At 62.3% G+C, this 46,835-nt stretch carries 43 protein-coding genes and 4 pseudogenes; 16 read left to right on the top strand and 31 right to left on the bottom strand.

Annotation, left to right across the window (positions count from 1 at the left end):
- Window positions 1-143, top strand: a pseudogene (locus BKP54_RS35530) (gfo/Idh/MocA family oxidoreductase); the annotation flags it as partial.
- A 251-nt stretch (window positions 144-394) separates the two neighbouring features.
- Here the strand turns inward: BKP54_RS35530 and BKP54_RS31410 are convergent.
- Window positions 395-1,642: an alpha/beta hydrolase gene (locus BKP54_RS31410; RefSeq protein ID WP_057212955.1), complete on the bottom strand. Its 1,248-nt coding sequence runs from the start codon at window positions 1,640-1,642 to the stop codon at window positions 395-397.
- Here BKP54_RS31410 and BKP54_RS36910 point away from each other — a divergent pair.
- Window positions 1,632-2,354, top strand: a complete 723-nt coding sequence (locus BKP54_RS36910) for a hypothetical protein (protein ID WP_245317957.1) — start codon at window positions 1,632-1,634, stop codon at window positions 2,352-2,354. The two genes, BKP54_RS31410 and BKP54_RS36910, sit on opposite strands and share 11 nt — an antisense overlap.
- A gap of 87 nt (window positions 2,355-2,441) precedes the next feature.
- Window positions 2,442-2,564 (top strand): hypothetical protein, encoded by a 123-nt coding sequence (locus BKP54_RS37220; RefSeq protein WP_025429467.1) that lies wholly within the window; start codon window positions 2,442-2,444, stop codon window positions 2,562-2,564.
- Window positions 2,565-2,586: 22 nt separating this feature from the next.
- On the opposite strand, the gene BKP54_RS31400 is transcribed toward BKP54_RS37220, so the two are convergent.
- From BKP54_RS31400 to tauA, 11 genes are all read right to left on the bottom strand, one after another.
- Window positions 2,587-3,312: an LrgB family protein gene (locus BKP54_RS31400; protein WP_084815430.1), complete on the bottom strand. Its 726-nt coding sequence runs from the start codon at window positions 3,310-3,312 to the stop codon at window positions 2,587-2,589.
- On the bottom strand, window positions 3,302-3,688 hold the full coding sequence (locus tag BKP54_RS31395) for a CidA/LrgA family protein (protein WP_057210070.1): 387 nt from the start codon (window positions 3,686-3,688) through the stop codon (window positions 3,302-3,304). The genes BKP54_RS31400 and BKP54_RS31395 overlap by 11 nt, the downstream gene beginning before the upstream one ends.
- 203 nt (window positions 3,689-3,891) lie before the next feature.
- The gene (locus tag BKP54_RS31390) at window positions 3,892-5,379 is read right to left on the bottom strand and encodes a nucleobase:cation symporter-2 family protein (protein ID WP_084815429.1); all 1,488 of its coding nucleotides are present in this window, start codon (window positions 5,377-5,379) and stop codon (window positions 3,892-3,894) included.
- Between the two features lie 177 nt (window positions 5,380-5,556).
- Window positions 5,557-6,555: a phosphate acetyltransferase gene (gene pta / locus BKP54_RS31385; RefSeq protein WP_084815428.1), complete on the bottom strand. Its 999-nt coding sequence runs from the start codon at window positions 6,553-6,555 to the stop codon at window positions 5,557-5,559.
- On the bottom strand, window positions 6,555-7,592 hold the full coding sequence (locus BKP54_RS31380) for a YeiH family protein (RefSeq protein WP_084815427.1): 1,038 nt from the start codon (window positions 7,590-7,592) through the stop codon (window positions 6,555-6,557). Before BKP54_RS31380 ends, pta begins: the two co-directional genes overlap by 1 nt.
- A gap of 73 nt (window positions 7,593-7,665) precedes the next feature.
- The gene (gene xsc, locus BKP54_RS31375) at window positions 7,666-9,441 is read right to left on the bottom strand and encodes a sulfoacetaldehyde acetyltransferase (protein ID WP_084815426.1); all 1,776 of its coding nucleotides are present in this window, start codon (window positions 9,439-9,441) and stop codon (window positions 7,666-7,668) included.
- A 42-nt stretch (window positions 9,442-9,483) separates the two neighbouring features.
- Window positions 9,484-10,881, bottom strand: a complete 1,398-nt coding sequence (locus BKP54_RS31370; protein WP_084815425.1) for an FAD-binding oxidoreductase — start codon at window positions 10,879-10,881, stop codon at window positions 9,484-9,486.
- 25 nt (window positions 10,882-10,906) lie between these two features.
- Window positions 10,907-11,293 carry a nuclear transport factor 2 family protein gene (locus BKP54_RS31365; protein ID WP_057210062.1) on the bottom strand — a complete coding sequence of 129 codons (387 nt, stop codon included), beginning with the start codon at window positions 11,291-11,293 and terminating at the stop codon, window positions 10,907-10,909.
- Window positions 11,294-11,450: 157 nt separating this feature from the next.
- Window positions 11,451-12,278 carry an ABC transporter permease subunit gene (locus BKP54_RS31360; RefSeq protein WP_084815424.1) on the bottom strand — a complete coding sequence of 276 codons (828 nt, stop codon included), beginning with the start codon at window positions 12,276-12,278 and terminating at the stop codon, window positions 11,451-11,453.
- Window positions 12,271-13,083, bottom strand: coding sequence for a taurine ABC transporter ATP-binding protein (locus tag BKP54_RS31355; protein WP_057212938.1), 813 nt, complete (start codon window positions 13,081-13,083; stop codon window positions 12,271-12,273). Before BKP54_RS31355 ends, BKP54_RS31360 begins: the two co-directional genes overlap by 8 nt.
- 80 nt (window positions 13,084-13,163) lie before the next feature.
- Window positions 13,164-14,183 (bottom strand): taurine ABC transporter substrate-binding protein, encoded by a 1,020-nt coding sequence (tauA, locus tag BKP54_RS31350; protein WP_084815423.1) that lies wholly within the window; start codon window positions 14,181-14,183, stop codon window positions 13,164-13,166.
- 153 nt (window positions 14,184-14,336) lie between these two features.
- On the opposite strand from tauA, the gene BKP54_RS36905 reads away from it, so the two are divergent.
- Genes BKP54_RS36905 through BKP54_RS36895 form a run of 3 tightly spaced genes read left to right on the top strand, consistent with a single transcriptional unit; the run spans window position 14,337 to window position 15,809 of the window.
- Window positions 14,337-14,816: a winged helix-turn-helix domain-containing protein gene (locus BKP54_RS36905; protein ID WP_245317956.1), complete on the top strand. Its 480-nt coding sequence runs from the start codon at window positions 14,337-14,339 to the stop codon at window positions 14,814-14,816.
- 13 nt (window positions 14,817-14,829) lie between these two features.
- On the top strand, window positions 14,830-15,138 hold the full coding sequence (locus tag BKP54_RS36900; protein WP_245317954.1) for a hypothetical protein: 309 nt from the start codon (window positions 14,830-14,832) through the stop codon (window positions 15,136-15,138).
- Window positions 15,108-15,809: a PLP-dependent aminotransferase family protein gene (locus BKP54_RS36895; protein ID WP_245317953.1), complete on the top strand. Its 702-nt coding sequence runs from the start codon at window positions 15,108-15,110 to the stop codon at window positions 15,807-15,809. Before BKP54_RS36900 ends, BKP54_RS36895 begins: the two co-directional genes overlap by 31 nt.
- 46 nt (window positions 15,810-15,855) lie before the next feature.
- On the opposite strand, the gene BKP54_RS31340 is transcribed toward BKP54_RS36895, so the two are convergent.
- The gene (locus BKP54_RS31340) at window positions 15,856-16,047 is read right to left on the bottom strand and encodes a hypothetical protein (RefSeq protein WP_084815422.1); all 192 of its coding nucleotides are present in this window, start codon (window positions 16,045-16,047) and stop codon (window positions 15,856-15,858) included.
- 104 nt (window positions 16,048-16,151) lie between these two features.
- Window positions 16,152-16,814, bottom strand: a complete 663-nt coding sequence (locus tag BKP54_RS31335) for a GntR family transcriptional regulator (protein WP_038578471.1) — start codon at window positions 16,812-16,814, stop codon at window positions 16,152-16,154.
- Window positions 16,815-17,002: 188 nt separating this feature from the next.
- Here BKP54_RS31335 and BKP54_RS31330 point away from each other — a divergent pair, with 188 nt between their 5' ends.
- From BKP54_RS31330 to BKP54_RS31310, 5 genes are read left to right on the top strand one after another with little or no spacing between them, the layout of a single operon-like run.
- Complete coding sequence (locus BKP54_RS31330) at window positions 17,003-18,448, top strand: M20 family metallopeptidase (protein ID WP_025429453.1); 1,446 nt, start codon at window positions 17,003-17,005, stop codon at window positions 18,446-18,448.
- Window positions 18,445-19,164, top strand: coding sequence for an ABC transporter permease subunit (locus tag BKP54_RS31325; RefSeq protein WP_084815421.1), 720 nt, complete (start codon window positions 18,445-18,447; stop codon window positions 19,162-19,164). Before BKP54_RS31330 ends, BKP54_RS31325 begins: the two co-directional genes overlap by 4 nt.
- Window positions 19,164-19,889 (top strand): ABC transporter permease, encoded by a 726-nt coding sequence (locus BKP54_RS31320; RefSeq protein ID WP_057210052.1) that lies wholly within the window; start codon window positions 19,164-19,166, stop codon window positions 19,887-19,889. Before BKP54_RS31325 ends, BKP54_RS31320 begins: the two co-directional genes overlap by 1 nt.
- Window positions 19,886-20,668 carry an ATP-binding cassette domain-containing protein gene (locus tag BKP54_RS31315; RefSeq protein ID WP_057210050.1) on the top strand — a complete coding sequence of 261 codons (783 nt, stop codon included), beginning with the start codon at window positions 19,886-19,888 and terminating at the stop codon, window positions 20,666-20,668. Before BKP54_RS31320 ends, BKP54_RS31315 begins: the two co-directional genes overlap by 4 nt.
- A gap of 38 nt (window positions 20,669-20,706) precedes the next feature.
- Window positions 20,707-21,564 (top strand): transporter substrate-binding domain-containing protein, encoded by an 858-nt coding sequence (locus BKP54_RS31310; protein WP_057225536.1) that lies wholly within the window; start codon window positions 20,707-20,709, stop codon window positions 21,562-21,564.
- Window positions 21,565-21,658: 94 nt separating this feature from the next.
- Here the strand turns inward: BKP54_RS31310 and BKP54_RS31305 are convergent, their stop codons facing one another.
- Window positions 21,659-22,471, bottom strand: coding sequence for a C1 family peptidase (locus tag BKP54_RS31305; RefSeq protein ID WP_057210049.1), 813 nt, complete (start codon window positions 22,469-22,471; stop codon window positions 21,659-21,661).
- Between the two features lie 1,142 nt (window positions 22,472-23,613).
- Between BKP54_RS31305 and BKP54_RS31295 the strand changes: the two genes are divergently transcribed.
- Entirely contained in the window at window positions 23,614-23,979 is a 366-nt protein-coding gene (locus BKP54_RS31295; protein ID WP_057210044.1) for a hypothetical protein, read from the top strand.
- An 89-nt stretch (window positions 23,980-24,068) separates the two neighbouring features.
- On the opposite strand, the gene BKP54_RS31290 is transcribed toward BKP54_RS31295, so the two are convergent.
- The 8 genes and pseudogenes from BKP54_RS31290 to BKP54_RS31255 all read right to left on the bottom strand — a co-directional run bounded on the left by BKP54_RS31290 (window position 24,069) and on the right by BKP54_RS31255 (window position 32,935).
- Window positions 24,069-25,772 carry an aconitase X gene (locus BKP54_RS31290; protein ID WP_057210042.1) on the bottom strand — a complete coding sequence of 568 codons (1,704 nt, stop codon included), beginning with the start codon at window positions 25,770-25,772 and terminating at the stop codon, window positions 24,069-24,071.
- Window positions 25,769-26,770 carry a 4-hydroxyproline epimerase gene (locus tag BKP54_RS31285; RefSeq protein ID WP_025429445.1) on the bottom strand — a complete coding sequence of 334 codons (1,002 nt, stop codon included), beginning with the start codon at window positions 26,768-26,770 and terminating at the stop codon, window positions 25,769-25,771. The genes BKP54_RS31290 and BKP54_RS31285 overlap by 4 nt, the downstream gene beginning before the upstream one ends.
- 14 nt (window positions 26,771-26,784) lie before the next feature.
- Window positions 26,785-28,035: an FAD-binding oxidoreductase gene (locus BKP54_RS31280; protein WP_057210041.1), complete on the bottom strand. Its 1,251-nt coding sequence runs from the start codon at window positions 28,033-28,035 to the stop codon at window positions 26,785-26,787.
- Window positions 28,036-28,042: 7 nt separating this feature from the next.
- Window positions 28,043-28,765 (bottom strand): amino acid ABC transporter ATP-binding protein, encoded by a 723-nt coding sequence (locus BKP54_RS31275; protein ID WP_057210039.1) that lies wholly within the window; start codon window positions 28,763-28,765, stop codon window positions 28,043-28,045.
- The gene (locus BKP54_RS31270; protein ID WP_025429442.1) at window positions 28,758-29,411 is read right to left on the bottom strand and encodes an amino acid ABC transporter permease; all 654 of its coding nucleotides are present in this window, start codon (window positions 29,409-29,411) and stop codon (window positions 28,758-28,760) included. Before BKP54_RS31270 ends, BKP54_RS31275 begins: the two co-directional genes overlap by 8 nt.
- A gap of 12 nt (window positions 29,412-29,423) precedes the next feature.
- Entirely contained in the window at window positions 29,424-30,089 is a 666-nt protein-coding gene (locus BKP54_RS31265; protein WP_025429441.1) for an amino acid ABC transporter permease, read from the bottom strand.
- A gap of 342 nt (window positions 30,090-30,431) precedes the next feature.
- Entirely contained in the window at window positions 30,432-31,238 is an 807-nt protein-coding gene (locus BKP54_RS31260; RefSeq protein ID WP_025429440.1) for a transporter substrate-binding domain-containing protein, read from the bottom strand.
- 181 nt (window positions 31,239-31,419) lie between these two features.
- Window positions 31,420-32,935, bottom strand: a pseudogene (locus tag BKP54_RS31255) (aldehyde dehydrogenase (NADP(+))).
- A gap of 144 nt (window positions 32,936-33,079) precedes the next feature.
- Between BKP54_RS31255 and BKP54_RS31250 the strand changes: the two are divergent.
- Entirely contained in the window at window positions 33,080-34,117 is a 1,038-nt protein-coding gene (locus tag BKP54_RS31250; protein ID WP_057210036.1) for an Ldh family oxidoreductase, read from the top strand.
- 202 nt (window positions 34,118-34,319) lie between these two features.
- Here the strand turns inward: BKP54_RS31250 and BKP54_RS31245 are convergent, their stop codons facing one another.
- Window positions 34,320-35,090 (bottom strand): NIPSNAP family protein, encoded by a 771-nt coding sequence (locus tag BKP54_RS31245; RefSeq protein ID WP_225906519.1) that lies wholly within the window; start codon window positions 35,088-35,090, stop codon window positions 34,320-34,322.
- A gap of 100 nt (window positions 35,091-35,190) precedes the next feature.
- On the opposite strand from BKP54_RS31245, the gene BKP54_RS31240 reads away from it, so the two are divergent.
- A complete protein-coding gene (locus tag BKP54_RS31240; RefSeq protein WP_057210033.1) occupies window positions 35,191-35,829 on the top strand; it encodes a TetR/AcrR family transcriptional regulator in 639 nt (212 codons plus the stop codon).
- Window positions 35,830-35,997: 168 nt separating this feature from the next.
- Here BKP54_RS31240 and BKP54_RS31235 read toward each other — a convergent pair.
- Both BKP54_RS31235 and BKP54_RS31230 read right to left on the bottom strand, forming a co-directional pair.
- Window positions 35,998-36,959, bottom strand: a pseudogene (locus BKP54_RS31235) (dihydrodipicolinate synthase family protein).
- 124 nt (window positions 36,960-37,083) lie between these two features.
- Entirely contained in the window at window positions 37,084-37,788 is a 705-nt protein-coding gene (locus BKP54_RS31230) for a GntR family transcriptional regulator (RefSeq protein WP_057210029.1), read from the bottom strand.
- Between the two features lie 589 nt (window positions 37,789-38,377).
- On the opposite strand from BKP54_RS31230, the pseudogene BKP54_RS31225 reads away from it, so the two are divergent.
- Window positions 38,378-40,062: pseudogene (locus BKP54_RS31225) on the top strand (arylsulfatase).
- A gap of 202 nt (window positions 40,063-40,264) precedes the next feature.
- Here BKP54_RS31225 and BKP54_RS31220 read toward each other — a convergent pair.
- The gene (locus tag BKP54_RS31220) at window positions 40,265-41,416 is read right to left on the bottom strand and encodes a hypothetical protein (protein ID WP_057225542.1); all 1,152 of its coding nucleotides are present in this window, start codon (window positions 41,414-41,416) and stop codon (window positions 40,265-40,267) included.
- A gap of 445 nt (window positions 41,417-41,861) precedes the next feature.
- On the opposite strand from BKP54_RS31220, the gene BKP54_RS31215 reads away from it, so the two are divergent.
- On the top strand, window positions 41,862-42,512 hold the full coding sequence (locus BKP54_RS31215) for a DUF480 domain-containing protein (protein WP_057225544.1): 651 nt from the start codon (window positions 41,862-41,864) through the stop codon (window positions 42,510-42,512).
- 71 nt (window positions 42,513-42,583) lie between these two features.
- On the opposite strand, the gene BKP54_RS36175 is transcribed toward BKP54_RS31215, so the two are convergent.
- From BKP54_RS36175 to BKP54_RS31195, 4 genes are all read right to left on the bottom strand, one after another.
- Window positions 42,584-42,745 (bottom strand): hypothetical protein, encoded by a 162-nt coding sequence (locus BKP54_RS36175; protein WP_192433255.1) that lies wholly within the window; start codon window positions 42,743-42,745, stop codon window positions 42,584-42,586.
- A 511-nt stretch (window positions 42,746-43,256) separates the two neighbouring features.
- Window positions 43,257-44,105, bottom strand: coding sequence for a sugar phosphate isomerase/epimerase family protein (locus BKP54_RS31205; RefSeq protein WP_084815418.1), 849 nt, complete (start codon window positions 44,103-44,105; stop codon window positions 43,257-43,259).
- A complete protein-coding gene (locus BKP54_RS31200; RefSeq protein ID WP_057225548.1) occupies window positions 44,102-45,427 on the bottom strand; it encodes a DUF6005 family protein in 1,326 nt (441 codons plus the stop codon). Before BKP54_RS31200 ends, BKP54_RS31205 begins: the two co-directional genes overlap by 4 nt.
- A complete protein-coding gene (locus BKP54_RS31195) occupies window positions 45,424-46,704 on the bottom strand; it encodes an AMP-binding protein (RefSeq protein WP_084815417.1) in 1,281 nt (426 codons plus the stop codon). Before BKP54_RS31195 ends, BKP54_RS31200 begins: the two co-directional genes overlap by 4 nt.
- Window positions 46,705-46,835 lie beyond the last annotated feature (131 nt).

Raw genomic sequence — 46,835 nt, 5'->3', positions numbered from 1 at the left:
GGGCGATCTTCGCCAAACGAAAGGGCGAGGCGATCGATGCCGCCGTCACCTATCCGACAATCGACGACGGTATGAAGGGCATGGCCTTCGTCGATGCCTGCGTGCAGTCGTCAAAACGAAACGGCGCCTGGGTAAAGGTGTAGCCGGAAAGCATGCCGGGGGGGCTAGAGCGTTTCCGGTTTAGGCGGAGTCACAGAAACGCTCTATCTCCTTGTTTACGCATTTCCTGACGGAAAACCGCTTCGCACTTTTCCTGGAAATGCTCTAAGTACTTCCGGATGGCGGAAGGCAAACGGCCGCGCTCGACGTTGCGCGCATGCCCTTTCCGGGTTGATGCCGAAGCACCCCGCAGCAGGTTTGCCTCAAGCTGCGGGGGCCGGTTCCAAGCCTACTTTTATCGGTTGCATCCCGGCGTGGTCGGTCGCGTCGGGTCGCATCCGCTCGCCGTCGCAGCACGGTTGGTTCTCGCAGCCGAACTGCCGAGGTGCTCGGCGTAATTGTCGCGGGTGTTCTGATCGACGACGGCGACTGGTGCGGCCAAAACCAGACCGGCCGCGTTGCCGACGGCCGCGGCCGTTCCGGTCGTTGCCACCAGGATCTGGTCGCCGAGACCGACCCGGCTGTCTGTCAGCGTCTGGCCGTCGGAGATGCGCGAACCGATGAGGCGAACGATTTCGGGCGATTCCGCGAACTTGCCGTGATTGAGGCTGTCGCCGGCCTTGATCTTCGTCAGGTCGATCACCGTGATCTTGTTGTCCGCGAGCTCCTTCTTGAACGGCGCCTGCTCCGGATCGATCGCCCCGAGCCGGGAAACGTCGCCCCAGACCCGGCGCGAGACTGCCAGAGCTCGATCGTCGCGGGATACGAACAGCGTGAAGTTCGGGTGCTTCTCGCCCATGTCGGCGATCTGCTGGCGGAAGACATCGACGTCGACATCGGGTGCCGCCAGCATGACGTTCTTGAACTTTGCGGGCAGTTCGCCATTGCGGATTGCCATCTGGCGCAACGCCTCAAGCGCCAGCCAGTTGCCCATCGAGTGCGCGAGGATCGAGACCTCCTTCACTTCCGGGTCGCGGTAGAGGTACTGGAACAGGTTTTCGAGCGCATTCCGCGTGTAGTTGGTGCTTTCGCGATCGTAGCCGTAGGCAAGCAGGCTGCCGCGAGACGGCCACGTGATCAGAATGGGGGCGCTGTGGACGCCGGAATCATGGACGATCTGGGCAAAACGATAGACAGAGTCTTCGAAGCGGTTGTTGAAGCCGTGAACGAAGACGAAAACGCTCTTGTCAGGACTTTTGCGCACACTCGCGCTCAGCCATGATTTGGCGCCGGCCATGTCCAGATCGTCCGCCTTCAGCGTCGCAAAATCGGTTGCCGGATTGGGCGGCAGCTTTTTCGGCCAGGCGACCTCGCCAGCCTTGCGCACGGTGTCTGACGGAATGGAAACGGTCATGTCGACGAAGGTGGGCGCCAGGGCGCGCTCGCCGCTATACATTTCTCCGGGATTTTCCGACCGGCTGCGCGTCGTCGTGATCAGCATGTTGACCCGGCTTGAATCCGGGGCTGTATCTGCGACCGGCGTCAGCACGCCCTTCGGATGCCCGCCGCATGCGGCCAGCACAAACACAAGCATGGCAACCATTGCGCCGCTGCGAATTCGCTCGAGAGGCGAATTGAACCTCACACCGCCAGTATTCCTGCTCATCCATCCCCCTGTCAAAGCGCAGTGCAAGCAGTCCCCAGCCGGCTTCCTGTCTTATGCCGGGGATGCTAGTGCACGGAGCAGTTACAATGCAATAGCGCGCGCTGACTTTCGGGCGAACCTTGTCCGGTATCGACGACGGGCTTTCGATCTTTTGGCAGGGCCTGACCAGGGCATCGGGGCCGTTCGTCGCGCTCGTCAGGTGGATCTATGGTCGCATTCCGGCGATCCTGCTGATCACCTCAGTAAAGCCCCAATCACCGGCTACCCATCGATCGTCATTCTCAGGCTCATCTGGCTTCTCACTGCGGCGGTGACCGCAGACCCGCCGACGCGCCCGTTTATCGATCCCTCAATAGCAATTCGGTCCCTGCTCGCGGGCAGGACGGCGCGAATACGGAGCGAGGTTCTTATGCGCGGAATTCCCGACGAGATGCTTGCCGCCTTGAGCAAGGAGGAAATCGGCATGCTTTGGCGTGTTTTTGAGACTGTCTGTATCGAGTACGACATTCCGAGAGATGGCGAGCAGATCCAGCATCTCGCCCGATTTCTCATGCGCGAGTTTCGCCGTCCGCTGGACGAAGAAGCGCTGCTTGTCGCAGCAAAGACTTTCTACCGTCACCACGACGGTGGATTCGCAAAGTCGGCCTGAGGCCGCAAGCCTATAGGCGTCGTCTCGACGTTCCATCACCGGGTACCCGGGACGCAGTCGCTCAGAAGACAACCACGGGAGAAAACCATGAAGCCATCTGTTGGAAGCTTTGGATATCAGTTCAGGCTGCTCGATTTCACGATCCGATCATCCCTGGCGATCGTGCTCGGTGTCGTCGGCTGTGTCACCTTCTACGGTGCCTTCTGGTAACGGGCTGTCCCGAGGGCGGCGCTCAGAGCAGCAGCCCGAGGACAACAGCGGCGATGGCTGAGGTCAATATGCCGTTGAGCGCCATGGCAAGGCCCGAGAACGTCCCGGCAATTTCGTTGACCTGGAAAGCCCGTGCCGTGCCGATGCCGTGCGACGTCAGGCCGGCCGCAAACCCGCGCGCGGCATAATTCCGGATCCGCAGAAGGTTCATCAGCGGCGTGACGATGATTGCCCCGAACACGCCGGTGAAGATGACGAGAAGCGCTGTCAGGGCCGGGTCGCCGCCGAGTTGCTGCGAGATGCCGACGGCGATGCCGGCCGTTGCCGACTTCGGCGCCAGAGATATCGCCACACTGTCAGGTGCGCCGAGCAGGATGGCGACACCCGTGGCGCAAACGATCGCCGTCAGGCTGCCCGCGACAAGCGCGACGACGACGGGCACGAGGTTCTGCCGGATCAGTGTCCGGTTCCGGTAAAGGGGAACAGCAAGCGCCACCGTCGCAGGTCCCAGTGCAAAATGCACGAACTGCGCCCCGTCGAAATAGGTTGAATAGGATGTCCCGGTGGCAGTCAGTATCGAGATCACCAGGACGACGGCGATCAGCACAGGATTGACGATAGGGTTGAAACCGCTGAGCGCCGCAAGCCGCTGAGCGGCGATATAGGCGCCGATCGTCACGGTCAGCCACGTGAGCGGGCTGGTCGAGAGATAGACCCAAAGCTCGAACACGCGACCGCTAGTGTCCATCGCCAGCCCCTCCTGCGCCCGACATCCTGCTCGCGAACAGGAAAGCTCCCACCGTCACCATCAAAGTCATAAGGGTCGACACCACGACGGCGATGACGATCGTGCCGGCATATTCGTAGATCAGCCGGTAGTTCTGCATCACCCCAACGCCAAGGGGCACGAACAGCACGCCGAGGTTCTTGAGCAGAGCGTCGGCCACGCCGCTGACCCGGGTGTGGGCGGTGCCATCTTCCGACCCGGCTCTCCTGTCGGCAAACCAGAGATAGGCAAGCAGGAGCACGATACCGAGTGCGGGAGCCGGCATGCTCAGGTCGAGGGTCCTGACAACGATCTCGCCGATCAGTTGACAGAGCAGTATGACAAACAGTCCTTCCATCGCCATCTCCCGCATGATCAGTGGTGATCTCCCCACGGCGTATTCCGCAACACAGCCGCATCCATGGATGCTTCGTAGCCGAAATCCTTCGGCCACGCCTACAGCATATTTTGCGCGATGGCCCAAAGCGCGTTGCTGCTCTAAGCCCTTGTTCTTTCGCTTGTCGGGGGCGCAAAACCGCGGCCACTTTTGCGCGACATGCGTTAGTGGTGGGGCACCGCCATCGGGACCTCGTTGCCATCGCGGTCATAGAGCTTCCCATCGCGATAGTGGTCACCGTCACGCAGAGCGGAAATATCCTGATACCGGATGATGCGTTCCGTGCCGGCCACGAATACGGACTGCTGATCGGAATTGCCGGCCTTGAAATGATTGAACAGCAGGTTCAGCGAGATCGCCATGATCGCGGAAGAGCTGATGCCTGAGTGGAAGATGGTTTCGAACCAGGCCGGGAAGTGGTCGTAGAAATGTGGTGCCGCGATCGGGATCATGCCGAAGCCGATCGAGGTGGCGACGATGACCAGGTTCATGTTGTTGTGATAATCGACCTTGGAGAGCGAGCGGATGCCGCTCGCCGCCACCGTGCCGAACAGCACGATACCGGCGCCACCGAGCACGGCCGGCGGAACAGCTGCGATCACCCGCCCCATGACAGGAAGAATGCCGAGCGTCACCAGAATGAGGCCGCCGGTTGCGACGGCATAGCGGCTCTTGATGCCGGTCACGGCCACAAGACCGACGTTCTGGGCAAAGGCGCTCTGCGTGAACGAGCCGAAGATCGGGGCAAGCAGGCTCGAGATCATGTCGGCGCGCAGGCCATCGCCCAGTCGCTTGGAATCGACCTTGGTGCCGATGATTTCGCCGACGGCCAGGATGTCGGCCGACGTCTCGACCAGGATGACCAGGAGAACGATGAACATCGAGACGATCGCCGCGGCCGTGAAGACCGGCGCCCCGAAATGGAATGGCGAGGGGAAGGCCAGGATCGGACCTTCGGCGACCTTGGAAAAATCGGTCATCCCGAAAGCCAAGGCGATCAGCGTGCCGATGACCATCGCAAGCAGGATCGACAGGCGCGATATACTGGAGCTGCCGACCTTGCTCAGAAGCAGGACGGTGAGCAAAGTCACCGCCGCCAGGCCGATGTTGCTGACGCTGCCGAAGTCGGGCGCGTTGGGATTGCCACCCATGGCCCAGCGGGCCGCGACCGGCATCAGTGTCAGGCCGATCGTGGTAATGACGATGCCGGTGACCAGCGGCGGGAAGAACCGCGTGATGCGCGAGAAGATCGGTGTGATCGCCAGGCCGACGAGTGACGCCACCATCACGGCGCCCATGACCGCCGGCAATCCGCCGCCTTCGCGGCTGGTGACGATCGCCACCATGGTAGCGACGCCGGCGAACGAAACGCCTTGCACCAGCGGCAGCTGACAACCGAAGAACGGAATGCCGATCGTCTGCAGGATGGTCGCCAGGCCGCCGGCAAACAGCGACGCGGTGATCAGCAGGCCGATGTCGGCTGGAGACAAGCCGGCCGCCTGGCCGATGATCAGTGGGACGGCGACGATGCCGCCATACATGGTGAGCACGTGCTGAAGGCCATAGACGAGGTTTGCGCCTGCGCCCAGGCGCTTGTCTTCCGGCCGCTCAATCGTTTGTTCGATGTGATCGTTTCGATGCGAAACATCCATGCGTCTCCTCCCAGATGCGTGTTCTGTTCAATCTGCGCATCTCCTCAAACGCGCAGCCCGAACTATAGGCCGAGATCTTGGGCACCATTGCATGCGGGTGATTTGAAGTTGTTTTCGGTTTGGCAGCGGTAATCCGTGCGTCCGGAACCGGACATCGCGATAGGTCAAGCGCCGCCGCTATCGCGACGCTGCCTGGACCACCGTGACGGCGATCATGTGGAAGACGTCATCGGCCGTGCAGCCACGCGAAAGGTCGTTGGCGGGCTTGGCCAGCCCCTGAAGCACCGGGCCGATGGCGGTCGCGCCGCCGATGCGCTGGGCGATCTTGTAGCCGATATTGGCGGCATCGAGATTGGGGAAGACGAAGACATTTGCCTGACCGTGCAGCGCCGAATTGGGTGCCTTGGACGACGATACGGCCTCGACGAAGGCGCTGTCGAACTGCAGTTCGCCGTCGATCAGCAGGTCGGGATTGGCGGCGCGGGCAATGTGCGTCGCCTCCACCACCTTGGAGACGCGGTCGTGCGCGGCGCTGCCATTGGTGGAGAAGGAGAGCATCGCGACCTTCGCCTGGTCACCCAGCAACGCCTGATAGGACTCTGCCGACATGCGGGCGATATCAGCGAGACCGGCAGCATCCGGGTCGACCACGAGGCCGCAGTCGGAAAAGACGAAGGCGCCCTTCTTGGCGTGGTGCGGTTGGCACAACATCATCAGAAAGAAACTGGAGACGAGGCCGGCGTCAGGCGCACGGCCGATGATTTGCAGAGCGGTGCGCACCGTATCGGCCGTTGTTGCCACCGCTCCTCCGATGGTGCCGTCCGCCTCGTCTTCGCGAACCATCATGGCGGCAAAGACCAGGTCTTCGCGTACTGCCTTCTCGGCCATCTCTCGATCGACGCCCTTGCTCCGGCGCAGGTCGTGATATCGCAACGCGAACTGCTGTGTCAGTGGCGACGTCGTCGGGTCTTCGATCCGGAAGGCATGCGTATTGCCGCCGCGATCGCGCAGGCGCTCGGCGACGATCTCGTGCCGACCAATGAGCGTGATTTCGGCGAGACCTTCTGCGCGGGCGCGCATGGCCGCAGCGACCACCCGCGTGTCTTCGCCCTCGGCAAGCACGATGTGGCGCGGTGCCTGCTTGGCGGTTTCGATGATGCGGTCGAGTGGTCTCATTAGAGATGCCCCAGATAATGCATGCCGCCGAGAATGAAGAGGCCGAGGAAGAATGTTTCTGCGACGATGAGCGCGACCGCGTCGCCGCCGACATCGAGCACGCGCCGGAGCGACGTCTTCATGCCGACGGCGACGATGCCCGCCAAAAGCGCCCAGCGCGATGCCTCCATGCCGAGTTCGGCGACGGCGGCCGGCACCATCCCGCCGGAGTTCATGGCGGCAAGGATCAGGAAGGCGACCACAAAGCCGGGCAGCAAGGGCGGGCGCTTGCCAGCCTCCACGCCTTCCTGGGGGACGTTTCGAAGGGCGATGGAGAAGATGAGGACAACGGGTGCCAGCATCGTCACGCGGATGAGCTTGACGAGTGTCGCCGTCTCGCCTGCCTCCGGCGACACCGAGAAGCCGGCACCGACCACCTGGGCGACATCATGGATCGTGCCGCCGAAGAAGATGCCGGTGCCGCGCGCATCGAGCCCCAGCGACTGCGCGAGGATGGGATAGCCGATCATCGCCAGGGTGCTGAGAACGGTGACCGACAGCACGGTGAAGATCAGATTGCGCTCGGAAAACTCGTTCTTCGGCAGAACGGCTGCAATCGCCATCGCGGCGGAAGCACCGCAGATCGCGACCGCACCGCTGGTGAGAAGGGCGAGCCTCCAGCCTCTTCCAAGGATCTTGGCGGCTGCAAGGCCAAAGAGGATCGTTGCTGCAATCGCTGCCACCAGCAGGAGAATGGTGCCGCTCCCGAGCCCGATCAGAAGGTCGACGCTGATGCGCATGCCGAGCAGCGCAACGCCGATCCTGAGGATCTTTTTTGCTGAAAGCTCGATGCCGGCGACGCATCTGCCTTCCTCGGAGAGGAAGTGGAACGCGATGCCGAGCAGAAGCGCCATCAGCATGGCGGGCGCGCCATAATGATCCGACAGGAACTGCGCGGCCATGGCGACGGCGGCCGTCACCAGCAGACCAGGACCATAGGTCGACAGCGCCGAGGGCAGCCATTGGAACCGCCGCGTCGTTTCGGATACCGCATTCATGTCAAATTTCCCGTCTGAAAGCGCCAAGTCGGAAGCCCATGCCCGGCGACATCAGCCGGGCATGGGGTGGATGTCAGACGTGCTGCTGCGGCCGCATGTCCGAGCGCTGGATGCCAGCCACCTGCACCGGCTTCTTCATCGCGTCGCGGCGGAAGGGCTCACCCAGCTCCTGGTTGAGGATGACTTCGACGAAGGTGGTCACGCCCTGTGACTGGTCGTCGAGCGCCTGCTGCAGGGCGGCCGTCAGGCCCGCCTGCGTGTCGACCGTCACACCCTTGAGACCGCAGCCGTCGGCCACCTTCGCGTAGCTGAGGTTGGGATTGAGTTCGGTTCCGACAAAGTTGTTGTCGTACCAGAGCGTCGTGTTGCGCTTCTCGGCTCCCCACTGGAAGTTACGGAAGATCACCATGGTGATCGGCGGCCAGCCGGCGCGACCGATGGAGGTCATCTCGTTCATCGAGATGCCGAATGCGCCATCGCCGGCAAAGCCGATCACCGGCACATCAGGGCAACCGATCTTGGCGCCGACGATCGACGGGAAGCCGTAGCCACAGGGTCCGAACATGCCGGGCGCCAGGTATTTCCGGCCCTGCTCGAAGCTCGGATAGGCGTTGCCGATGGCGCAGTTGTTACCGATGTCGGTGGAGATGATGGCGTCCTTGGGCAAGGCCGCCTGGATCGCACGCCATGCCTGGCGTGGCGACATGCGGTCGGATTCCCGCCGACGGGCCGAGGCATTCCATTCGGTGCCCGGATCGTCGTCCTCGTGGTCCATCGACGACAATTGCTGCAGCCAGGCCGAGCGGGTGGTGTGGATCAGTGCCTTGCGTTCCTCGCGGCCGATATCGCCGGCAGACGGCGACAGTTGCTCGAGGATCTGGCTTGCCACCTGCTTGGCATCGCCGCAGATGCCGACCGTCACCTTCTTCGTCAGGCCGATGCGATCGGAGTTGATGTCGACCTGGATGATCGCGGCATTCTTCGGCCAGTAGTCGATGCCGTAGCCCGGAAGCGTCGAGAAAGGATTGAGGCGGGTGCCGAGCGCCAGTACGACGTCGGCCTTGGCGATCAGTTCCATGGCCGCCTTGGAGCCGTTGTAGCCGAGCGGGCCTGCCGCCAGCCGATGGCCGCCGGGGAAGGCGTCATTATGCTGGTATCCGCAGCAGACCGGCGCATCGAGACGCTCGGCAAGCGCGATGGATTCGCCAATCGCGCCACCGATGACCACGCCGGCGCCGTTGAGGATCACCGGAAATTTCGCTTCGGACAGCAATCTCGCGGCCTCTGAAATCGCCTGCTTGCCGCCGGAGGGGCGCTCCAGCCGAACGATGCTCGGCAGCTCGACGTCGATCACCTGCGTCCAGTAATCGCGCGGGATGTTGATCTGCGCCGGGGCGCAGCCGCGCCAGGCTTTCTCGATGACCCGGTTGAGGACTTCGGGAACGCGGCTCGCGTCGCGCACCTCTTCCTGGTAGCAGACCATTTCCTCAAACAGCGCCATCTGGTCGACTTCCTGGAAGCCGCCCTGGCCGATCGTCTTGTTTGCCGCCTGCGGCGTGACGAGAAGCATCGGCGTATGGTTCCAGTAGGCGGTCTTGACTGCGGTCACGAAGCCGGTGACGCCGGGGCCGTTCTGGGCGATTGCCATCGACATGTTGCCGGTCACCCGGGTGTAGCCGTCGGCGATCAATGCGGCGTTGGTTTCATGGGCGCAGTCCCAGAAGGTGATGCCAGCTTTCGGGAAGAGGTCGGACACCGGCATCATCGCCGAGCCGATGATCCCGAAGGCGTGTTCGATGCCGTGCATCTGGAGGACTTTTACGAAAGCCTCTTCGGTCGTCATTTTCATTGTCTGTTTCCTTTCATGTTGGGTTGGGGGCCGACCGAGCGGCTAGAGGATTTCGTCCTTGAGGTAGTACCAGCGGTACATCCCCCACTGGCCGATGCGCCGGAACGGCGTCAGCAGCCCATGGCTGGGGAGAGGGGAGGTGAAGATCGGCAGGTCGAGGGCACCGCCCTTGCCGGCGACCATCTGCGCCATGCGCCGTCCGGCCTGGGCCGAGTACATGACGCCGTTGCCGCCATAGCCCATGGCGTAGAACAGCGCCTGTTGCGGATCCGGGCGGAAGATGCGCGGCATCATGTCGTGACTGACATCGACCCAGCCCCACCAGGAGTAGTCGACCTTGATGCCTGTCAGCACCGGGAACTTGCGGTAGAGGCCCGAGAGCAGACGGTCGAGATGTTTTGGGTTGACCGCGTCTTTGCCGGTGATCGCGCTGCGGCTGCCGATCTGCACGCGCCCGTCGGGCAACAGCCGGTAGTAGTGGCGAAGCGTGCGCGTGTCGGTAAGCGGAATATGCGTCTGGAAATTCAACGCCGACCGCTCTTCGTCGGTGAGTACGCGCGTGACGATCGAGTTGGAGAGGATCGGCATCAGCCGGTGCTTCGTCAGCGAATGCAGGCCGGGCGAGGTATAGCCGGCCGTCGCGAAACACACCGCCCTCGCCCGCACGATCCCGCCGGGGGTGCGAAGGTGGAAGACTCCGCCTTTCTTATCGCAGCTGAGAACCGGGCTCGAGGTATGAACGCGGGCACCGAGCTTGCGCGCCAGGGTGAGATAGCCGAAGGCGAGCTTGGCCGCATGGATGCCCATGCCGTCGGGCTCGTAAAGCGCGCCCACCGCCTCGTTGTCGCGGACGAAGTCGCGATGGATTTCGTCGCGGCCGAGGATGCGGGTGCGGTAGCCGAAGACGTCGTTGAGGACGCGGGATTCGGCTTCCAGCGACGGCATCACCTTGTTGCGGTGGGCGATATAGAGATGCCCGCCATCCTGCGGGTCGCAGGCGATTTCCGGCGAGCGGATGAGGTCGCGGAAAAGATCGAAGGCTTCGCTGATCTCGACGTGAAGCTTCCTGGCGACATCCACGCCCCAGCGCTCGATCCATTGCGAGCGCTTGAGCCGGCCCGCCGAAATCTGCGCCTGACCGCCGTTGCGGGTGCTGCAGCCCCAGGCGACGCCGTTTGCCTCGAGCACCGTCGCCTTGATGCCATGCTCCTTGGCAAGATGGATGGCGCAGGAGAGGCCGGTGTATCCCGAGCCGACGATTGCGACGTCGACGTCGATATCCCCAAGCACGGGACCATCATCGGCGGGCGGCGGTCCGGCGGTTGCGATCCAGTAGGTCGGCGCATAATCCTTGCCGTCGCCGGGATTGGCGGCGCGATTGGGATCGTATGCCGGATCGAAGGGCTTGCTCGGCCGCAATGTTTTGACAAGCTGTTCCATGTCGGTTTCCTGGCCTGGCTGGAGCTCAGTAGCGGAAGGGGGCCGCAATCAGCGGCCGGTTCTTGCGAAAGGCCTGCTTGCGGACGATCTTGCCGTCACGGAGCGTGAAGAGGTCGCAGCCTTCGGCCTCGATGCGGCTGCCGTCGGCGTTCGTGCCGGAGAACGTCCATTCCGATACGGCCCGGTCTCCATGGGCGAAATGGCTGTGGTGGGCCCAGTGGGCGTCCGGCATCGTCTGCCACACGCTGCTGAAGGCGGTCGCGATCTGCTCAGTGCCCTCGACCCGGGTGCCGTGCGCTTCGCTGCCGGCCACCGTGTTGAAGACGCAGTCTTCGGCGAAGAAGGACATGACGCCGTCGATGTCGTGCCGGTTGAAGGCGTCGAAGAGGTCGGAGAGGTCGGTCGCGGTCATGGCTTGTGTTTCCTAAGCGTTGCAGGCGATGTTTTCGGGCATGGCTTCGCCGTGGCCGGGTGAACCGGCCGGATCGGCTTTGCGTGTCGAGTGAGGGGCCTTTTAGGGCCGAGCGGTTATCCGCTCGACGGTTGTCGCTCTGTCGCGGGGTGCATCGTCACACCTTGCCCTTCCAGGGAATGAGCGCCTTCTCGAGATGCCGGATCAGGAGATCGAACGCGAAGGCGAAGACCCCGATGACGATGATGCCCATGATCACGGTGTCGCTGGCCAGGAACTCGGCGGCGTTGAGCACCATGAAACCGAGGCCTCGGTGGGCTGCGACCATTTCGGCCGCGACAAGCGTCGTCCAGCCGACGCCGATGCCGATGCGCATCCCGGTGAAGATCTCCGGCAGCGCCGCCTTGAGAATGACGTGGCTGATGACCTGGCGGCGGCTAGCGCCCATGGCATAGGCCGCATGGATCTGTTCGATCGAGACGGACCGCACACCGGCCCGGGCGGCGATCGCCATCGGCGCGAAGATCGCGAGGAAGATCAGGAACACCTTCGGAAATTCGCCGATGCCGAGCCAGATGATGATCAGCGGCAGGTAGGCGAGCGGCGGCAAGGGGCGGTAGAACTCGATGATCGGATCAAACAGCCCGCGCATCACCCGGTTCACGCCCATGAGGATGCCGATCGGAACCGCGGTGACAAGGGCGAGCGCGAAGGCCCCGAGCACGCGACCGAGACTTGCCAGCGTATGCTGGGCGAGGGTCGAATTGGAGACGCCCTCTGTCAGCGCGATCACGAACTTGTCCCAGACCGCAAGCGGCGATGGCAAAAACAGCGGCCGTACCCATTGCATCTCGGTGACCAGCAGCCAGAGCGCCACCAGGGTCAGCGCTGTCAGCAGGCTGATATGTCCGCTCATGCCCTCGCCGGGGGCGCCGTAGATCCGGCCCGGCTTGACCGGCTTGGCTTTCGTCACGCGCTCAAGCATGGAGGAGCTCCGGGTTTCCGGACTGGCGTTCGTCGCCGTAGATGATGCTGAGGATCTGTTCACGCATGTCGATGAAGTCGCGACTGGATTTGATTGCACGGGCATTGCCTTCTTCCAGAAACCGTTTGTTGAAATCGAGCTCGTAGGTGTGGGTGATCCGTCCTGGTCGCGGCGACATGACGATCAGGCGCGACCCCAGGAACAACGCCTCCTCGACGCTGTGCGTGATGAAAAAGAACATCTTGTTGGTCAGCTGCCAGACTTTGAGCAGCAGTTCCTGGATGGTCTCGCGGGTCAGCGCATCGAGCGCCGCCATCGGTTCGTCCATCAAGAGCATCGACGGGTCGCAGCTCAGCGCCCTGGCGATGCCCACACGCTGCTGCATGCCGCCGGACAGGTGGTAGATCATGTGCCGGTGAAAATCCTGCAGGCCGACAAGAGCGAGGTTCTTGGAGGCGACCTCGTGGCGTTTCGCCTTGTCGACACCGCGCAGTTTCAGCCCGAATTCGGTGTTGTCGATGACATTGAGCCAGGGCAGCAACGCATGCTTCTGGAACACGACCCCACGGTCGGCACCGGGACCGGAGACGCGGCGGCTTCCAAGTGTGATTTCACCACCGCTCGGGGCCATGAAGCCCGCCATCAGATTGAGCAGCGTGGTCTTGCCGCAGCCCGAGGCACCGAGCGCGACGACGAAATCGCCGCTCTTGATTTCGAGGTTGACGCCCTTGAGCGCAATGACCGCCTCGTCCGAATAGAGACCAGGATAGGTCAGGCTCACATTGCTAACATTCAGAGTTTCCATTGTGCAGGCCTTTCGAGAAATGGCTGTTGAGTGGCGTTGGCGGCGCTCCTGACCAACAGGCGGTCAGGAGCGGGCGTCGGCTACTTCGAAGCCTCTTTCGCGTAGGCGCTGTTGACGTAGGGGGCGTAGTCGTCGAGCGCCTTGTCGATTTGCTTCTGGTCGGCAAGGAATTTCGCGCTTTCCGACAGCGCGCGCACAGCACCGCCGCCGAGCCAGGTTTCGGACGCCTGCTCCTGCGCTGTCGGGAACGAGAGCAAGTTCAGCGCTTCGACGGTGCCGGCGCCATCGCCGCCGATGAGCTTGACGATGTTCTGGACCGGTGCGGAGTCTGCCGTCCAGCTTGCGCCGTTTGCCTTGTAGTCGGCATAGGCTTCGGCCAGCACCTTGGTGAAGGCGGCCATGAACTTCGGATTTTCAGCTGCCCATTTCTTGTCGACCACCAGACCGTCGAAGGTCGGGACGCTGGCTGCGCCGATCGCCTCGGAATCTGAAATCACCTTGCCGGATTTCAGCAGTTCCGACAGGGCCGGAGGCCAGACATAGGCGGCATCGATATCGCCGCGCTGCCAGGCGGCCACGATCTGCGGTGGCTTCATGTTGAGGATGTTGACTTCGCGGGGATCGACCTTCCACACCTGCTCAAGGCCGACAAGGAGATGGAAGTGGGACGTCGAGACGAAGGGGACGCCGACGGAGCGGCCGACCAGATCTTCCGGCTTCTCGATGCCCGAACCTTCGCGGGCGACAAGCGCTTCCGACTTGCCGATATTGTCGAGGATCCAGAACAGCTCGAGATCGACGCCGCGCGTTGCCGCGGCCGTGGTGCCGGTGGAGCCGATGACGCCGATCGGCACGTTGCCCGATGCAAGCGCCGTCGAGATATCGCCGCCAGAGCTGAACTGCCGCCAGTCGACGAGATAGCCAGCCTCTTTCGCGGCGGCGTCGAAACGGCCGTCGGCGATGGCGGCAATGAACGGGCCGACGATCTGCTGGTAGCCGATGATCACATTGGTCTCGGCGCGGGCAAGACTTGAGGTCAGGAGGCCGGCCGCAATCGTGGCCGCCCCCGCCACGGTTTTCAAGGCGTTGGAATAGAACATTTGTTTCCCTCTGGTTCCGACCCCGTTTTTCGGGATCTGTCGACTGTTATGCCGATCTCATTTTCGACCATAAGGGATAAAGCAGCTTTCCGGTTTGCTTTATAGCCAGATTGAAAGTTAGATAAGTCCAGATTGGCCGATAGGGGATCGGACGTGGCACGCATCTCGGTTTCGGAAACCATTTTCTTCATCGACCGGGCGAGCCGTACGAGCCTGCAGGCGCAGATCCGCGAGACGGTCGTCTCCGCCGTGCTGTCAGGGCGGCTGCCGCCCGGTGCCCTGCTGCCGTCGACGCGCAAGCTTGCGAGCTATCTCAACATTTCGCGCCTCACCGTCACGCTTGCCTATCAGGAGTTGGCGACCCAGGGCTATCTCGATGCGGCCGACCGCAGCAGCTACCGCGTTGCCGACAAGCCGCCGTTCAACGTGCTTGATGCGGACGTGGCGAAGCCGGGGGGGGGATGCGGTGGATTGGTCGTCCAAGCTGCGCTCGACCTTTCGCGTTGCCAAGCAGATGCGCAAGCCGCTCGATTGGCGGCGGTATCCCTATCCCTTCCTCTATGGCCAGATGGATCCGTCGCTGTTCGATCTCACGGCCTGGCGCGACTGCGCCCGACGGGCACTGGCGCGTGAAGATTTCGAACTCATGGCCGGCGACTTCGCCGCGTCTGACGATGTGCAACTGGTCAACTACATCTGTTCGCGCACGCTGCCGGGGCGCGGCATCCGGGCCAATCCCGACGAGATCCTGGTGACGGTGGGAGCGCAGAATGCGCTCTGGATCGTCATTCAGCTGTTGCTGCGGCGCGGGTCCCATGCCGTCTGCGAAAACCCCTGCCACCCGGATATGAGCGCCTCGCTGCAACTGAGCGGCGCAAAGGTGACGGTGCTTGACGTCGATGACGGCGGCTGCCGCCGGCCAACTTGCCTGAGCAGGTCGACGCCGTGTTCGTGACGCCGAGCCATCATTCACCGACGGGTGCGACCATGCCGATGGATCGCCGCGTCGCACTGCTCGAAGCCGCCTCAAGCAGGGACTTCGTCATCATCGAGGACGATTACGAGTTCGAGATGAGCTTTCTCGCGCCACCGTCGCCGGCACTGAAGGCCTTCGACAGGAGCGGGCGGGTCTTTTACATCGGCAGTTTCTCGAAGTCGCTTTTCCCCGGCCTACGGCTTGGCTATCTCGTGGCACCGGCTCCCGTCATCCGGGAGGCGCGTGCGCTCCGTGCCCTGATGCTGCGCCATCCGCCCGGCCACCTCCAGCGCACCGCTGCCTATTTTCTGGCGCTCGGTCACTATGACGCCGTGCTTCACAGGATGCGGGAAGAGTACCACCTGCGCCATCGGGTAATGGCAGACGCGCTCAACGCCAACGGGCTTAAGATCGCCGGTTCGGCAGCGTTCGGCGGAACCTCCTTCTGGATCGAAGGCCCTGACGGTCTCGATGCGGACAGGCTGATGGCCGATCTGCGGGAAGACGGGGTTCTGATCGAATCCGGATCGCCGTTCTTTCCGAACGACGAGGAAAGCTGCCGCTTTTTCCGCATGGGATACTCGTCGATCGGCAGAGACCGCATAGCCGAAGGCGTGAAGCTGACGGCAAGCAGAATGGCGCAGTCTTGAAACCGGTCCTCACTTCTCGCCGTTGCGGCGACCCGGCGAACGGTTGCTATCCGTTCGACAGCAGGGCCAGGATTTCTGTGCGATTGAGTTTTTTCCCGGTGGCGACGTCGAAAATCCGGAGCGCGATCTTGTTGGCGGGCGGGTCCGATTGCGTGCAGTTGTTCCGCGTGCACCACTCCGCCAGCGCCTCACGCATCTCTACGACATCGGTTACAGGCGGATTGCGTGTGTCTGTCATGGCTGAACCTCAATTTCGGCCCAAGCTTAGGTTCTGTGCGGTAGCGCCACAACTCTGAGAAATCAGGGGGATTCGGCGGTTTTGCCCCCAGAAAGCGCTGGGCGTCATGCTTGGCGCGCAACGCTTTCAGCTGGGGCAACATCCCCCGTCTGGCGGATATGCGCCTCGATCAGGCGTTTGAGGCCGGCGACATCGCGGGCTTCGAGCGCATCGACCATCATATGATGCTCGCGTGCGGACCGTTCGACGCGGGCTCTTGTGCGCCACTGCGAGACCGGTGCCGAAGAGGTGCGTTGGCGGATTTCGGAAACGAGGTCCACAAGCTCGTGATTGCCCGACAGAAGCAGCAGTTCGCGGTGGAAAGCGAGGTTGGACTCGTAATGCTCCAGCACCGTGCCGACCATGGTCATCTGGTCGAAATGGCTGGCGAGTTGGCGCAGCCTGGCGATGCTTTCGGGCGTGGCCCGTTCCACCATCAGATCGGCCACCGCTGTTTCGAGGATGACGCGGATATCGCTGACTTCCTGCGCACGCCGGCCGTCCGGCTGATAAACGTGATAGCCGCGATTGGGCACGTGCTCGACCAGCCGCTTCTGCGACAGGCGGTCAAGAGCCCGGCGAACCTCCGGCCGGGTGCAATCGTATCGCTTTTCGAGATCGATTTGCTTGAGCCAGGTGCCGGCCGGCAGCACCCCGGTCAGAATGTCCTCGAGAACGAGATCGGTGACGTCCCGCTCCTTGGCCGCAGTCTCGATCAAACTTTGCATTTCGGTCATGGACATTCCTGTTTGCTCGATTGCCGGCGAGCCTTGCGGGCCCGCCTCGTTCGGGGATCATCTTCTTGAGTCTGCGATCGATACCGAAAATATCCATCGCCGCCCATTGCGCAATTTATTTTTGTATCCTAAATTGGCGCCAATATTGGTAACTATCGCATATGGGGCACTGAATGCCAATGAAGAATACCGAACTCGTATGGTCGATCGTCGAGGAAAAGAGCCCGGAATTCTTCGCGCTTAGCGACCGCGTATGGGACAGTCCCGAAACCAACTACGAGGAGTTTCAGTCCGCGAGCGAGCATGCCCGCCTGCTTGAGGCGGAAGGGTTTCGCATCGAGCGCAATGTCGCCGGCCTGCCGACGGCGCTGATCGGCGAAGCGGGCGAAGGTGGTCCGGTGATCGCCATTCTCGGCGAGTTCGATGCGCTCCCTGGCTTGAGCCAGGTCGCCGGCCTTGCCGAAGAGCGACCAGTCGTGCCGGGCGGCAACGGCCACGGCTGCGGCCACAATCTGCTCGGCTCCGGCTCCATGCTCGCCGCTGCCGCCGTCAAGGATTACCTCAAGGTCAACGGCCTCAAAGGGCGCGTGCGCTATTACGGCTGCCCCGCCGAAGAGGGCGGTTCATCGAAGGGCTTCATGGTGCGGGCCGGCGCTTTCGACGATGTCGATATCGCCATCTCCTGGCATCCGGCCGCCTTTTCCGGCGTCAACAACCCGATCTCGCTTGCCTGCAACGAGATCAACTTCCACTTCTCCGGTCGCGCTTCCCACGCCTCGGCGACGCCGCATCTCGGCCGCAGCGCGCTCGATGCCGTCGAGCTGATGAATGTCGGCGTCAACTACATGCGCGAGCACATGCCGTCGAGCGCCCGCGTCCACTACGCCATCACCGATGCCGGTGGCGACGCGCCCAATGTCGTGCAGGCCCGTGCAACGGTGCGCTATCTCATCCGCGCCCGCACCTTGCTGGATCTGCTCGGCCTGATCGAGCGCGTCAAGAAGATCGCGCAAGGGGCAGCGCTGATGACCGAGACGACCGTGCGCCACGAGGTGATCAGCGGCGATGCCAATCTCGTCGGCAATGCCCCGCTGGAAGCACGGCTCCACACCTGCCTCGAACATTTGGGTCCCGCCGCCTTCGATTCTGCCGACCTCGAAACGGCGCGAAAGTTTCAGGCGACCTATTCCCCCGACGATATCGCCGCGTCCTATGCACGCTTCGGCCTGGCGCCGCGCAAGGGGCAGCCGCTCTGCGACATGATCTACCCGCTCTATGGCGGCGACGGCAGCATCGTCGGCTCAACCGATGTCGGAACCGTAAGCTGGGTCGTCCCGACGGTTCAGATGCGCGGTGCGACCTATGCGATCGGCACGCCCGGCCATTCCTGGCAGTTGGTCGCGCAAGGAAAATTGCCGGCCGCGCACAAGGGCATGGCGCATGCGGCGAAAGCCATGGCGAGCCTTGCCATCGATCTGATGGCGGACCCAGAACTGGTGGCGGCCGCCAAGGCGGACCATCGCAGCCGTCTCGACGACACGCCTTTCGTCAATCCGATCCCCGATGACGTCAACCCGCCTCTTCCCTCGCGCGCGGCCGGGTCCGCGGAACTGGAAACCTTGTGACCCAGCCCGGTATCCTCGAACTCATCAGTTTCGGCCCCGGTGGCTGGGGGAACATCCTCCTTGCCGGTGCCATGATGACGATCCTGATCGCGCTGTCGGGTTACGCGACCGGTGCCGTCATCGGCGTACTCGGAGCCTGGGCCAAGGTGAAGGGCGGACCAGGGACGCGCCTCGCTGCCGACGTCTACACGACGGTGCTGCGCGGCATTCCCGATCTCTTGGTGATCTATCTGCTTTATTTCGGCGGCTCCGCTGCAATCTCCGCCGTCGGACATCTCTTCGGCGCTGAAGGCTTCATCGGCTTTCCCGGCTTCCTTGCCGGCATGCTTGCGGTCGGGATCACCTCGGGCGCGCAGCATACGGAGGTCTTTCGTGGTGCCTTCAGGGCGGTTCACCCCGGAGAGATAGAGGCGGCGATCGCCTGCGGCATGCCACGATGGCTCCGGTTCCGCCGCATCGTCGCGCCGCTGACCCTCAGGCATGCGCTGCCGGGCCTCGGCAACGTCTGGCAGGTGGTGCTCAAGGAGAGTGCGCTGGTCTCGATCACCGGCGTCGCCGAACTCTTGCGCCAGGCGCAGATTGCTGCCGGCTCCACCGGGCTGCCCTTTGATTTCTACCTGATTGCCGGCGGCATCTATCTCATGATCTCGACGGTATCGAGCACCGTCCTGCATCGGGCCGAGCGTCATTTCAGCCGCGGCGTGAGGAGAAGCTGATGGACTGGACCTTCCTTCAGGAAACCTTTGTCAGCCTCGTTTCGGCTGTTCCCATGACGCTGTTGCTGGCGGCAAACTCGATTGCCCTCGGCGCGATCCTGGCAGTCGGCATCGCTGTCGCCCGATTTTCGGCTACCGCCCCCTTGCGCTGGCTGGCGCAGGCCTATGTCTTCGTCTTTCGCGGCACGCCGCTGCTCGTGCAGATCTTCATCATCTACTACGGTCTCAGCCAGTTTCCGGCCATCCGACACAGCCTGCTTTGGCCCGTGCTCAGGGAGCCATACTGGTGTGCGGTCCTGGCGCTGGCGCTCAACACCGCTGCCTATGCCAGCGAGATTGTCCGCGGCGGCCTGCTTTCCGTGCCCTTTGGACAGGTGGAAGCGGCAAGGGCATGCGGCATGTCGCGCTTCATGATCTTCCGGCGCATCACGTTGCCGCTCGGCGTCAGGCAGGCGCTGCCCGGCTACGGCAACGAGATGATTTCGATGGTCAAGGCGACCTCACTCGCATCGATCATCACCCTGATGGAAGTGACCGGCGTTGCGGCGCGCATCATCTCGGAGAGCTACCGCGCGATCGAAGTGTTCGTCGTCGCCGGCGCCATCTATCTCACCATCAACTTCCTGCTCACCCGCCTGGTGCAGCTCGTCGAGTTCCGGCTGAGCCCGCATCTCAGGCAGCCGGTTGCGGTGCTGCCCGCCATCATCGAAGGAGAAGCGCATTGAGTTCGCCCGCGTCGTCCATTGCGCCCGTCGCCATCAGCGTTCGGGACATCCACAAGAGCTTCGGTCCGATCGAGGTCTTGAAAGGCATCTCGCTCGACGCGCGCGAAGGCGAGGTCGTCTCCATCCTCGGCTCGTCCGGTTCGGGAAAATCGACACTGCTTCGCTGCATCAATATGCTCGAAACGCCGGATCGTGGCGAGGTCACGGTCGCGGGCGAAACGATCGAGATGCTTGCTGCCGGCAACGGCAAGAGCCGTCCGAGGGATCGTGCCCAGGTGGATCGCATCCGCTCACGGCTCGGCATGGTGTTCCAGAGCTTTAATCTCTGGTCGCACAAGACGGTGCTGGAGAACGTCATCGAGGCGCCGATCCATGTGCAGAAGCGCCCTCGCGCCGAGTGCCTCGAAGAGGCTGAAGCCCTTCTCGCCAAGGTCGGGATCGCGGCCAAGCGCAATCATTATCCGGCGCACCTGTCCGGCGGCCAGCAGCAGCGCGCGGCAATCGCCCGCGCGCTGGCGATGCGTCCGGCCGTGATGCTGTTCGACGAGCCGACATCGGCGCTCGACCCGGAACTCGTCGGCGAGGTGCTGCGCGTCATGCGTGCGCTCGCCGAAGAGGGACGCACGATGCTGGTCGTGACCCATGAAATGGGGTTCGCCCGCGATGTCTCCAGCCGGGTCATTTTTCTTCACCAGGGTCAGATCGAGGAAGACGGTCGACCGGACGAGGTATTTGGCAACGCCAAATCCGAACGCTTCCGTCGGTTCATCAAGGCGTGAACCGGCGGCTCTAACCACTCAAAAAAGGGGAACTACCAATGAACCACACCAAATCGACAATGAAGGCCCTGTGCATCGCGACGATGATGTTCGCCGCCAATGGCGCGCATGCGGAAAACAAGACCTGGACACATGTGACGATCGCCACCGAAGGCGGCTTCAAGCCTTACAATTTCACCAAGCCCGACGGCACGCTTGACGGCTACGAGATCGAGCTCAGCAAATACCTCTGCACCCATATGAAGGTCGAGTGCGAGATCAGCGTCCAGAACTTTGACGGCATGATCCCGGCGCTGAATGCCGGCAAGTTCGATGCGATCATTTCCGGGATGTCGGCAACAGCCAAGCGCGAGCAGGTTATCGATTTCAGCGACTCCTACGGTTCGACCGGCCAGGCCTTCGCCACGCTGAAATCCGGTCCGCTCGCATCACTGCCTGAAAAGGGCGTGGTGTTTTCGCTCGCTTCGAACGAGGCAGGTGCTACCGCCGAGATCGAGAAGTTGAAGCCGCTGCTCGAAGGCAAGACGATTGGCGTCCAGATCGCCTCGACCGGTGCCGCCTTCGTTGACAAATATCTGAAGGGCGTCGTCGAGGTGCGCGAATACAAGACGACCGAAGAGCACGATCTCGATCTCGCGGCTGGCCGCGTCGACCTGGTAATGGCCTCGATGGCTTACCTGACGACGGCTTCCGAAAAGCCGGGCAATGAGGACATGACCACCACCGGTCCCCGGTTCCAGGGCGGCTTTCTCGGTCGCGGCAGTTCCGTCGGCCTGCGCAAGACGGATCCGGATCTGAAGACACTGTTCAACGAGGCGATTGCTGCCGCTAAGGCGGACGGCACGATCAAGACGCTTTCGGAAAAGTGGTTCGGTTTCGACGTCACGCCGCGATAAACCACACGACGATTTCGCCTTTCACCGGACGCCGCCGCACATGATCGCGCGCGCGTCCGGATAGCGTGCGTGAGGGAAGCTTCGCTCCTCTGGCTTAGCTCGTCACATACATGGCCTGGCCCTGTGCCAGGTACTGAAACAGCTCGTAGCTCATCCAGATGTAACCGCCGCTGCCGTTCCATTGGCAGCCCCAATCCGGTCCGAAGCTGTTCTGGATGAGGATCGCCTGCTGCGCATCGTCGTAGCCGATGATCAGCATGCAGTGGCCGACAAGCTTGCCGTTGGCGCCCCGCACCTTGTCGAGCGGCCCCGTCAATGGCCCAGGGCCGCTATAGCTCATGAAGCCGGAATTGAGGGCCGTGCCGTAGCACAGAGCACCACCATCAGCGATGATGGCCTTGATCGCGTCGAGATCCGATGTTTCGACGATGGCCCAACCGGGGATCTGGAAGCTGGTATCGGCGGTGGCGTCGGGGTCGTAGCTGGACCAAAGTTCGGGGCAGTTGGGGTAGTAGGGGGCCGTCGCCCAATTGGGCGTGCCGCCCTGCTGCAGGATGTTGAGGTAGGACGCCAGATTCGAGCCGCTGCACGTCTTCTGACCATCGTTGATCATGACCTCGATATAGATGTTGGCGGGGCTTGCCTGTTGCGACGCGCCCGACGGCGTCTGGCCGGATGCGGCGGCCGCCGTGTAGGTCGCAAGACCATAGGTAGACGCCCAGGCTGCACAGCTGCCGGGACTGCCGACATGCTGAGCCGTGCCCTGCGCCTGCGGTGGTGGCAGATATTGGGCGTTAACGGTTGCTGAAGCCGGTGGCGCGCCTGTCGTCTTGGGCCGAATGGTGCGCCCGACCTCGACGATGGTTGGATCATAACCGAAATCCAGGAATGCCTGGTGGAGAGACATGAGACCTCCTTTTGGCCGGACCCTTCTGCCGGGCCAGGCACGTGTGTTGACGAAGGGATTTTTGTCGGCCGTCTGGCCATGCTTTGCACGATGATGTCTTGACTGCGATGCTCGGCATTGCGGCGTGGTGACCCGGCCTGAGAGCAAGGACCTCTCGGTCGAAACTTCCGGTAGATCATCAAATCGGACTTTGAAAACGAAAGCTGAGGCCGGCTCCGGATAAATTGCCCTTGCTCCGGTCGGCATGGCCGCCTGCGACCATGTGGCTGCACGCAGTGGTAGAATACAGCCATGGCCACCGAGAGCAGTACCCTCAGTTTGAAGGGGTACCGGCGAGCATTTGCTCGTATGGTGTAAACATCGTGTTGGCCGTTCGATATTGGATCGAATCCCAAGGGAGAGGAGCCCCCCTGGTCGCAGATACTTTAACCGCGATAGTCGTCGCGCTGGACGATCTCGAAGAGAGGCTTTCGCCGTAACCCGGGTTGTAAAGCTGCAAATATTCGCCGTGATCGTTGCCGCTAGGCAGTGCTTGGTACCCCCATCATCATTCGCGGAATATGCCCTTGTAGTAGGCTCCGTTCCTCGGAGGAGGGTGGTTTACGACAACGGTGGGACGCTTGCCTCTTGCTGGAGTAGTGGCGGTTTTCGCCGGTACATCGGCATTGCGCGTTGAGCGTTCTTTGGGTGTATTTGCGGCTGCGGCGGGGTCCGTTGCGCCAATGCCGATCGTAAATCCCACGAATGCAATGACTGACAGTCCGCTGAGCAATCTGTGCATTTTTCCAACCTCATGTTGCCAGAGCCTCTCCGGTTCAAACGGAGCCGCAGAAACACTCTATCTCCTTATTTCCAAGCATTTCCTGCCGGAAAACGGCTTCGCACTTTTGCTGGAAATGCGCTCCGCCACGGTGAACGATCGCATGGGCCCGCGTCTGTCGTGTGACGCTTGCCGCGTACTCTACCGCTCGCAGTAGCCGGTGCAGGATCAGCACGACCCGCCAATCCGGATCCTCACTCGGAAGTGGTACGCTTTGCAACCCAGCATGTCACAGCGTTCGACCGCATTCTATTCTGGGTCGGCTGAACTCGAGGTGATCAAGTGTTAAGCTCGCTGCCCCGAGGGGACGGAGGCGAGTGCGATGCTGCGCGCAGATCAAGGCGATCAGGGGCCCTTCTGGACACGGCCCATTCCGGTGGGGCAGGCGGAACTCTGCCCGTCCGTTCTCGATGAGATCGATTCCAACGGTGGCAGAACCGGGTTCCGCGGTTACGTCCTGCAGATCTTCGATGCGCCGGGCGCGCGACCTTCGGGCATTCTCGAAATCGCGCTCAATCGAAAGCAGCGCCGCGCCTGCGGCGTCTACGAATGCGAGGCATCCGACACTGCCTCTTGGACGGAGCACGCCGTTCTAACGACCGATCCAGTCTGGTTTGCGGCTTCGACGCCTCAGGAGGCTGCAAACGTGTTGTTCCAAACCCTGGTCGACCGCGCACCTGATCTGTAGGCGTAGGAGAGCCCTCCGCAGGCATCGCGGTTGCCTCAAGGAAAGTCATTCCGATCACGATACCTGCCGGCTTCTTGTCGGCGGTTCCGTTACCGGCCTGCCGGGGAGAGCCAAATCGGCAGCCGTGCTTGAACGCGCCCGGTCAGCGCAGCCGTCACGCAATCGGCAAGGTTTCCGAGGCGCACCGCACGGCCGGAGAGGCCGGGGCCGTAATGGGCATATTTGCCGGAATTGGTCATCAGCGCGCGGGTTCGCGTCGGGAACACCGGTTCAGAGATCGAGCACCAACAGAGGTCGGGCAGGACCTGCACACCGCTTGCCTCCAGGGCGGCAAGTGTCCCTTCCGCCCGCGCAGCGGCAATCACCTGATGGCCGGCCGTAACGATCACCGCTACATCCCCGTGACGTTTGCGACCGGCAAGCGCTGCCGCCAGAGCCCGACATTCACTCAGCGAGGCGTGGGGGCTGCCGATGGCGACCAGGTCCACATCCTCCGGTCCGTCGTTCAACAGGGTCCAGGCGGCCGCCATCTCGGCGCGGGTGATTGCAACAGTGCCAGCTTCGCTTGACGCAGCACCTTCCGCCTCCGGCGTGACACCTTCAATGTGCAACATCGGCGCTGCCGATGTGGTGCCGAAGGCAGCGCACAGCGCCTTCAGGTCGTCGGACGAAGGCTTTGCAGCCGCGAGGCCACGCAGAAGCGGGATGCAATCGGGTGCAGCCCGCCCAGCGAGATAGCCGATGAGCGGCCAGAAAGCGTCGTCCACCCCTTCAGGCAACTCCACGTCGATGACGCGGCTGGCCTTGCGGTGTTCGTCGAGATAGACGCCGGAGAGCGGCGCGCGGCCGGTCAGCGCGATGCAGAGGTCGAGGAAATCCGGATGCTTCGCGGTGCGGGCGCCGAGCACCGTATTGGCGTAGATGACGGCGTTGGATTCCGCCCAGGCGATTGCCTCTCCGGCCTCAGGCGCGCTGTCGAGCAGATAGGGGGAACAGGTGAAGGTCGGACGGCAGCCCATGCGGACATAGGCGTCGGCCAGCCGCGCGGCCGGATCGCCGAACGAGGCCGGCACCCCCTGCGCCTGCCAGTTGGCGCGGTCGACAGAAATGGCGTTCATTGTCGTCGGCAGCCGGACCCGCGCGCCCATATCCGCCATTTTTTCGGCGAAGGTGAGATTGGCAGGGCTGGCATAGATGCAGCCGTCGATATGCCCTTGCGTCACGCTGACGAGGCGTGTTGCGCCCTGCTGCGCCGCCATGGCGCAGATGATGCGCATCGCGACCTCAACCGCAACCCCGTCGCGGCCATCCAGCATGGCGAGGTCCGCTTCATCAAGATCGAGCGCCGCGGTCGCAAGCGGTGCGATTTCGATCGTCAGGCCGTCGGCCTCGATCGCCGTATCGGTGATGCGCGCGGTTTTTGCCTCCGCCAGCGCTGCGAAGGCATCGGACGAAAGGCGCAGGACGGGCAGCGGCTTGCCGAACATCTCGGCTGCAATCAGCGCGCCGAGGGTTAGCACGTCCTCGGCTTCGGAAAAGACAAGCGCGGCCGGCGCACGACCGGTCAGCGCAAGATCGAGCAGCACGCCCGAGCCGGTGCAGGAGCCCCGGCTCGACGGCATCATCAGGATACTGCCCGTGAGACAGGTCCCGTGCAGTGGGTGGTGAACATCGATCACCGCTCCGGTCGCCGGATCGACACCACCCCAGAAGCTCAGCGCTTCCGGTGCGGCAACGATCGGCCCCTCGGCCGTGCCGCCAAGGATACTGCGAGCGGAGAACGGATTGTTCATTTTACGACGAAGCCGTGGGCGAAGGGATCGCGATCATCGATGAAGATCGTGTTGATACCGGTCATGCGCGCCCATCCGGCGATCGAGGGGATGATGGCATCGCGGTCGGCGACCTTGGTCGCGGCCTCCACCCGACCCTTGAACAGCGAGCCGATGATCGATTCATGCACGAATTCGTCGCCGACCTTCAGCTTGCCCTTGGCGGCAAGCTGCGCCATGCGCGCCGAGGTGCCGGTGCCGCAGGGCGAGCGGTCGATGGCCTTCTCGCCGTAGAACACGGCGTTGCGGGCATGCGCCTCGGCTTGCGTCGGCTTGCCCGTCCACTGGATGTGGCTGAGCCCCTTGATCTCCGGGTGCTCGGGATGCACGAACTCGTACTTCGCGTTCAAGGCGGCGCGCAGTTTCGGGCTCCAGCCGATCAGCTCGCCGGCCGTGTGGTCGGCCATATCGCGAAAATTCTTCTGCGGCTCGACGATGGCGTAGAAGTTGCCGCCATAGGCGACGTCGACGACGATCTCTCCGAGGCCCTCGACTTCGGCCGTCAGTCCCTCGGCATAGAGGAAGCCGGGGACGTTGGTCAGGCGCACTTCCTCGACGAAGCGGCCCTCCTGGCGATAGCTGATGTCGACCTTGCCGGCAGGCGCGTCGATCGACAGCTTGCCGGGCTCGCGCGGCGTGATCAGTCCGTTCTCGATCGCCATGGTGATCGTGCCGATGGTGCCGTGGCCGCACATCGGCAGGCAGCCGGAGGTCTCGATGAACAGCACGGCGACATCGCAATCGGGCCGTGTCGGCGGATAGAGGATCGAGCCGGACATCATGTCATGTCCGCGCGGCTCGAACATCAGGCCGGTGCGGATCCAGTCGAATTCTCTGAGGAAATGGGCGCGCTTTTCCAGCATGTTGGCGCCCTCAAGACGAGGACCGCCGCCGGAAACGAGGCGGACGGGATTGCCGCAGGTGTGCCCGTCGATACAGGAGAAGGTGTAGGTGGCCATGGTCGAAACCTCTGTCAGAACCGTTGAGGCGAGAAGGGGGCGATGTCAATCGTCGGAGCCTGGCCGGTCAAAAGATCCGCGACGAGCCGGGCGGTGCCCGCCGATTGGGTCAGGCCGAGATGGCCGTGACCGAAAGCGTAGACGACCCGCGATGTCGCGCGGGCGCGGCCGATGGCCGGAAGGCTGTCGGGCAGCGACGGGCGGAAGCCCATCCACTGCACGCCACCTTCGGGCTTGAGCCCCGGCAGGAAGGTTCGTGCCTTCTGCAGCATGGCTTCGGACCGGCGGTAGTTCGGCGGCAGTTGCAACCCGCCGAGCTCGACTGCGCCGCCGACACGGACACCGGTCGAGAGCCGGGTGACGACGAAGCCATGGCCGCCGAAGGTGACCTGCGTGCGCAGGTCGAAGGCGTCTGCCGGCAGCGTGGTGTTGTAGCCGCGCTCGGTTTCGAGCGGGATGCTCTCGCCGAGAGATTTGGCAATCCGGTGGGAGAACGCACCGGCCGCGAGCACGACCTGTGCCGCCCGCCGCGTCGCGCCACTTGTGGTCCGAATTTCGACGCCGCCATCGATTGGCGCCAGGGCCGTAACGTCGGCGCGCTCGATCGCCCCGCCCTTGGCGCGGAAGTGTTCTGCCAGCGCCAGCGTATAGAGCTTCGGGTCGGCAATGGAAAACCAGCCCGGCGTAAAGGTGCCATGGGTGAAGCGGGGCGCCAGACCCGGCTGGATCTCAGCCATCTCGGCTGCGCCCATATGGCGGAATTCGATGCCATGGTCCGCACGCGCCCGCCATCCGGGCAGCGAAGCCTTGAGTTCGGCTTCGCTTTCATAGACCTGAAGATTGCCATCCTTGCGCAGCATCGGCAGGGTGCCGGTTGCGGCAAGGAACGGCTCCAACTCGACCTTGGAGAGGTCCATCATCGCCGTCTGGGCGGCCGTCGAATGCGCCACCCGCTTTGGCGAGCAGGCGCGCCAGAAACGGAACATCCACGGCGCGATCTGCGCGGCGTAGGCCGGCGGGATGCTCAGCGGCCCGAGCGGGTCGAGCAGCCATTTCGGCGCCTTCTTGAGGATGCCGGGCGAGGCGAGCGGCAGGATGTCGGTGAAGGCGAAGGCCCCGGCGTTTCCCGCCGAGGCTCCAGCTGCCGGGCCTTCCCGGTCGAGCACGGTGACCGAAAGCCCCCGTGCCTGGGCCGCTATCGCGGCGGAAAGGCCGACAACGCCGGCGCCGATGACGATGACGTCAGGCTGAGCTGCATCCTTCATGATCGGCTCAATGCGTCGCTGCCAGGAACTTCTGCAGTTCCGGATCCTTCGGCGCGCCGAACAGCTCCTCCGGCGGGGCGATCTCGGCCATCACGCCCTTGTGGAAGAAGGCCACCCGATCGGACACTTCGCGGGCGAATTTCATCTCGTGGGTGACGCAGATCATCGTCATGCCTTCGGAGGCGAGCATGCGCAGCGTGTCGAGCACTTCGCCGACGAGCTGCGGGTCGAGCGCCGAGGTCACTTCGTCGAACAGCATGTAGGCCGGGGACATGGCAAGGGCGCGGGCAATCGCCATGCGCTGCTGCTGGCCGCCCGACATGCGGTTGGGATAGACCGAAAGCTTGTCGCCAAGGCCGACATGAGTGAGCTGTTTTACGGCCATGGCCTCGGCCTCGGCTTTCGACTGACCCAGCACCTTGCGCGGTGCGAGCATAACGTTTTCGAGCACGGTCAGATGCGGGAAGGCGTTGAACTGCTGGAAGACGATGCCGAGCTTACGGCGCAGCTTGTTGAGGTTCGTCGCTTTTGCATGCACATCGGTGCCGTCGACCACGATTCGTCCGCCGTCTATGGTCTCGAGCCCGTTGATGCAGGTTAGCAGCGTTGACTTACCCGAACCGGAGCCGCCGATGATGGTCAGGACTTCGCCCTTCTTCACGGTGAGGTCGATACCCTTCAGAACTTCCAACGGGCCGAAGGATTTGCGAACGTTTTCAATCTCAATCATTGGGGGACCACCGTTTTTCGAGATACCCACCAAGCCGGGCGATGGGGAAGCTGATGAGGAAATAGATTGCACCACAGATCAGGAGAATGAACAGCGGTTCCTGCAGGCGGGTGACGAGAATCTGCGAGGCGCGCAGAAGCTCGATCAGACCGAGCCAGAGCACGAGTGCCGAGTCCTTCATGACGCCGAGCGTGAGGCCGATCCAGGACGGAAGCGAAACGCGGGTGGCAAGCGGCGCCACGATGTAGCGCATGTCCTGCCACCAGGTCATGCCCAGCGAGCGTGCCGCGCGGCGTGTGGTCGGCGGCACCGACGAGATGCCGCCGCGCACGATCTCGGTGCAATAGGCGGCCGTGTAGAGCGACAGCACCACGCAAGAGGTCGTGAACGGCCCCCAGCCCATTTTGGCGATGGACTGGAAGGCATTGGCCAACACGAGCTGGATCAGGAGCGGAACGGAGCGAAACACGTCGAGCACGAAGGTCAGCGGCGCCGACCAGTAGGGGCCGGCTTGAACACGGATCACCCCGAAGAGGATGCCGAGCAGCGTACCGGCGGTAACCGAAACGGCGGTGACGGCGAGCGTCATCGCCGCACCCTGTGCAAGGAAGGCGAGATCACTCCAGGTGAGGGCGGTATTGAACATCTCTCACCTCTCTCAGTAACGGAACATGCGCGAGGCGATTGCTCGGGCAGCGAGGGTCACGGCCTTGGCGATCACGTAGTAGATCACGGCTGCCAGGGCGAAGAATTCGAAGGTGCGGAAGGACCGGGCGTTCAGTTCCTGGGTGATGCCGGCGAGGTCGGTGTTCATGCCGACGGTGACGCCGAGTGAGGTCATCAGGATTGCCCAGACCATCTGGTTGGTGGTCGGCAGGAAGGCGACGCGCAGCATCTGCGGCAGGATGATGTAGCGGAAGGCCTGCAGCGCCGTCATGCCGAGCGAACGGCCGGCACGGGTCTGCGTATCCGGGATCGCTTTCAGGGCGCCGCGGAAGTTTTCAGCCAGATAGCCCGCATTGTTGAAGGCAATGCCGACGAGCAGCGCCGTGTAGGGGCTCAGATGGATGCCGAAATTGCCGAGGCCGAAATGGGCCATGTAGATCTGGAACAGCGCGGGGGTGTTGCGCGCGATCTCGATCCAGGCGGTGGCAAAGCCACTGAGGATGCGATTGCCGGACAGGCGGAACCCGGTCAGGGCGAGCGCGCAAATGACGCCGATGAGCATCGACAGCAGCGCGATCTGCAGCGTGACCAGCGCGCCGTCAAGCATTTGCGGCAATGCTTTCAGCGCCTGGTTCCAGTGGAAGGAGTAATTGAACATCGCCGTCTCACCTTTTCGAAAATGAGTGGTACCAACCTGCGCTGATATTGGCCGATTGCGCCGGAGCGATTTTAGCTTCCGGCAAGCAGACAACCGCAACCGGACCAGACGGTCCGGTGAGGATTGTCGACGCGGTCCGGGGGCCAAAAGCGCCCGGCCCTTCGGGTGGGCCGTGTGTCGGCCACCGGCAGTGTCGCAATCCTCGACCGATGCCAAGGCATCGCTCTAAGGTCCGCTCCTTGCCGGATGACCGCACACGGTCCCACGCAATCGGTCAATATCAGCGCAGGTTGGTACAACGGCGCGAGACGTTTGCCTCGCGCCGCCAGAGAAACGGACAGATTAGCGGTAGACGCCGTTCACCGCCAGCGAAGGCAGTTCGCCGCCGACCCACTTCTCGTAGAGTTCGGCATAGCGGCCGGTGCGGACCTGCTGGTTGATGAAGAGGTTGAGGTAGTTGATGAGGCCGTATTCTTCGCGGTTGGTGAAGAGAGCCACGTAGTCGATGTCGAACGGCGCCTTGCCGACAACCGAGATACCGGCGAACTTGCCGGTCTTCACGTTGGCCTGCGCCACGGTCGAGGTCGACACCGTTGCGTCGATCTGGCCCTGGCTAAGCGCGAGGAAGACGTCGGCCTGCGTCTGGTAAGGACGGAATTCGCCCGCACCCCATTCCTTGACCTGCTTTTCCAGCGCGATCGCTTCGAAGGTGCCGGCGGTGGCGCCGACGACCTTGCCCTTCATGTCCTCGAAGGACTTGATGCCGGTCTTGTCGTTGGCGGTAACGGCCATTTCGAAGGCGAAGTAGGGAACGGTCATGCCGACGGTCTTGGCACGCTCGAGCGTATCGGAGGTCGAGGCGACGCCGACGTCAACGCGGCCGGACATCAGCGCGGGAATGCGCTCGGGGAAGGGAGTTTCGACGATCTCGGCCGTGACGCCCAGCGCCTTGGCAAGGTCGTTGCAGTAGTCGACGTCGAAGCCGACCGGATTGTTGTTCTCGTCGCGAGAACCCATCGGCGGGAAGTCGAGAACCACTGCGCAACGCAGCGTACCCGAGCCGATGATGTCATCCAGCTTGTCGGCGTGGGCCGGGCTGGTCAGAGCAGTGGCGGCAACGAGGCCGAAGGCTAGGACCGAGGTCTTCATTTTTCTCTCTCCCTGAATTGGTGCGCCGTTTGACGGCGAGCGCAATATTCCGCGTTGGAGAGCGTAAATCAACTTAAAAATACAAACAGTATACAAAAAGTATATGATCGTGACGTCATTGGCCCGCAGGGATCCCATTTGTTTCGCAAAATGGGGTCCCTGCGCAGCGATCGGTCGCGGATCAGTTCAGGAAATCTTCCGGCAGCAGGGCTTCCGGCAGGTTCTGGTAGGAGACCGGACGCAGGAAGCGGCGGATCGACATGGTGCCGACGCTGGTCGCGCCAAAGTTCGTCGAGGCCGGATACGGCCCGCCATGCACCATGGAATCGACGACCTCGACACCGGTCGGGAAACCGTTGACGAGCAGGCGGCCCGCCTTGCGCTCAAGGATGGGGCGCAGGCGACGGGCCGGCTCGATGTCGCCGGCATCCATGTGCACGGTGACCGTCAGCTGTCCCTGGAGACCGCGCGCGAGCTGTTCCATCTCGGCTTCCGAATTTACCCGGACGACGAGGCCGAGCGGGCCGAAGACTTCCTCGCCGAGCGCATGGTCGGCCAGAAACTGGCTGCCGGTCGTCTCGAACAGGTTGGGCGACGCGGCGCGGTCCGACGAGCTGGTCTCGAGCAGCGGCTTGACGCTGTTGCGGGTGGTGAAACGCTCCTGGCCGTCGCGGTAGGCCTTGGCGATGCCATCGGTCAGCATGGTCTGCGGCGCCACCTTTGCGAGCGCATCGACGGCAGCGGCCGTGAAGCGGTCAGCATCGGATCCTTCGATCACCACCGCGATGCCGGGATTGGTGCAGAACTGGCCGGCACCCATGGTCAGCGAACCGGCCCAGCCCTGTCCAAGCGCCTCGGCACGTGCCTTCAAGGCTTCCGGCAGCAGGAACATCGGGTTGACCGAGCCGAGCTCGCCGAAGAACGGGATTGGTTCGGGGCGGGCGGCGCACAGATCGAAGAGCGCGCGTCCGCCGGCGAGCGAGCCGGTGAAGCCGACGGCCTTGATCAGCGGATGCTTGACGAGCGCGTGGCCGACGTCGCGGCTGCCGCCTTGGATCAGCGAAAAGACTCCCGGGTGAACGCCGCACTTGCGGATGGCGGCTTCGACGGCCTCAGCGACGATCTCGCCGGTGCCGGGATGGGCCGAATGACCCTTGACCACCACCGGGCAACCGGCAGCCAGCGCCGCTGCGGTATCGCCGCCTGCGGTGGAAAAGGCGAGCGGGAAGTTGGAGGCGCCAAAAACGGCGACCGGGCCGATCGGCCGCTGGATCAGCCGGATTTCCGGACGGGGCGCCGGCTGGCGCTCGGGGAGGGGCGCATCGACACGTCGGTCGAGGTAGTCGCCCGCCTCGATATGGTCGCAACAGTCTCAGCTGACCGGTGGTGCGGCCGCGTTCGCCCTGCAGCCGCGCTTCCGGCAGGCCGGTTTCCTGGCTGCCAATCGCGGTAATGGCTTCGGCCCGTGCCTCGATCTCGTCGGCGATGGCGCGCAGGAACGCTGCGCGTTCGGCCCGCGACGAATAGCCGTAGGTCCAGAACGCTTCTTCCGCCGCCTCGCAGGCGCGGTTCACCAGTTCGACCGTGCCGACCGCGAAGTCATGCGCCGGGCCGTGTGCCGGTGTCGAGGCGAAGGTGCCTGCGCCGTCGAGCCACTCGCCGGCGACGAGATGTTTTCCTTTGGGGGTGAAGACCATCTGCGGATCCTTTCTTGAGAACACCGGTGTCTTTCGGCATGAATAGCTGACAGCCGAATTGCACTCGGCGGTTCTTTGTATACTCTATGTATGCATAACTTCAACCGCCCACAACAGGGTCATACGCAGTCAGAAAGGTACAAGATGAGTGAGACCACCACCCTGACAATCGCCGCAGTTCAGGAGCGGGTCGAGGCGATCTTCCGCAAGGCCGGGCTCAATGCCGTCCAGGCCGGCGCCCTTGCGCGGGTGATCGTGGCAGGCGAACGCGACGCCTGCAAGTCGCATGGCATCTACCGTATCGAAGGCGCGCTGCGCACCGTCAAGGCCGGTAAGGTAAAGCCGGACGCCACTCCCGAGCTTCTACCGCAGGAAGGCTCGGCGATCGTCAAGGTCAATGCCATGGGTGGTTTTGCCAATCCGGCCTTCGAGCTTGGCCTGCCTGTTCTGGCCGAGCGTGCCCGAACCCTGGGGCTTGCCGCCCTCGTCATCAATGACTGCACCCATTTCTCGGCGCTCTGGCCCGAGGCGGAAGGACTGACGGATATGGGCCTTGCCGGGCTCGTCATGTGCCCGAGCTATGCGACGGTCGCGCCGACCGGCGGCAACAAGCCGTTGCTCGGCACCAACCCGTTTGCCTTCGCCTGGCCGCGCGAAGGCCGTCCGCCCTATGTCTTCGACTTTGCGACCTCCGTTGCCGCACGCGGCGAGATCGAGCTGCACCGCCGTGCCGGCAAGCCGCTGCCGGAGGGCTGGGCGATCGACGCGTCGGGCAATCCGACGACCGATCCGGATGCCGCACTTGCTGGCGCCATGCTGCCGTTCGGTGGCCATAAGGGTTCGGCCATCGGCACGATGATCGAACTCCTGGCCGGCATCATGATCGGCGACCTGACTAGCCCGGAAGTGCTCGACTATCTCGGCACCACCACATTGGCGCCGTTCCATGGCGAACTGATCATCGCCTTCTCGCCGGAGGCATTTGCCGCCGGGCGTCCCGGCAATCCGTTCGACCGCGCCGAGGTCCTGTTTGACGCCATTCTCGGCCAGGGCGCGCGCCTGCCGTCTCAGCGCCGCTTCGCCGCCCGCGCAAAGTCTGAGGTCGATGGCATCACCCTGACGGCCGCCGAGATGGAGCAACTCGAGCGCCTGCACACACTTGGGCTCGATGCCGTGGCGTAAAATCCAGCCGGGGGCACTCAGCCCGCTTCTGGCACTCAGTAAAACGAAAGGTCATCCCGGAGAGCCTAGCCTTTCCCAAAATGTGGAACCAGGTTGCCCTGGTTCCACATTTTCAGAATCTGCCGGTAACGGGTTCATTGAACGGGCATCCGGTAACAAAGGCCGCGAGATCACCGAGAAGATGCGCCCCCAACGCAATGCGTCACGGCAGCAGGGATCGTGCCGTCGGCGTCAGCCGCAACACCTCGTTCTGCCGCCACGTTCGCCGCTCCATCTCCGAAACGACCTCCGTGATCCAGGTCTCGGAGTGCGCAAGTTCGGCAAGATGCGTCTCGTAGGCAGCCAGACTGGGGAAAGCGGAGAACCAGACGAAGACGGTCTCCCCTTCGCGCACAGGCAGCCTGGGGAAAGTGTTCGGGCTCTGCTCGGTGACCAATGCTGCCAACACCGTAGCCGAGGTTTGCTCCAGATATGGCCTGACAACGGCTTCAAAGAACACGGCAAACGCGTCGTCCGTGCGTGGTGCGAGATAACAGATCGTCGCAACCACAAGACCGCGCCGTACATCCGCCGCGCCAGAGGCGGCGCGCGTGACGCCCGACCGCGCAAAGCCGGTATCGGGCGATGCGGGCCGCAGGAGCAGAACGTTGTCCGAATTGATCATCGTTCCGTTCGCCTGCTCGCGGTGAGCTGCCCACACCGGGCCCGTATAGAACGAGTTCAATGCCGCTGCGCGGGACGGCATGTCGCGAAAGCCTCGCAGCCATACAAAGCTGTCGGGATCATCAAGGTCGCGGAATTGTCCCATCACGCTCATTCCCTGCGCTTCCTGGGGTTCGATGAACTCGCGATCGAACAGGTCGATCAGCGTCTCCCTGGTGTTCGGCCGAAGCCGATACCGCCGCAGTTCAACGATCGCGTTGGTCGGATCGTCCGTAGCCGTCAGTGGTTCGCTCATTGTGAATACAGTCATGGCCACCTTTCCTCGGAACAGGACAATCGTCCTGTTTTGTAATACAGGACAGTTGTCCTGTTTTGTCAACCTGTTATAACCAGGAGGAAAGGAAGGACCCATGTCGGAACGACCTACCTCGTCGCATAGACGCATGAACGATCCCGAAGGACTAAGGCAGCGGCTTGTGGATGCTGCCTACGCTGCATTCTCGACCCGCGGCTACCATTCCAGTGCCCTCCACGACTTGAAGCGCGAGGCGGGCGTCACGGGTGGAGCGCTCGCCCATCATTTCCCCACCAAGAAGGCCCTTGGCCTCGCCGTTATTCAGGATCGGGTGGCGGAAGCCGTCGAGTTGACCTGGATCACGCCAGTCAATCTTGCGACGACGACGGCCGACGGTATCCAAGCGGTGTTCGCAGCCATCATTTCCGAACTGGAGCGGAAAGGGGCAGTGTCGGGCTGTCCGTTGAACAATCTCGCTCTTGAACTGTCGCGCGAGGACGAAGATTTCCAGGCCGCGATCGAGGCGATCTTCATGCGTTGGAGGTCAGCCATCGCCGACAAGCTAAGGGGCGACCTCCGGGCGGCCCCCGTTCACGATTTCGATTCTGAGGCCATGGCAACCCTGGTCGTAGCAACCTATTCCGGTGCGATGGCGATGGCGAAAGCATCCCAGTCCGTGGCTCCCCTGAAGATCTGCGCCGCGCAGCTAACGTCGATCATTCGAAATCAGACGTTGCTGGGGCGCGAACCTTAAGGACGAACAGACGCTGGTTCTCGCTTCCTTCAGATTTTTAAACAAAAAGAACCCCCTAAGTCCTTGCGGTGTAGGGGGTTCAGCAGAAACGTCACCTAAAATTCCACACGTCAGCTAAGGACCCTCCCGACGGGAGGGCCTTCTTGCTAACGCGCGGTCAACCGATGATCAGCCCTTGTATGTCTGCACTGCGCCCGGGAGCTTGCTCCACGCGGCATACCAGCTGTTGAACAGCTTGAACTGCGCTTCGACATAGCCGCGCTGGCTTTCCGACAGGGCGTCGGTCTCGTTGAAGTGCAGCGTGTATTCCTTGTCACCCTTCAGCACCATCATGTGCTTGAAGTAGAGAACCAGATCCGGGCCTTCGTCGAAGGAGGAAAGCACGGCGAGCGCCTGTTCCAGTTCCAGCGCGCGCAGGCGTGCATCGACGTCGCCTTCGGCGGCTGCCCGCGACAGGTTGCACATGTGGATGACTTCCTTCGGCAGCACGCAGCCGATGCCAGTGATGGCGCCGGTTGCGCCGCAGTTGACGAAGCCGTGGAACACAGCCGTGTCGACGCCGATCATCAGCGAGACGCCATCGTCACGGCTGGTGATGTTCTCGGCCGCATAGCGCATGTCGCGGCGCCGCCGAATTCCTTGAAGCCGACGAGGTTCGGATGTTCGGCGCGCAGCGCGAAGAACAGGTCGGCGCGGGTGGCAAAGCCGTAGTAGGGGCTGTTGTAAATCACCGCCGGCAGGTCCGGGGCAGCCGAGAGGATGGCCTTGAAGTGGTTCTTCTGGGCGGCAACGACCGAGCCGCGCGAAAGCACGCGGGGGATAACCATCAGGCCCTGGGCGCCGACCTTCTGGGCGTGGGCCGCATGGGCGACGGCAGAAGCGGTATTGACCGCGCCGGTGCCGACGATAACCGGAATGCCGGCCTTGACCAGGCGCTCCACGCCTTCCATGCGCTGCGCGTCGGTCAAAAGCGGCCAGTCACCCATCGAACCGCAGTAGACGACTGCGGACATGCCCTGGGCGATCAGTTCCTTGCCTTTGCGCACCAGCGCATCGAAGTTGGGGCTGCGGTCGTCGTTGCACGGGGTCATCAGCGCAGGAATGACGCCGGAGAAAATCTTGGCCTTCATCTCAAACTCCTCAATTGGTCTGTCGAATGGGCTGAGGCCAACGTCATCACCGACGCCGATCTCAGCCTTCGACGGTGACAATATCCTGTTGTATTTTATTTGTCGACAAGAAATCGACAGAAGATTACAGCGCGATATCCAACCGCTCGTCGCGGGTGAAAAGCCGCTTGATCTGAGTGACGATCTGCTCGGCATGCACCTTGGCCAGCTGGTCGGCCGCTTCGACGTTGCGGGCGGCGATCACGGTGATCATGTCCTCGTGCTCGTCGACGAAGCGTTGCGGCAGCTGGTCACCATAGGACTGGTAATAGAGCCGCAGCATCCGCCGGCCTTCGTCGAGGAGCCGGTTGAAGAGGCCGCTGAAATAGGCGTTGCGGCCGGCCTCGGCGATGGCCGAATGAAAGGCGGCGTTGGTGGCGATCATCGCCAGCGCATCCTGGGCCTGCACCGCGGCTGCGAATTCAGCCTGCCGGGCGCGGATGATCTGCAGATCCTCCGGGCGATGATGCTGCGCCGCGAGCCGGGTGGTGACGCGGTACATCAGCACGAGCGCATCGAAGAACGTGTGCATGTTGAGGAAATCGATGCTTGAAACCATCGTCGACCGGTTCGGCAGCGTATCGATCAGGCCCTCGCCGGCCAGCCGCACCAGCGCTTCGCGGATCGGCGTGCGCGACATCTTGAAGCGTTCGGCGAGTTGGACCTCGTCGATCGGGCTGCCCGGCGGCAGGACCAGATCGAGGATTTCGTCACGCAGAAGGTCGTAGACCATCTTTACGCCGGAGCCGCGCTTGCGTTCGAGTGTGGGGTTGGAATCGGTATCGGTCATCTTTAGAATCCTTTTGTCGACACGATAAATACTTCCCCATGTCCGTGGGATCAACTCTGCATAGGCATTGGTTCGAGATCGCGAGGTTTCCCGAGCGTTGGCGTCGTTCGGTACCGGTCCTCTATTTTCGCGCGACGGATGGGTGAGATTGGCAACTTTGCGCCGGCAGTAAACGCTCGCTTCGCGTTGCGGTTTCAAAACTGGCGGAGGAAATGAAGATGTGCGATATTCGTGCCCAAGACGACTGCCACCCTGCGGCAGTTAGTAAAGCGTGACTAGCTGTTGACGCTTCGATGGCCGGTATGTCTGTCGCCGCCCTATGGCGAATTTTCAGAGCAGCATTCACCCTACCCAACATTTTCCGCTGAGACGGCGCTATGCCGCGCAATTTCACAAGCTCATCGTCCCGAATAAATGAGGAGGAGCACCCCTATGCTGTGAGAAGGGCATCCCCCACTACAGCGCCGCGCGTCGTATTAGACACGCAAAGGTCGCTGTAACGCTTTGAATTGCTGCATGTTTTTATCCATAGATCGAATAGGATTTAAGAAAACACGCAGTAGGCCAAGTTAAACGGAGGGAATGAATTATGAGTGGCATGAGAAACCTTTATTTTGGTTTGCTGGCTTCCGTATTCGCGACCGCGCTGGCTGCGCCATCAGTTGCGCAGCAGCCGCAGCCAAAACCCAACATTCTTGTCATCATGGGAGATGATGTCGGCTGGTTCAATATCGGTGCCTATCACCGGGGAATAATGTCCGGGAAGACGCCCAGCCTCGACAAGCTGGCGGCAGAGGGCATGATGTTTACGGACTATTATGCCGAGGCAAGTTGCACTGCTGGACGGGCGAGTTTCATTACCGGTGAAATCCCGCTCCGAACGGGCCTGACGACGGTTGGCCAGGCGGGCGCAGACGTAGGAATGCCTGACAAGGCGGCAACCATAGCCGCCGCGCTGAAGACGGAGGGATACGCCACCGGCCAGTTCGGCAAGAACCATCTCGGCGATCTGAACAAGTTTCTGCCGACACTGCATGGGTTCGACGAGTTCTTCGGTTACCTCTATCACCTCGACGCGATGTCAGACCCCTATTGGTATTCGTTTCCGAACGAACAGTCGTACCGAGACAAGGTCGGGCCGCGCAATCTGGTCCACACCTTTGCTACCGATACGGACGACACATCCGAACAGCCGCGTTGGGGCAAGATCGGCAAGCAGAGGATCGTGGACGAGGGTCCCCTAGCGCCGTACCCTGACATGTCCAACGTTCCGAACATGCATGACATCATGCCCAAGGCCAAATACGACATGGGCTCCTTCGATGAAGTCCTGGTCAAGTCGTCGTGCGATTTCATGGACAAGGCAAAGACAGACGGCAAACCGTTCTTTGTCTGGCACAATACGACGCGAATGCACGTCTGGACTTTCCTGTCGCCAAAATACCAAGCGCTGATGAACAGCGACACCAACTATGGCCTCGAAGAAGCTGGCATGGCGCAGCTCGATGACAGCGTCGGCGCTCTCCTGAAATGCGTGCAAGATGCGGGTGAGACCGACAACACCATCGTCATTTTCACGACCGACAACGGCGCGGAGGTGTTTACCTGGCCCGACGGTGGCATGACCCCGTTCAAGGGCACCAAGGGTACGGTAATGGAGGGCGGGTTCCGCGCGCGGCCATTATCCGTTGGCCGGGCAAGGTTAAGGCGGGAACGGTCGAGAACGGCATATTTTCTGCCTTGGATTGGTTCCCAACGCTGGTCGCGGCGGCGGGCAACAGCGAGATTACTGACCAGTTGCTCAAGGGCGCGAAGCTGGGCGACAAGACCTACAAGAACCACCTTGATGGCTACAACCAACTCGACCTGTTGACGGGCAAAGGACCATCCGCACGGCATGAATTCTTCTACTTCGGCGGCCCTTCTCTGGGGGCAGTTCGCATCGATGACTTCAAGTATCAGTTCTTCCAGCAGCCTCAGGGTTGGCCCGGTGCGAAGGTAACAACGGACATGCCCACCATGGTCAATATCCGTCAGGACCCATTCGAGCGGACGCCGTCGATTGGCAGTCAAAGCCTCAATGACCTCGGTGGGGGCTACATGAACGACTTCTATGCTCGCGAGTTCTGGCGTTTCGTCAGTGTTCAGCAGGAAGTCGGCAAACTTGCGCTCACCGCGATTGACTATCCGCCAATGCAGGATCCGGCCTCCTTCAACCTGGATGCAGTGAAGAAACAGATCGATGCGGCGATCAAGAACAAGCCGGGGAACTAGTCGAACATGTCGAGACGAGGGTTGTTCGATTGACTGCCCTCATTCTCCCGGTCGGCCGAAATCAGCGGTGTGATATTCCAGCGGACATCCGCTGGAAACGACCGCTTTGCACCGGAAGTCGCGGTTGGGGGCGTTGCTCCATAAGACCGGAAAGAAGCGCGGCTGCCTGGGCCGCGCTAGAGGACATCGAGGATGTCGCGGGTCAAAGTGCCGGTATGTTAGCCTGCGAAAAACCCGCGAACGCCGCTGCCGGCAGCGGACCTGCGGTCATCAAGGTAAAATCGAACGGTGCGCGCACGTCCGGACCGAGCACATACTGGCGATGAACGCGCAGGAAGTTGCGCCTGATCCGCCTATAGCGGTCAGGCGACAGCATGTGCTTGACCTTGATATAGGCGATGGACGGCTGCCTTGCCTCAGGATGCCCCGACAGGGCGACGACACGCGTCTTGTAGAAATGGATCGCATCCGTCAGGCAATGGACCTCGAACCAGAAGATTTCCTTGGCGCGGGCAATTGCCCCGACGCGGGCCCGCAGGGCATGGGCCGGCGCCATCAGCGCGCATTGCAGGATCGCGCCGCCAAGTGTTACGAACACCACCCGTTTGCCTTCGATAACATCCGGCCGCCGCTCGATCAGCATGCCGATGACATGCGCGGCGACACTCGAACCCATGCTGTGCGAGCTGATAAGATACTCGTCGGCGTCCTCGCTGAACGCCTCGCAAGCGGCATCCACACAGCTTTCGAGCCAACGGTTGAAATCGGGCCGATCCAGTCGTGCCATGGCCACGGCCATTTCCCAGTCGGCAAACAGGTGCAGCGTATGGAACTTCGTGGCCAACGGCATCATGACCTGTCGCAGCAGGAGACCGGCCAGCGGTACGCTCCACAGCAGGTTCCAGCTCGAAAGGCTCAGCCAGTGGGGAATGAATGCAACGACTAGGGCCGCTGCCGTCATCAATCCGGCCAGCAGGAAGGGGAACAGGAAAAATAGGCCAAAGCGCCAGGCATGGCGAAAATAACCCCAAAGCCCACCGTTGAACGTTACGTTCAGCGCACTGGCAAATCCGCCGCCCAGCCGGCGTGTGAATGACTGGCGGCTCAAGGTATCGACGAGCACATCGTGATCGAAAACATGGATACGGCTTGAAGTCCGCCAGTCCGGTCCGGCACAGTCGACGTCGAAATGCGTCGCCGCGCCCGTGCTCACCAAGGGCCCGACATCGGACTTGAAGTCCCATACCTCGGCGCTCTGCCGCGCTGAACGGGCGTAACGCCGGCGGTGCGCCTCCGCGTCGAAGGGCTCAAAGCCCGGAAAATGCAGTACGACCCTCTTTTTCACACGGGACATGGGAGGCTTCTGTGATGATGGTTTCGACGGTCGCCGCCAAGCGACGCGGCGGCGATCCCGATTGGGTGACCGCTGGGCATCTGGCGACGTAAGGCGAGGGAGGGCAGGAGGCGGAATCAGCTTGAAATTGACCGGCACCGTATCGATGCGAACTGCGGCGCAATCGTGATCGATCGGGTGGCCAGCGTCGGGCTCGGTGAAATAAAATCAAGGCGACGGTTAGGATCGAGCGAGTTACCTTCAGTCGCTTGCTGCCGGGGATATTCGGACTTGGAAACCGGAAAGCAACTTGGCCTTGGCCGTGCAACGGTCTATCGAGGGGTGCCGTTCGGCCGGCCGGGGATTTCGGGGCTTTCTGCCAAAGACGGGCGGAAAATCCGGGTAGATCAATCCGGTCGGAGAACCCCGGGCTGCCGTTGAACTCGTTGCCGAGAAGAGTGAGCTTATGAACACCAATCCAGACACCGATTTTCCCGAACTCAATGCGATCGAAGCCCGTGTTCTTGGCTGCCTGATCGAGAAGAAGGAAACGACGCCTGACGTCTATCCGCTGACACTCAACTCCCTCCACTCCGCCGCCAACCAGAAGACGGCGCGCGACCCGGTGATGGCGTTGGAACAGGTGGACGTGCATCGTGCGCTCAATTCGCTCGCCCAGAAGGGGTTGGTCCGGCAGGCCTTTGCATCGCGCGTCGAGCGTTATGAACATCAGGCCGCCAACCGCTTTTCGCTGACCTCGCCGCAAATCGTCGTGCTCGGCCTGCTTTTGCTGCGCGGCCCGCAGACAGCCTACGAGCTCTGGTCTCGCAGCGAACGCATGGCGCGGTTCCAGTCGGTCGAGGATCTCAAGGATAACCTCGATCTGATGATCGGGCGTCGGCCTCCGCTGACCGTGCAGCTCAACCGCGGCGCCGGCCAGCGCGAAGACCGGTTTGCGCATCTTTTGTGTGGCGAGGTCGACCTGACGGTCGCCGCCGCGCCGAGCATGCCGTCCTTCACTACGTCAGGCCTGTCCGAGCTGGAACAGCGCGTGCAGACGCTGGAAGAGACTGTGGCGTTGCTCCAGGCTGAAATTGCCGCGCTCAAGGGCCACTGACGGTCGCTGCGAAAAGACAACCTTGATGCTTGTGAATTGGAGGCCGGCTGCCATGGCGACCGGCCTCATGTTTACTTTCCGGCCGACGCCGCAGCCGTCCTTGCGGTCTCCGCTTCGCCAATGGCGGCAGCGCATTCCTCGCAGCAGACTTCTACCGTCTTGCCGCCGAGCTTGACCTTGATGCTGTCCTGATCGAGTTCGCAGTCGCAGGCCGCGCAGGTTTTCTGGCTCATCGTCTTCGTCTCCTCTTGGTCGTGATTTCGACCATCAGAGAAGACCATCTGCATGGCAGCGCCGCTGTCAGATTCTTTAGCGATCGATGCGACCGTTGGCTGGTGGCAAGGCGGTACGTCAGGCGCACACGCCGCGGCCGTACGTGTCTTCCGTATCCTTGCCGGCGCCGCTATGTTTGGAGAAGGGCATGTTTTCTGCCCGCCCTGGGGGTGTTGAAACAGTGCGGCAGTTTCCCAAGCGCCCGTGTCGCGCGGCGAAAAATAGCCCCATAAAAGTTGATTGATTTTCGGCTGCAAGATCGCCAGAGTAGCGAGGTAGAGCACAGCTCGTCCGCTTCAAGTCAAAAATGAGCAAAGCCGCGAACGAGGTAGTATTTCGGTGCTCCGAAACTATATTGCTTGTCATTTGCAAGACGAAAACAAAAACAAAAAATGGGCCCCGGCATGTACAGCCGGGGCCATTTTTTTATGGGCTTGCGTCGGCAAGGGTCGATGATGCCGCTAAACGCGATCACGAAAAGTTGACTGTCCGCCGTATGGGTTCACGCCCCTCGATCACGCCGCGAACCTGCCTGCGATCGCGACGCAGCACATCGAGGCAATCATTGCCGAACCATTCCAGCGATGCGTCGTGCTGTCCGTCGCCCGCGATCTCCAGGAGAAAGTCGACATAGTCGACGGTGCCTTCGAACAACGGCGTCATTCCGTCGCGACGGCCGGCCGCGGCATAGACGTTTGCCGGTTCGAAGACCGAGAGGTCCGACCGGTCGCGGATGTTCTTCAGATGGTAATGGCGGATGTGCGGTATCATCTGGCGGTGCACGGCGATTGGATCGTCGCCGCCCTCCCAGACGTGGAGCGTATCGAAATTGATCGCGAAGGCGGGTTGGTCGACCTCCGCAATGAGACGCAATGTCGAGGCCGCAGTATCGGCCAGCGTCTTCGGATGTGTCTCCGCCAGCAGTTGAATGCCGTAGCTGGCAGTGATCGCGCATATCTCTCTCAGCCGCTCCACGATGCGCTGCCGCTCTTCGTGGGAGACGGAGAGACTGCCGCAATTGCCGGCGAAGGTACGGATTTTGCGGGTTCTCCAGCGGCGGGCGAGCCTGCAGAGCTCGACAGTCTTGTGCCGCAGCGTCTCCGTATCGCCGTCGAGCGGCAGATAGTCGCTGATCATCGGCACATTCAGCCCGAAAGTATCGAGCCAATCGGCATTGCGGTCGGGCTGCTGCGCCAGGTTGCGTGCATGCGCACCCCAGAGCTCGATCCCCTGAAAATCGTTGGATTGCGCCCAAGCGGCGATTTCGCCGAGGGAAATCAGATGATGGCGAAACGTGATCGTGCACAGCGATATGTTCATCGCGCAACCCTTTTCAGCATGGGCCTCTCCAGCATGGGAATGTCGGCGGCAATGTTCTGTTCACACCAGAGATCGAAGATCTCGGCGAGCTTGCCTTTCAGTTTCGTCTCGATCCGGTCGGCTTCTGCCAGCCGCTCGAACACCGGAGTGGCCAAGGCGCGGTCGCCGGTCTGGCTCAGCTTCATGCAATCGTAGTGCAGCGCCTTCAGCGCCTGGACGAGCGCCTCGATCTCTTCGCACCAGCCTTCGAACTCGGCCGCCGGCAGCTTCAGCGCCCGCCAGAAGAACGCAAAGCCATGCTCGTAGGCGTATTTGCGGATGGTGATGACGGGCAGTTCGCGCACGGCGTCCGTGAGGTCGGAGAGGTCGATGCCGCCGCGTCCGTCGATATGAGCCGTGACGATCATGCGAACGGTGTCGGCCAGCGGATTGCTGTCTCTGATAAAGCAGGCCTCGAAATAGGCCTTGAGGTCTTCGGCTGCCGGTGGCCGAGCCTCTGCATTGTCGAAGACATAGCCGCCGCCGACGGTCGGCTGCATCACCGCATGGATCACCTTGTCCCGCGCGATCTCGCCTTCCCAACGGTAGTCGGGATCATGCACGAACCACGTATCGGGGTCGGCGGTTTCCTGCAGCATGAGGTAGTGCGGGAAGGGGTTCTGGTTGAACTTGTTCTCGCGCTCCGGCAGGTGGAACATGTCGAGCATGACCATGACGGAGCCGGTATCTGCGCGCCGTTTGACGAGGTCGAGCATCACGGTGAGATTTTCGCTCTTGCTGATGTCAGGGTCGTACCACTCGTAAACGGTGACGCCGTATAGCCGCTGAAACCAGCTGCGGAAGAATTCCTGGCTGATCTCGGGTGCATGATAGAGAAGCTGGAAGCGGTCGCTGAGCCCAAATTTCGCGTCCCAGACACCGAAATAGAACGGTCGGTGATCCAGGCCCTTTCGCTTCAGCCCGTCGCAGACGCAACTGACGAAGCAGTGCACCTTGATGTCGTAATAGGCCTCGCCATGCACGCCTTCGTCTGTCGTACCGCCGGTTAATGGAAACGATGGGACGACCGTCTCGATCGACTTCGGCTCATAGAGCGCGGCGAGATCGGCGACCGTCTGGACATCCTGGCGGGCGATCGCCTCTTCCGGAACACTCAGCCCGTATTCCAGCTCCAAATTGAGAAAGATCTGCAGGATCAGGACGGAATCGAGATAGAGGTCCTCGTTGAGGCGAGCTTCCGGGCCAAAGCCGTCGAGATGCGGATGCATCATGTGTTCGCTGAGGACTTTGTGGATTGCTTCCAGGGTTTTGTTGCTGGTCATGACGCGGCTCCCGCGATCGACTTGGTGAACTCGCCGGCGGCGTGGCGGGCGGCAACCTCGCGGCGGCTGATCTTGCCGTTGGCCTGGCGCGGGATGGTGTCGACCTGGCGGATGTCCATCGGTAGCTGATGGCTGGCGAGGTGCAGGCTGCACCATTCGCGGATCGCCTGCGGCGCGATGGTTTGACTGGCGCTGAACAGCAGCGCGACACGCTCCCCGGCAAAGCGGTCGCCCATGCGGAAGGCTACGGCGTCGCTGACTTCAGCCATCGCCATTGCCGCGTCCTCGACATCCCGGGGATAGACGTTGAGACCGGAGACATTGATCATGTCGTCCATGCGCGACACGAAGACCAGCATGCCGTCATCGCGGCGATAGCCGAGATCGCGGGTGTGGATGGCAATGCCGTCGTCCTTGGTCACGACGATTTCGTCGGCATTTTCGGCGTTGCTGCCGGTTTGCGGCAGAAGATGCGGCAGCACGAACCCCATGTCGCCGGCGTTGGTGACATCCGGATTGATGGCGATGCATCCGGCTTCGGAGCAGCCATATTGCTGGAACATATGCCGGCTCCTGGCCCTGATCTGCGCAAACCAGGGATCCGGCAGCAGCGTGCCCGAAGTCATCGTCGCATGGATCTGCTCGCCCTCGGGCAGCAGCCGGGCAAGCGTGTGCAGGATGGCCGGCGACGAATAGAGCAGCGGCCGCTCGATCTCGCGAAGAACCTTCATGAGATATTTCGGATTGGCGGTGTTGACGATAACCGGCGTCTGGCCGCGCTTGAGCGCCACCAGGATGCCGCAGATCAGGCCATAGGAATGGGTCGTCGGGCAGGCGATGACCGGGGTCATGTCCTCCGGCGCGCGGAAGATGCCAATATAGCTTTCGATCTCGGCGTCGATATCCTCCCAGCTACGCGCCACGCATTTTGGTGCACCTGTCGTGCCCGAGCTCATCTGGAGAAGCGTTCCGACCGGCAAGGCGTTCTGCGACCGTTCCAGTACCTCCGCCGTCGGGCTGTTGTAGAACAGTCGGTCGCAGCCCGCGCCGATCGCAAGCTTGCGCGCGGCGGCATAGGGCGTGCCCGGATGGATCGGCAACACGCTGGCGCCGGCCTTGCGGATGGCGAAGAATAGCGCCAGCCAGTCGATGGTTTCGGCAAAGCGGACCGCGTAGCGTCCGTCGTCGCGGTCCTTCAGGCCGATCTGCCCGGCCAGGCGTGCGGATGTTTCGTCGAAATAGGCGCGATCATAGAGCCTGTCGTCGATACGGATCATGGCTTTCTCCAATGAAAGAACACAAGGGGCAAAACGCCTTGAACTGGCGGCTTTTCCTTGGGTTCGGTTTCGTTCTGACCGGCTTTTTGCCGATCGGCTCAATGTTCTTCCTTCCGCTGGACAGGGCCGTC

Source organism: Ensifer sp. 1H6 (assembly GCF_001976035.1).
Taxonomy (GTDB): domain Bacteria; phylum Pseudomonadota; class Alphaproteobacteria; order Rhizobiales; family Rhizobiaceae; genus Ensifer; species Ensifer canadensis.
This window is presented reverse-complemented; position numbering and strand designations above follow the sequence as displayed.

What these genes read in the sequence shown, in the direction of transcription:
- BKP54_RS36910 (WP_245317957.1), top strand. Translation starts at nt 1,632, where the DNA reads ATGGCAACCATTGCGCCGCTGCGAATTCGCTCGAGAGGCGAATTGAAC.
- BKP54_RS31410 (WP_057212955.1), bottom strand. Translation starts at nt 1,642, where the DNA reads ATGGTTGCCATGCTTGTGTTTGTGCTGGCCGCATGCGGCGGGCATCCG.
- BKP54_RS37220 (WP_025429467.1), top strand. Translation starts at nt 2,442, where the DNA reads ATGAAGCCATCTGTTGGAAGCTTTGGATATCAGTTCAGGCTGCTCGAT.
- BKP54_RS31400 (WP_084815430.1), bottom strand. Translation starts at nt 3,312, where the DNA reads ATGGACACTAGCGGTCGCGTGTTCGAGCTTTGGGTCTATCTCTCGACC.
- BKP54_RS31395 (WP_057210070.1), bottom strand. Translation starts at nt 3,688, where the DNA reads ATGGAAGGACTGTTTGTCATACTGCTCTGTCAACTGATCGGCGAGATC.
- BKP54_RS31390 (WP_084815429.1), bottom strand. Translation starts at nt 5,379, where the DNA reads ATGGATGTTTCGCATCGAAACGATCACATCGAACAAACGATTGAGCGG.
- pta (WP_084815428.1), bottom strand. Translation starts at nt 6,555, where the DNA reads ATGAGACCACTCGACCGCATCATCGAAACCGCCAAGCAGGCACCGCGC.
- BKP54_RS31380 (WP_084815427.1), bottom strand. Translation starts at nt 7,592, where the DNA reads ATGAATGCGGTATCCGAAACGACGCGGCGGTTCCAATGGCTGCCCTCG.
- xsc (WP_084815426.1), bottom strand. Translation starts at nt 9,441, where the DNA reads ATGAAAATGACGACCGAAGAGGCTTTCGTAAAAGTCCTCCAGATGCAC.
- BKP54_RS31370 (WP_084815425.1), bottom strand. Translation starts at nt 10,881, where the DNA reads ATGGAACAGCTTGTCAAAACATTGCGGCCGAGCAAGCCCTTCGATCCG.
- BKP54_RS31365 (WP_057210062.1), bottom strand. Translation starts at nt 11,293, where the DNA reads ATGACCGCGACCGACCTCTCCGACCTCTTCGACGCCTTCAACCGGCAC.
- BKP54_RS31360 (WP_084815424.1), bottom strand. Translation starts at nt 12,278, where the DNA reads ATGCTTGAGCGCGTGACGAAAGCCAAGCCGGTCAAGCCGGGCCGGATC.
- BKP54_RS31355 (WP_057212938.1), bottom strand. Translation starts at nt 13,083, where the DNA reads ATGGAAACTCTGAATGTTAGCAATGTGAGCCTGACCTATCCTGGTCTC.
- tauA (WP_084815423.1), bottom strand. Translation starts at nt 14,183, where the DNA reads ATGTTCTATTCCAACGCCTTGAAAACCGTGGCGGGGGCGGCCACGATT.
- BKP54_RS36900 (WP_245317954.1), top strand. Translation starts at nt 14,830, where the DNA reads ATGGCCGGCGACTTCGCCGCGTCTGACGATGTGCAACTGGTCAACTAC.
- BKP54_RS31340 (WP_084815422.1), bottom strand. Translation starts at nt 16,047, where the DNA reads ATGACAGACACACGCAATCCGCCTGTAACCGATGTCGTAGAGATGCGT.
- BKP54_RS31335 (WP_038578471.1), bottom strand. Translation starts at nt 16,814, where the DNA reads ATGCAAAGTTTGATCGAGACTGCGGCCAAGGAGCGGGACGTCACCGAT.
- BKP54_RS31330 (WP_025429453.1), top strand. Translation starts at nt 17,003, where the DNA reads ATGAAGAATACCGAACTCGTATGGTCGATCGTCGAGGAAAAGAGCCCG.
- BKP54_RS31320 (WP_057210052.1), top strand. Translation starts at nt 19,164, where the DNA reads ATGGACTGGACCTTCCTTCAGGAAACCTTTGTCAGCCTCGTTTCGGCT.
- BKP54_RS31310 (WP_057225536.1), top strand. Translation starts at nt 20,707, where the DNA reads ATGAACCACACCAAATCGACAATGAAGGCCCTGTGCATCGCGACGATG.
- BKP54_RS31305 (WP_057210049.1), bottom strand. Translation starts at nt 22,471, where the DNA reads ATGTCTCTCCACCAGGCATTCCTGGATTTCGGTTATGATCCAACCATC.
- BKP54_RS31295 (WP_057210044.1), top strand. Translation starts at nt 23,614, where the DNA reads ATGCTGCGCGCAGATCAAGGCGATCAGGGGCCCTTCTGGACACGGCCC.
- BKP54_RS31290 (WP_057210042.1), bottom strand. Translation starts at nt 25,772, where the DNA reads ATGAACAATCCGTTCTCCGCTCGCAGTATCCTTGGCGGCACGGCCGAG.
- BKP54_RS31285 (WP_025429445.1), bottom strand. Translation starts at nt 26,770, where the DNA reads ATGGCCACCTACACCTTCTCCTGTATCGACGGGCACACCTGCGGCAAT.
- BKP54_RS31280 (WP_057210041.1), bottom strand. Translation starts at nt 28,035, where the DNA reads ATGAAGGATGCAGCTCAGCCTGACGTCATCGTCATCGGCGCCGGCGTT.
- BKP54_RS31275 (WP_057210039.1), bottom strand. Translation starts at nt 28,765, where the DNA reads ATGATTGAGATTGAAAACGTTCGCAAATCCTTCGGCCCGTTGGAAGTT.
- BKP54_RS31270 (WP_025429442.1), bottom strand. Translation starts at nt 29,411, where the DNA reads ATGTTCAATACCGCCCTCACCTGGAGTGATCTCGCCTTCCTTGCACAG.
- BKP54_RS31265 (WP_025429441.1), bottom strand. Translation starts at nt 30,089, where the DNA reads ATGTTCAATTACTCCTTCCACTGGAACCAGGCGCTGAAAGCATTGCCG.
- BKP54_RS31260 (WP_025429440.1), bottom strand. Translation starts at nt 31,238, where the DNA reads ATGAAGACCTCGGTCCTAGCCTTCGGCCTCGTTGCCGCCACTGCTCTG.
- BKP54_RS31250 (WP_057210036.1), top strand. Translation starts at nt 33,080, where the DNA reads ATGAGTGAGACCACCACCCTGACAATCGCCGCAGTTCAGGAGCGGGTC.
- BKP54_RS31245 (WP_225906519.1), bottom strand. Translation starts at nt 35,090, where the DNA reads ATGACTGTATTCACAATGAGCGAACCACTGACGGCTACGGACGATCCG.
- BKP54_RS31240 (WP_057210033.1), top strand. Translation starts at nt 35,191, where the DNA reads ATGTCGGAACGACCTACCTCGTCGCATAGACGCATGAACGATCCCGAA.
- BKP54_RS31230 (WP_057210029.1), bottom strand. Translation starts at nt 37,788, where the DNA reads ATGACCGATACCGATTCCAACCCCACACTCGAACGCAAGCGCGGCTCC.
- BKP54_RS31220 (WP_057225542.1), bottom strand. Translation starts at nt 41,416, where the DNA reads ATGTCCCGTGTGAAAAAGAGGGTCGTACTGCATTTTCCGGGCTTTGAG.
- BKP54_RS31215 (WP_057225544.1), top strand. Translation starts at nt 41,862, where the DNA reads ATGAACACCAATCCAGACACCGATTTTCCCGAACTCAATGCGATCGAA.
- BKP54_RS36175 (WP_192433255.1), bottom strand. Translation starts at nt 42,745, where the DNA reads ATGAGCCAGAAAACCTGCGCGGCCTGCGACTGCGAACTCGATCAGGAC.
- BKP54_RS31205 (WP_084815418.1), bottom strand. Translation starts at nt 44,105, where the DNA reads ATGAACATATCGCTGTGCACGATCACGTTTCGCCATCATCTGATTTCC.
- BKP54_RS31200 (WP_057225548.1), bottom strand. Translation starts at nt 45,427, where the DNA reads ATGACCAGCAACAAAACCCTGGAAGCAATCCACAAAGTCCTCAGCGAA.
- BKP54_RS31195 (WP_084815417.1), bottom strand. Translation starts at nt 46,704, where the DNA reads ATGATCCGTATCGACGACAGGCTCTATGATCGCGCCTATTTCGACGAA.